The sequence below is a fragment of the Actinokineospora bangkokensis genome, from assembly GCF_001940455.1.
Lineage (GTDB): Bacteria > Actinomycetota > Actinomycetes > Mycobacteriales > Pseudonocardiaceae > Actinokineospora > Actinokineospora bangkokensis.
In genome coordinates this window covers 1-56,399 of the sequence record NZ_MKQR01000015.1, presented here as the reverse complement: position 1 = coordinate 56,399, position 56,399 = coordinate 1, and the positions used below count along the sequence as shown (strand labels likewise).

The following is a 56,399-nucleotide window of genomic DNA, read 5'->3' as shown; positions in this document are numbered from 1 at the left end:
GCGCGGACGCGGGGGTGGCCGCCACGCCCGCCAGCCGGTGCAGGTGTTCGCGCTCGGTGTCCGACAGGCGCAGGGCGCGGGCCAGGGCCGCCACCACCTCGCGGGAGGGGCCGCTGCCGCGCGCCTGCTCCAGCCGGGTGTAGTGCTCGGTGGAGATGAACGCCAACCGGGCCACCTCCTCGCGGCGCAGTCCGGGGGTGCGCCTGCGGGTGCCCGCGGGCAGGCCGACGTCCGCGGGGGAGATCGCCTCGCGGCGGCTGCGCAGGAACCTGCCGAGCTCGGGTGCGTCCACACCCCCAGTATGCGCTGGCCGGTCGGGCTCATCCGGGTACAGCGCGTACCTGGTTGCGGTGGGCGCGGGGGCGCAGCGTGGAGACATGGAACACGAGAACCTGTTGACCGGCAAGACGATCCTGGTGACCGGCGCGGGCCGGGGGATCGGTGCGGCGGCCGCCAGGCTGTTCGCCGCCGAGGGCGCCCAGGTCGTGCTGGCCGCGCGCTCGGAGGACCAGCTCAAGGCCGTCGCCGAGGACATCACCGCCGCGGGCGGGCAAGCGCACACCGCTGTCTGCGACCTGGCCGACCAGGACAGCGTCGCCGCCGCTGTGCTGGCCACCACCGACCGGTTCGGCAAGCTCGACGGCGCGTTCAACAACGGTGCCACCGGTCAGCCGCCGGGGCCCATGGACGGCCTCGACCCGGCCGAGTTCGACCGGGTGTACGCGGTGAACCTGCGCGGCCAGTGGCTGGCGATGGTGGCCGAGGTGAAGGCGATCCGGGCCACGTCGGGCTCGGGCGCGATCGTCAACACCTCCAGCATCGGCAGCCTCGTCGGCAACCCGGTGCTGCCCGCGTACGGGGCGATGAAGCGGGGTGTCAACAGCCTCACCGAGTCCGCCGCGCTGACCTACGCGGCCGAGGGCATCCGGGTCAACGGCGTGGCCCCCGGGCCCATCCTGACCGAGATGCTGCTGGAGTGGGAGGCGAGCACCCCCGGCGTCCTCGACGACGTGCGGGCCAGGACCCCGCTGGGGCGCGCGGGCACCCCCGAGGAGGTCGCGCACGCCGCCGCGTGGCTGCTCAGCGACCGGTCCTCCTACGTCACGGGCGTGACGCTCTCGGTCGACGGCGGCCTGCACGCGCTGTGACGCCGAGCCCGCGCCGCGCCCCGGACGGGCGCGGCGCGGGCGCGGTCACCTGGGGGTGAGGCGCAGGACGGTGCCCTCGCCGTTGGCGGACAGGAGCACGGCGCCGTCCGGCCCGGTCGCCAGGCCCGCGAACTGCGGCGCCATCCCCGGCATCCCGTGGCAGCGCAGCCCCGTGTCGCCGCGCACGACGCCCGCGGGCAGGCCCACCGGCAGGTCCTCCGCGTCGACGCGCACCTCGCCGGTGGCGGTGTCCACGGCCAGCAACCGCTTGCCGGAGGTGTCGACCACCAGCAGGTCCCCGCCGAGCACAGCGATGCCCTGCGGCGCGCCGAGCCCGTCCGCCAGCAGCACGGCCACGCCGTCGACGACCTCGTACACCGCCCCCGCCGACTCGTCGCTGACCCAGCAGCGGTCGCCGTCCACCGCCACGTCCACGGGCGCGGTCAGGCCCTCGACCAGCACCGACACCCCGGCGTCGACCACCAGCACCCGCCCGGCGCCGGTCTCGGCCACCACCAGCGCGCCGTCGGCCCGCACGGCCACCCCGGTCGGGCGGTCGAGCCCCGCCGCGCGCACCTCGGTACGCCCGGTGGCCGGGTCGTGGTCGCGCACGTCCCCGAACTGCGAGGTCAGGTGCAGGGTGCCCGAGGGCGACACCGCGATCCCGTGGGAGAAGACCAACAGCGCCTCGGTGCTGACCCCGTCGGCGCCGTCCGGCGCCGCGACCCGGTAGTGGTCGGCCACCCGCACCCGCCCGCCCAGGTCCACCACGACGCCGTACGGGCCGTCGAAGCCGGGCTCCACCACTGTCCGCGTGCGCCCGTCCGGGTGCAGCTCGGTGATGCCGCCGCTGGCGAAGCTGGAGACGAACAGGCGGTTCTCCGCGTCGAACGCGCCGTTGTCCAACCCGGCGATCCCGCTGGTCACCAGGGCGCGCCCGCCGGTGCCGAACAGGTCGACCCTGGTCACCACCCCGGCGCCGCCGCGGGAGAGCACGTGCAGCACCCCGCCCCGGTCGAAGCGGACGGCGACGGGCTCCAGCACGTCGGCGACCACCAGTTCCGCCGCGCCGCCGTCCGGTGGGACGCGGTGGACGGTGCCGGTGAGCATGTGCGGGTAGTACAGCCAGCCGTCCGGGCCGAGCTGCATGGCGTTGCCCATGGCCAGGTCGTCGGCCAGCACGGTGCTCGTGCCGCCGGTCAGCTCCAGCACCCGCCCGCCGGGGCGCATCTCGTTGACGAACAGCCGGTCCCCGACGCAGGTGATGCCGTTGGGCACCGCCACCTCGTCGGACACCACGGTGTACTCGCCCGCGGGGGAGCGGCGCCAGACGACGCCCGGCACCAGGTCGGTGATGTACATCGACCCGTCGGCCCCGAAGGCCAGGTCGTCCGGCGACCGCACGGGCCCCTCCACCGGCTCGACGACCTCGACGTCGCCGGTGGCGGTGTCCACCGCGCAGATGCGCGCGCCCAGGTACTCGGCCACGTACAGCCTGCCGTCCGGGCCGAAGGACACGCCGTTGGAGCCCCAGAGCAGGTTGGGGCGGTTGAGCCTGCGCACGTCCCAGCGGGTGCTCGTGGGCTCGGCGGGGCCGAACCGGCTCACCGCCCGCCGCCCAGCACCTCGGCCATGTCGCCCGCCCGCCACCGCCGCAGCACCTCGTGGAAGGCGACGGGGCCGTCGCCGTAGGTGCTCAGGCGCGGGCGCGGCATGCCCTCGTTGTTGTAGTAGCCCGGGGTGCACTCGGAGTGGAACCGGTGCAGGTCGTGCGATTTCGCCTGGACCTCGCAGGCCCAGCTCTCCTGGCTGGCGGGGGTGGGCTCGACGACCCGCACGCCCTCCGCCCTGGCCCGCTTGACGACCTCCGCGATGTGCGTGGCCTGCTCGTCGAGGATGTGCGTGTAGTTGACCGACGCCGCGTTCTGCAACGGCCCGAGCAGGAACAGGTTCGGGAAGCCGTGGGTGTAGAAGCCATGCAGGGTGCGCGGGCCCGTCGCCCAGTGCTCGAACAGCGTGCGCCCGTCCCGCCCGTGCACCGGCAGCGTGCCCGACAGGACACCGGAGACGCCGACCTGGAAGCCGGTGCTGAGGATGAGGCAGTCCACTTCGTACTCCACGCCCGCGACGACCACGGACCTCTCCGTCACCCGCTCCACGCCGCCGTGGTCGGCGGTGTCGACGAGGGTGACGTTCGGGCGGTTGAACGCCTGCAGGTAGTGGTCGCTGAACGTCGGCCGCTTGCACAGGTAGCGGTACCAGGGCTTGAGCAGCTCCGCGGTGCGCGGGTCGTCGACGACCGAGTCCACCCGGTCGCGGATGTGCTCCATCTGCCGGAAGTCCGCGATCTCCCCGAGCCGGTCGCGCTCGGCCGGGTCCAGCTCGTCGAAGGCGTCGCTGGGCACCAGGTTCTGCAGCAGCAGCGCGCTGCGCGTCCACCCGTCCCGCACCAGGTCCTCGCCGTCGCCCACCCCGCTCACCGTGCGCAGGAAGTTCTCCCGCCGCTCGCGCGCCCAGCCGGGCTTGAGCGAGCGCGCCCAGCCGGGGTCCGTCCGGCGGTTGTCCCGGACGTCCACTGTGGAGGGCGTGCGCTGGAACACGAGCAGGTGCTCGGCGTCCTCGGCCAGGTGCGGCACGACCTGGACGGCGGTGGCGCCGGTGCCGATCAGCCCGACCCTGCGCCCGCGCAGCCCCGTCATCCCGCCGCTCGCGTCCCCGCCGGTGTAGGCGTAGTCCCAGCGGGAGGTGTGGAACACGTGCCCCTGGAAGTCCTCGATCCCGGGGATGCCGGGCAGCTTCGGCGTGCTGAGGGTCCCGGTGGAGACCACCACGTTCTCCGCCCGCACCCGGTCGCCCCGGTCGGTGGACACCGCCCACGCCCCGTCCACCCACCGCAGCCCGGTGACCCGCGTCTGGAAGAGCGCGTCCCGGTAGAGGTCGAAGTGCCGCCCGATCGCCCGCGCGTGCTGCCGGATCTCCTCCCCGGGCGCGTACTTCCACTCCGGCACGTACCCCAGTTCGTCCAGCAGCGGGAGGTAGACGTAGGACTCGATGTCGCAGTGGATGCCCGGGTACCGGTTCCAGTACCAGGTCCCCCCGAAGTCGGCCCCCTCGTCGACCAGCCGGATGGACCCCACCCCGGCCTGCCGCAACCGCGCACCCGCCAACAAGCCCCCGAACCCACCGCCGACGACCAGCACGTCCACCGAGTCGACCTTGGGCTCCCGCGTGGCGTCCTCGGCGTGCGGGTCGGCCGCGAACCCCGCGAACCGGCCGCTCACCCCCTGGTACTGGGCACTGCCGTCGGGGCGCAACCGCCGCTCCCGCTCCGCCCGGTACCGCGCCCGCAGCGCCTCCAGGTCCAACCCCGCCGGTGTCTCCACCACGCCCAGCCCGCCTCTCGCCGTCCACCGTCCCCGTGCGCGCCGGAGGGTGGCCGGGCGATCACGGGCTGGCACCAGTCAAACCGACCACCCGGAACTAAGTCAATCAACTGACTTAGGTTCCTGGAGTGCCGCGTGCCCGACTCGTGCGGTGGGAGCGCCGCTAGCTGGTCTTGGCGCCGGTGAGGGCGGTGCGCAGGGCGGTCATGGCGCGGGCGCGGAAGGCGCGCATGGGGTCGGTGGTGGCCATGTAGAGGTCGGCGCCGTGGTACATGCCGGGTTCGATGTGCAGGTCGCAGGGGACGTCGGAGGCGCGGAGGCGGTGGGCGTAGTCGATGTCCTCGCCGTAGAACAGGTCGAGGTCGCCGACGCCGATCCAGGCCGGGGGCAGGCCGGTGAGGTCGCTGCGGCGGGCCGCGGCGGCGTAGGGGCGGTCCTCGTGCTCGCGGACCTCATGGCCGAGGTAGGACTCCCAGGCGAAGCGGTTGGAGGCGGGGCGCCAGACGAACGCGCCGCGGCCGCCCTGCTCGCGGTGCAGCACCGTGCGGTCGTCGACCATGGGGTAGACCAGGCACTGGAAGGCCACCGGCACCCCGGTGTCGTGGGCGCGCTGGGCCACCGAGGCGGCCAGCCCGCCGCCCGCGCTGTCGCCGCCCACGGCGATGCGGGTCGGGTCGACGCCCAGGTCGGCGGCGTTGGCGTGCAGCCACTCCAGTGCCGCGAAGCAGTCGTCGAAACCGGCGGGGAACGGGTGCTCGGGGGCGAGCCGGTAGCGCGAGCTGAGCACGAGCGCGTCGAGGTCGTCGGCCACCGCCGCGCACCACGGCTCGCTCATCGCCGGGCTGCCCATGATCGTGCCGCCGCCGTGGATCCACAGCACCGCCGGGCTCGGCCGCGTGCGGTCGTGGCGCTCGTAGAGCACCGACCCGGTCAGGTCGGACTCCAGCACGCGGGTGCGCACGTCGGCGGGGAGCGGGTAGGTCTGGGTGGGCCGACTGCGCATGAACCGCAGCACCGACCGGTTGGTGACCGACAGCGGCGGCAGCACCCGCCGCGTCCGCAGCTCGGGCCGCACGGCCGCCACCTCGGCCCGCCGCGCCCGCACCGCCCGCGCCGCGCGCGAGGCGGCGGCGGAGCCCGCCGTTACCGCCAGCAGCCCGGCCACCCGACCCCACGCCATCACGCCTCCCGGTTGTCGACCCCACAGCCATGATGGCCCGTGCGCCGCGCCGCTGCCCACGTGATGTCGCCCCCGTGTCCGCCGGACGGGGGAAACCCCACTTCCGGGTACCGCTCCACTTCAAATAGCGGCATTATTGGGGTACTCGTCGTCAACCCAGGGGAGTGCCCGTGCCGGTCGCCCCAGCGCTGCTCGCCCCCGCCCCGCCCGTCCTGCGCGCCCTGCCCACCCCGCTGCCCGGCAGCACCAGCGCGCCCCTCGGCATCACCCGGTCCGGCCTGGTCGTCGGGCACGTGCGCGGGCCGCGCGCCCGGCACCCGCAGGCCGTGGTGTGGCGCGACGGCGACCCGGTGGTGCTCGGCCGCGGCACGCCGGTCGGCTGCAACGCCCACGACGAGGTCATCGGCACGGACGCGGCGGTGGGCGCGGCGGTGCTCTGGACCGGCGGCCGGGCCCGGCCGCTGGTCCCACCGGGGGCCGAGCGCAGCGCGGGCCTGGGCATCGCCGACACCGGCACCGCCGCCGTCCTGGGCGTGCGCGGCGGCGAGCAGGCGGTGTGGACCTGGCGCGCGGGCCGCTGGCGGTGCGTCGGCCCCGGCGCGCACGCGGTGATCGGCCCGCGCGGCGACCTGGCCGTGCGCGGGCCGGGCGGCACCCGCGTGCACTTCGGCGGCTGGGGCCCCGGCCTGCCGGTGCTCGCCCCGCGCGGCGGCCCGCCACCCGAGCCGGTCTGCGTCAACGCCCACGGCGACGTGCTGTTCGACCTGCCCGACGGCCACCACCACCGGGCCGCGCTGTGGCGCGGCGGCAGGCTCACCGACCTGGGCACCCTCGGCGGCCGGGTCACCAGGACCCGCACCGCGGGCGCCGGGTTCGGGCCGCACCTCAACGACGCGGGCGAGGTGGCGGGCACCTCCACCACCGCGGACGGCCTCATCCACGCCTTCCGCTGGCGCGCGGGCGACCTGGTCGACCTCACCCCGCGCAACCGCACCGGCAGCGTCGCCCACAGCATCAACGCGCGCGGCGACGTGGCCGGTGTCGAGGTCGCCGCCGCGGCGGCGGGCGAGGACGCGCGCCTGTGGCCCCGCCACGGCGACCCGGTCGAGTACCCGTCGACCGGTGAGCACCACTACCTCGCCTGGGTGGCGCTGGCGCCGACGGCCCGCTGGCTCGTGGCCGCCGACGAGGGGCCGGGCCGCGGGCGGCGCCTGGTCAGCTCGCGGTGACGGCCACGGCGACGACGTCCGTGCTGGCCGCGGTCAGCGGGCCGCGCTGCCAGTCGCCGTGCAGCGTGGCCGTGAAACCGGCGGCGACCAGGTGCTCCTCGATCCGCTCCGGCTCCAGGAAGCGCAGGTCGCAGTGGTCGACGCGCAGGACCTCGCCCGTCCGCGCCGCGGTCGTCTCGGTCAGCCCGACCACCCCGTCGCCCCGCGGGTCGACCGCGTGGGTGACGACGACGGGCACGCCGCGGTGGTCGGTGACGCGGGTGGCGCGCCGCGGCCAGTCCTCCCAGGCGCGGGCCTGCGGGTGCCGCGTGCTGAAGGCGAACACCCCGCCCGGGACCAGGACCCGGCGGATGGCGGTCAGGGCGTCGCGCAGGTCCGCGTCCGTCGTCAGGCACTGGAAGGCGTTGCCGGTCATGATCGCGACGTCGAACTCGCCGGTGGCGTCGGTGGCCCGACCCTCGACCCAGTCGACACCCTCGCACCGGCGGGCCCTGGCGAGCGCCGCGCGGTCCGGGTCCAGGCCCACGAGCCTGCCCGGGTGACCTGCCTCCTTCGCCCGGATCAACACGCGTCCGGTGCCGCAGCCGACGTCCAGCACGCGCTCGGCACCGGCGATCGCGGACAGGAAGAAGTCGTCGTCGGCGCCCCAGGTGTTGAGCAGGTCGTAGAGGGCGGCCACGTCGTCGTCGCTGTACACGGCCACGGGTGTACACCGCCGGTGGCGGGCGCCGCGAGCGGGTTTCAGGCCCGCGGGTGCCAGGAGCGCCACAGGGCGCTGTAGCGGCCGTCCAGGCGCAGCAGCTCGTCGTGGGTGCCCAGCTCCACCAGTTCGCCCGCCTCCAGCACGGCCACCCGGTCGGCGTCGCGGGCGGTGTCGAGGCGGTGGGCGATGGCCACGACCGTGCGGCCCGCGAGCACCGCGCCCAGCGAGCGCTCGGTGGCGCGGGCGGTCGTGGGGTCGAGCAGCGCGGTCGCCTCGTCGAGCACCAGGGTGTGCGGGTCGGCGAGCACCACCCGGGCGAGGGCGAGCTGCTGCGCCCGCGCGCCGTCGGGGGCGACGTCCACGCCCGCCACCGAGTCCAGGCCGCGCGGCAGCTCGGCCACCCAGTCCGCGCCCACCGCCGCCAGCGCCCGGCGCAGGTCGTCGTCGGTGGCGGTGGGTTCGGCGATCAGCAGGTTGTCGCGCACGGAGTCGCGGAAGACGTGGTGGTCCTGGGTGACGAGCACGACCTGAGCCCGCAACCGGTCCGGCGGCAGGTCCGCCACGGGCACCCCGCCCACCTCCACGCTGCCCGCCCGGGGCCGGTCGACCCCCGCCAGCAACCGGCCCAGCGTCGACTTGCCCGCGCCGCTCGCCCCCACCAGCGCGAGCCGTTCGCCGGGGCGCACGACGAGGTCGACGCCGCGCAGCACATCGCGGCCCTCGTCGTAGGCGAAGTGCACACCGCGCACCACGATCCGGTCGTCGACCGGCTCCGCGGCGCTGGTCGGGCCCGGCTCGGGAACCACCGTCAGCCCCTCGACCCGCGCGTAGGAGGCGACAGCGCCCTGCACCTGCTCCACCCACAGCGTGATCGTGTCCAACGGCCCCACGAGCTGCCGCAGGTACAGCGCGGCCGACACCACGACGCCCAAGCTCACGACCCCGCCGCCCACCACCAGCGAACCGCCGAGCAGCACCCCCACCACCGGCAGCGCGGAGGACACCTCCGCGGACGGGAACAGCACCGTCCGCAGCCACAGCGTCCGCAACCGCGCCGCCCGCGACCGCTCGATCGCGCCCTCGACCGCCTCGGCGCGCTCCCGCTCCAACCCGAGCGCCTCGACCGTCCGCGCCCCGTGCGCGGTGCTGGTGATCACGTCCGCCAGCCCGGCCCCGGTGGCGGCCTCCGCGAGGTAGGCGGCCCGCGCGCGCCGCAGGTACCACCGGAGCGCGAACCCGGTGCCCGCCAGGCACAGCAGCCCGCAAGCCCCCAGCACCGGGTCCAGCACCAGCACGGCGACGATCAGGAACACCGCCTGCACGGACGCGACCAGCACCTCCGGCACCGCCCGGCGCAGCGCCGTCGCCACGGCCGTGGCGTCCGTGCTCCCGCGGGCGATGAGGTCCCCCGGGTCCACCCGCTCCACGACCGCCGCGGGCAGCCGCAGCGCCCGTCCGAGGAACCGCTCCCGGACCCGTCCCGCCGTCCGCTCCCCGAACCGGTACCCGACCGCGATCGCGGCCCTGCCGAGCACCGTCTGCACCACGGTCGCGAGGACGATGCCGACGACCAGCAGGTCGATGGTGCCGACCCCGGCCCCGCGCGCCGCCGCGTCCACGATCCTGCCGAGCAGCCACGGCCCGACCAGGCCCGCGCCCGCCGCGAGGGCGGTGAACCCGAGCATCGTGGACACCGCCCGGCGGTCGGCGCGCAGGTCGCCCAGCGCCGCTCGGCGGACGTCGGCGGTCGTCGCGACGGGCAAGGTGTTGCGCGGTGCGCTCATGAGCGGGTGACCAGGGCGCGGTAGGCGGGGTTGGTGCGCAGGAGGTCCGCGTGCGGCGTCGGGGGTGTGGCCCGGTCGTCGTCCAGGAAGACCACGTGGTCGGCCTGGGTGAGGACGAGCGGGGACGTGGTGGTGACGACGGTGGTGCGGCCCCGGCGGGCCGCGCGCAGGCGGTGGGCGATGCGGGACTCCGTGGTGGCGTCCACCGCGGACGTGGGGTCGACGGCGAGCAGGACGTCCGGGTCGGCGTGCAGGGCGCGGGCCAGGCGGAGGCGTTGGCGCTGGCCGCCGGAGAGGGTGGTGGCGCCCGGGGGCAGGTGGGTGTCGAGGCCGTGGGCGAGGGAGTCGAGGACGTCCTCGGCCGCCGCCGCGCGCAGCGCGGACAGGAGGGCGGCGTCGTCGGCGGGGGTGCGGGCGATGAGGGTGGCCCGCAGGGTTCCGGGGAAGAACGCGGCGTCGTTGTCGGCCACCAGGACCCGGTCCCGGAGTTCGGCCGAGGAGATGCTGTCCACCCGGGTGCCCGACCAGGTGGCCTGGGTGTCGGCGAAGCGGCCCAAGCGGTCCACCAGGGCGATGGCGCCCGCCGGTGACGTGGACGCCACGGCGGTCAGCACACCCGGGTGGATCACCGCCCCGGTGGTGGGATCGGCCAGGGTGCCCTCCGGCGGGGCGGGGCGGGCGCCCGGGGCGTCGACGTGGTTCGGGGCGATGCCCAGCAGGCGGGTGACCCGGGCGGCGGCGACCAGGGCGCGCGCCAGGTCGCCGGTGCCCTCGATGAAGAACGCCACCGGCACCACCAGCACGGCCACGTAGCCGTGCACCGCCACCAGATCGCCCGCGGAGATCTGCCCCTGGGCGGCCATGCGCGCGGCCAGCCACACCACCGCGGCGAGGAACAGGGCGGGCAGACCCGTCGCGAGCGCGGTCACCCAGCTCGCCGGACCGCCCACCGCGTACCCCCGCTCCACCAGCCCCCGCGACATCTCGCGGTAGCGGCGCAGGTGGAAGTCCTTGCCGCCCAACCCGTTGAGCACCCGCAGCCCGCTGAGCACGTCCACCAGCCGGTTCGTCAGGGCGCCCTGGTCCTCCCGGTAGCGGGCGCCCGCGCGCTCGATGCGGCGCAGCAGCGGCCCGACCGCCAGCGCCAGCAGCGGCACGCCCGCCAGCACCACCAGCGCCAGCAGCGGCGAGGTGGACAGCAGCACCAGCGCGACCACCAGGTACGCCACCACCGCCCCCACCCCCGGCCCGGTGACGGTGAGGGACTGGGCGATGACCTGCACGTCGCTGATGCCGATGGCGACCACCTCACCCGCCGCGACGCGGGTCGGCAGGGTGGCGCCGAGGTGGGCGCAGTGGTGGACGGCGGCCCGCACGGTGCGGAAGGAGGCGTCCATGCGGATGCGGGTCATCGTGCGGTGGCGGGAGATGCCCAGGGCGGCGGTGAGGACGCCGGTGCCCAGCAGCGCCGCGGCCCACCCCACCAGCGCCCCGGTGTCGCCGGGGACCAGGCCGTCGTCGATCGCCCGCGACAGCAGGTACGGGGGCACGGCCAGCGCGACCATCCACGAGCTGCCCAGCGCGGCGCCGAGCAGCACCCGCGGCCACTGCGAGCGCACCAGCCAGAGCAGGAACCGGGCGGGGGAGCGGTGGTCGCGCGGGGTGGGGGGTGCGTAGGCCATCGCTCAGGCGTGCACGACGACGGCCGTGGCGTTGTCCCGACCGCCCGCCGCCGACGCCGCGGCGAGCAGGGCGTCCACCTGGGACCGGGGCTCGCCACCGGAACCGAGCACCCGGTGCAGGTCGTGGTAGTCGACCTGCTCGGCCACCCCGTCGGTGCACAGCAGCAGCACGTCACCCCGGACCAGGTCGAGGCGCAGGACGTCCGGGGCCGGGTGCGCGGGGTGCCCGACGTAGCGGGTCAGGTGGTAGCGGGCGCGCTCGGCCTCCGCGGAGTCGTGGGCGTACCAACCGTGCACCGCGCCCAACCACGCCATCGTGTGATCGACGGTCAACAGCTCCAACAGGCCCCCGCGCAACCGGTACAGGCGCGAGTCACCCACCTGCACCACCCAGTGCGCGCCGCCCGACTCGACCAGCGCGGTGAGCGTGCACCCCGACAGGAACCCGCCCCGCTCACCGAACGCGTGCGCCTTGGCGTGCGCCTCCGCCACCGCCGCGACCACCCCGTCGACGTCCCGGGCCGCCGCGACCAGCTGGACGGCGGTGCGGCTGGCGAACGCGCTGCCCGGCCCGGCACCCATCCCGTCGCTGACCACCGCGAGCAGGGGCCGCCTGCGCAGGTGCGCGGTGTCGTAGTTGTCCCGGTACCGGTTCCCGACCGCCGTCCCCACCGCTGCGCTGACCACGTGCCGAACCTACCGGCCCGCGGCGTCCCCCTCCGCCAGCGCCGCGAGCTTGTCCAGCGCCATCCGGGTACCCGTGGCGTTGTCCTCCGCCGAGATCGCGCCCGGCAGCCCCTCGAACGACACCGCGACCACGCACCCGCCCGGCGCGTCGCTCACCTCGGTGGTCATCCGCAGCTCACCGGACAACGCCACGTCCGCGCTCTCGAACGCGATCACCTCCACGACCCGCTCCCCGTCCACCAGCTCGGCGAAGTGACCGCCGTAGGTGTCCGTGGCACCGGACGTCTTGCCCTGCCCGGCGGGCGAGTCGTAGGTCAGCGACAACCGGAACCGCCCACCCGGCCGGGCGTCGAACTCGTGCACCCGCCCCGTCATGCCCTCCGGCACCCGCCAGCGGCACACCGCGTCCCCGTCCACCAGAAGCCGGTACACGACCGCCCGCGGGGCGCGCACCTCCCGGGTGATCCGCACGTCACCCTCCCCGGTGCCTGGGCCATGTCGGCCTAGATGGTGGCACGCCCCACCCCACCCCGCCCACCGCTCGGACACCACCAGCGCGCGGCACCTGCTGGTCCTGGTCAGGTGGGGGAGGGTGGGCCTTCCCGGTCGAGCCGCTGGTTGGCCTCGGAGATGGCCGCCGTCAGCTTGCGCAGGAAGGCGGTGGCGGCGCGCAGCTCGGCCGGGTCGGCGGTGTGCAGGGTGGTGGCGATCTCGACGCCCGCGAAGGCGAGGAAGCGCTGGGCCTTCTCGCGGGCGGCGGGGTCGGGGCGCAGGGTGACGCGGCGGCGGTCGGCGCTCTCGCGGCTGCGGTGGATGTGGCCCGCGCCTTCGAGGCGGTTGAGCAGGATCGTGGTGGCGCCGGTGGTCATGCCCAGGTGGCGGGCCAGCCGGGCCGGGGACAGCGGGTCGCCGGTCTCGGCCGCCCAGATGATCTGGCCCAGGGCGTTGGCGTCGGAGACCGGCAACCCCACCCACTCCCCGAGGTGGTGGTTGAGCTGGGCGAAGCCGACCGCCCAGTCGCGCAGGCGGTGCATCACCTCCACCTGGTCCGGTGACCAGCGCGTCGTGAGCGGGTCGACGTCCGCCATGCAGACCCCTTTGGTGCGTAGTAGCTTTGCTGCAAAGCTTACTCGGGTGGTCCGCCACCCCGATCGGGGAGGTCTGATGACGGCACGGCGTGCGGTGGTCTCCGGTGCGAGCATCGCCGGGCTCTCGGCGGCGTTCTGGTTGCGGCGCACCGGCTGGGAGGTGACCGTGCTGGAGCGCGCTGGCGCCTTCCGCGACGGCGGGCAGAACGTCGACGTGCGCGGGGTGGCCCACGAGGTGCTCGACCGCATGGGCCTCACGGCGGCGGTCAAGGCGCAGAACACCACCGAGACCGCCACGGTCTTCGTCGACGCCTCCGGCCGGGTGCGCGCCGAGCTGCCCACCGACGGCCCGGACGGCGCCACCGCGGAGCTGGAGGTGCTGCGCGGCGACTTCGCCCGCACCATCCTCGACCACCTGCCCGAGGGCGTGGAGGTCGGCTACGGCGACCCGATCGCGGAGGTGGTCGACGGCCAGGACGAGGTCGAGGTGACGACGCGGTCCGGCCGGGTCCTGCGCGCCGACCTGCTGGTCATCGCCGAGGGCGTCCGCTCGGCCACCCGCGACCGCCTCTTCGGCGACCTGGTCGGGCGCCGGGTGCTGGGCATCGCCATGGCCTTCGGCACGATCCCGCGCACCAGCACCGACGACAGCCGGTGGCGCTGGTACAACGCCGTGGGCGGCAGGCAGGTCCACCTCCGCCCGGACAACCACGGCACCACCCGCGCCATGCTCGCCCAGGCCCGCTCCGAGGACGTCTCCGGGCTCGACCGCGCCGCCGCCCTCGCCCACTTCCGCGCCCGGTTCGCCGACGCGGGCTGGGAGGCCCGGCGCGTCCTCGACGGCTTCGACCGGTCCGACGACGTCTACGTCGACCACCTGACCCAGATCACGATGAGCACCTGGCACCGCGGCCGGGTCTGCCTGGCGGGCGACGCGGCGTGGTGCGTCACCCCGATGGGCGGCGGCGGCTCGTCCCTCGCCCTCGTCGGCGGCTACGTCCTCGCCGCGTCGCTGTCCACCGGCTCGGTCGAGGACGGGCTGGCCGCCTACGAGGAGTGGATGCGCCCGCTCGTCGACGACGTCCAGAAGGTCCCCGACTGGGTCATCCCCTTCGCCTACCCCCGCACCCGGGTCGGGCTGGCCCTGCGCGAGGTCGTGGACAAGGTGATGACCTCGCGGCTGTTCGCCCCCATTATCGCGAAGGTCTCCCAGGTCGCCCGGACCGAACGCCCCCTCCCGCCCATCGCGGCCGCTCGCACCTGAGCGGAGGGCCCGCGGCGCGGTCGGCGGCACCCGGTCGCGCCGCCCGGGGGCGTCCCCGGCGGCAAGCGCCCGCTGGTCCTAGGGCGTCGCTTCCGGCCAGGTGGCGGCGGTGTCGAGGTCGGGGAGGGGGCGGGTGCAGATGTCGTGCGCCTCGGCGGGGGAGAGGCCGAGCATGCGCAGCAGGTCCTCGGTGACCTGGTCGGTGGTCTCGGCGTCGTCGCGGTCGGGCCTGCGGTGCAGCAGTTGGCCGAGGCCGAGCGCCGCGCCCGCCACCGTCACCATGGCCACGTCGGCGTCGGTGGTGGTGAAGCGGCCCGCCCGCGCCGCGGCCTCGATGTCGCGGCGGGCGCGGGGGGCCAGGCCGCTGTCGGCGGTGAACAGGTCGAACCCGTAGTGCAGCAGCACCTTGCTCAGCTCGGGGTTGCGGCGGTGCAGCCGCCCGAGCACGCGGAAGCTCTGCGCGAAGACCTGGGCCGGGTCGTCGAGGTCGGTGGTCAGCCCGTCGAGCAGGGCGCCGAGCAGGTCCAGCGCGTCCTCGACCGCGGCCTGGTAGAGCTGCTCCTTGGTGCCGAAGTGGTTGTAGAACGAGCCCAGCCCGACGTCGGCGGCCTGGGTGATCTCCAGCACCGACACCGCCGTGTTGCCCTCGGCGATGAGCGCCTGGGCCGCCCGGACGAGCGCCGTGCGGGTGCGCGCCTTGCGCCGCGCCACCCTGCTCGGGGCCTGCTCGGCCATCGCTGCTCCCGTCCGCCGCCGTCGGCGCGCATCGTACCCCCGCCGTCACCGCTGACGAAGTCGTCAGAAACCCTTGACTGACGAACCGCTCGTGACTGATGATTTCGTCATCAACGTCGACGAGGGGAGCCGCCGTGGCTGTCGGGCACGACCCGCACACCGGTCTGCACAGCGAGCGCGGCGCGCTGGCGGGGGAGCACCCCGGCCGGGCGGCGAACCCGGTGGTCAAGGCGCACGACCTGGCGTGGCTGGAGTTCGAGAAGCCGGACCTGCGGCGCGCGGAGGCCTTCGCGCGGGACTTCGGGTTCACCCCGGTGCTGAGCACCGGGCGGGAACTGCACCTGCGCGGCACCGACCCGGGGGCGCCGTGCGTGCTCATCCGCCGGGGCGCCCGCTCGCGGTTCCTGGGCCCCGCCTTCCGGGCGGCCGCCCGCGCCGACGTGCTCAGGCTGGCCGAGGCCACCGGACGGCCGGTGGCGGCGCTGCCGGAAGCGCTGGGCGGCGTCGTCGTCGACCTCGAAGACCCCAGCGGCCTGCACGTCCGGGTCGTCTCCGACACCGACGACTTGCCCGCGCTCCCCCCGCAGGAACCCCTGGTGCACAACGTCGGCCACGGCGCGCCACGGGCCAACGCCACGCTGCGACCGCCCCGGGCGCCCGCGCTCATCCAGCGGCTCGGGCACGTGGTGCTCCAGACGACGAAGTACCGCCAGACCCTCGACTGGTACCTGCACAACCTCGGGATGATCGTCAGCGACTTCCTCTACCACGCGGGGAACCGCGACCGCGGTCCCGTCATGAGCTTCATCCGCTGCGACCGCGGCACCACGCCCGCCGACCACCACACCGTCGCGCTGACCCTGGGCCCGGCCAACCGGTACGTGCACTCGGCCTACCAGGTCGCGGACCTCGACGCGATGGCCGCGGGCGGGGAGCACCTGCGCGAGCGCGGCCACCGCCGCTCCTGGGGCATCGGGCGCCACATCCAGGGCAGCCAGCTGTTCGACTACTGGCGCGACCCGGACGGGTTCCTGGTGGAGCACTTCAGCGACGGCGACCTGTTCGACAGCACCCTGGACCCGGGCTGGGCGCCGATGAGCGCGTCCGGCCTGGCCCAGTGGGGCCCGCCCGCCACCGCGGACTTCCTCGGCGTCCGGCCCGGCCGCCAGTCGCTGCGGGAGTTGCGCGCGGTGTTCTCCGCGCTGCGCGAGGACAACGAGTTCGACGCTCAACGCCTGCTCGGCCTGCTCAAAGTCGCCCGCACCTGACCAGACGACCCCGGAGGACCCCCTGTGAGCACGACGATCCTGCGCACCGCGGACGCGTGGTACGCCGCCGCGGGCGCGGACGCGACGAAGATCGACACCCGGGCCGCGACCACCGGCGCGCTGCTGGCCGACCGGGCGGCCATCGCCGCCGCCGCGGCGGCCCCGCCCACCGACCGCGTGGCGGACCTCGTCCTGGTCTCCCCGGTCACCGCGCCCTGCCGCGTGGTCGCCCAGATGACCAACTTCGCCTCGCACGTCACCGACTCGGGCATGGACCCGAGGACCGTGCCGCTGACCTTCTTCCGCAAGACCTCCGGGTCGATCAGCGGCCCGTTCGACGACGTGGTCACCCCGCCGCACGTGGACCTGCTCGACTACGAGGTCGAGATCGGCCTGGTGATCGGCCGGGAGATCCCCGTGGGCACCGAGGTCACCACCGCGCGCGGGTACGTGGCGGGCCTGGTCGTCACCGACGACGTCTCCGCCCGCGACGTCCAGCTGCCCAAGACCCAGTTCTACGAGGCCAAGTCCTACCCGACCTTCACCCCGGTCGGCCCCGCGCTGGTGCTGCTGGAGGACGACGAGTTCGACCGGTTCACCGACCTGCGGCTGCGGCTGTCGGTCAACGGCGCGCCCCGCCAGGACTCCGTCGTCGGGGCGGACATGGTCTACCAGCCCCTGGAGGCGTTGCAGGCGCTGTCTCGGTTCCAGCGCCTCGACCCCGGCGACCTGGTCCTCACCGGGACACCGGCGGGCACGGCGCTGTCCGCGCCGCCCAAGGTGGTGGAGAAGATCGGCGCGCTGCTGCCCCCGGCGCTGAAGTGGAAGCTGTTCTTCCAGCGCCAGGCGAAGAACCCCAGGTACCTGGCCGACGGCGACGTCATCGAGGCGACCGTGGCCACCGATGACGGCGCCATCGACCTGGGCACCCAGCGCACGGTCGTGAGGCGCAAGCGATGAGCGACGAGCTGCTGTGGCCCCGGTGCGCGGGCCCGGACGACCTGGCCGCGATCGAGGCCGTCCCGCTGGCCGACCGCGGCCTGCCGGAGTCGACCTACGCGCTGCTCCGGCGCGCCGCGCGGGCGTGGCCGGACCGCCCGGCCACCACCGTGCTGCCCAGCGCGGCCCGGTGGCGCGAACCCGAGGGCCGGACGTTCGCGGACCTGCTCGCCGAGGTCCACCGCTGCGCGAACCTGCTGCGCGCCTCGGGGATCGGCCGCACCGACGCCGTCGCCCTCATGTCGCCGAACTGCGCCGAGCTGGTCCCGGCGACCCTGGGGGCGCAGCTGGCGGGGATCGCCGCCCCGCTCAACGCGGGCCTGTCCCGCGCCCACCTCACCCAACTGCTCCGCCTGTCCGGGGCCCGCGTCCTCGTCACCGCCGGGCCGGAACTCGCCCCCGAGGTGTGGGAGACCGCCCGCGCGCTCGCCGACGAGCTGGACGTCCTGCTCGTGCTGCGCCCCACCGGCGCCACCGGCGAACCCCCGGCGCTGCCCGCCCTCGACGGCGTGCGCGTCGGCTACCTGCACGACCTCGCCGCCGACCACGGCGCGGACGGCTTCGACGGCGCACCACCCGCGGCCGGGGACCTGGCTTCGCTGTTCCACACCGGCGGCACCACCGGGACGCCGAAGCTGGCCGCGCACACCCACGCCAACGAGGTCAGCGACGCGTGGATGATCGCCGTCAACTCGTTGCTCGACGACACCGCCACCGTGTTCGCCGCGCTGCCGCTGTTCCACGTCAACGCCCTGGTGGTCACCCTGCTCGCGCCCCTGTTCAAGGGCCAGCACGCGGTGTGGGCCGGGCCGCTCGGCTACCGCGAGCCCGCGCTGTACGGGGAGTTCTGGAAGATCGTCGAGCACCACCGGATCGCCGCGATGAGCGCGGTGCCCACGGTGTACGCGGTGCTCACCCACTGCCCGGTCGACGCCGACATCTCCTGCCTGCGCTACGCCATGGTCGGCGCCTCGCCGCTGCCCGCCGCGGTGCGCGAGGGCTTCCAGGCCCACACCGGCGTCACCCTGGTCGAGGGCTACGGGCTCACCGAGGCCACGTGCGCCAGCGCCCGCAGCTTCCCCGACGCCCCGCGCGCCGGGGCCGTCGGCCAGCGCCTGCCGTACCAGCGGGTGAAGGTCGTCCACCCGGTGACGGGGGAGGACCTGCCGCCCGGCGAGACCGGCGTGCTGGCCATCAGCGGACCCACCGTGTTCCCCGGGTACGTCGTCGGGCGCGACGGGGCGGGGCCCGTGCTCGACGGCCTCGGCACGCTGGACGGGGGCTGGCTGGACACCGGCGACCTGGCCCGCCTCGACGCCGACGGGTTCGTGCACCTGACCGGCCGCGCCAAGGACCTCATCATCCGCGGCGGCCACAACATCGACCCGGCGACCATCGAGGACGCCCTGCTGGCCCACCCCGAGGTCACCGCGGCGAGCGCGGTCGGCAGGCCCGACGAGCACGCCGGTGAGGTCCCCGTCGCCTACGTGACCCTCGTGCCCGGCGCCGCGGCGACCGGCGCCGACCTGGTGGCCTGGGCCGGCGACCGGGTGCCCGAGCGCGCCGCGGCGCCCAAGGCCGTCACGGTGCTCGACGCGCTGCCCATCACCGACATCGGCAAGCCCTACAAGCTCGCCCTGCGCGCCGACGCCACCCGGCGCGCGCTGGCCGAGGTGCTCGACCCGCTCGGCGGGGTCACCATGGACGCCGTGGTCGAGGACGGCGCGGTGGTCGCCACCGCCCGCCTGGCACCGGAGGCGGACGAGGCGGCCGTGACCGCCGCCCTGGGCCGCTTCGCCGTGCCCGTGCGCGTCGAGGTCACCCACCCCGCAGACCAGCCGTGAGGACCGCCATGAGCACAGCGACAGCGCCGCCCCCGGCCCCGGGGAGGCCGCGGTGAGGGTGCCGGTCGTCATCGTCGGCGCTGGCCCCACCGGCCTCACCGCCGCGGCCCTGCTCGGCGGCTTCGGCGTCGAGTGCCTGGTCCTCGACCGGTGGGACTCGGTGTACCCGCAACCCCGCGCGGTGCACCTGGACGACGAGGTCCTGCGCATCCTCGGCAGGCTGGGCCTGGCCGAGCGGTTCGCGGCGATCTCCTGGCCCTGCCGCGGGCTGCGGCTGCTCGACCCGGACCTGCGGGTGCTGGCCGAGTTCCCCCGCTCACCGGACGGCGGCAGGCACGGCCACCCCCAGGCCAGCATGTTCGACCAGCCCGACCTGGAGCACCTGCTGCGCGCGGCCCTGGCGGACCTGGCCACCGTCACCCTGCGCGGCGGCACCGAGGTCACCGGCATCACCCAGGACGCCGGGGGCGCCCAGGTCGAGGTGACCGACCGCGCCACCGGCGAGCGGGCGACGGTCCACGCCGACTACGTCCTGGGCTGCGACGGCGCCAACAGCCCCACGAGGGCGGCGATCGGCGCGCGGATGGCGGACCTGCGGTTCGAGCAGCGCTGGCTCGTGGTGGACATCGCCACCACCGCCGACCTCGACGAGTGGGAGGGCGTGCACCAGGTGTGCGACCTCGACCGCGCGGCGACCTACATGCGCATCGGCAAGACCCGCTACCGCTGGGAGTTCCGCCTGCTGCCCGGCGAGACCGGGGACGACTTCCGCGCGGTGGACCGCCTGCACCCGCTGATCGCGCCGTGGACCGGGGCCGTCCCCGCGGCCGACCTGGAGGTCGTCCGGGTGGCCGAGTACACCTTCCGCGCGCGCCTGGCCGACCGGTGGCGCGACCGCAGGGTGTTCCTGCTCGGCGACGCCGCCCACCTCACCCCGCCGTTCATCGGCCAGGGGATGGGCGCCGGGCTGCGCGACGCGGTGAACCTGGCCTGGAAGCTCGCGGGCGTCCTCGGCGGCACCCTGCCCGAGTCCGCGCTCGACTCCTACGAGACCGAGCGCAAGCCGCACGCCCGCTCGATGATCCGGCGCGCGGTGCTCATCGGCAAGGCCATGACCGAGGGCGGCCGCCTCGGCGACCTGATCCGCCGGATCGCCGCACCCCTGCTCAGCGGCCGCACCCTCGACAGCGCGACGCCCGCCCTGCGCCGGTCGGACCTCGTCCTGCGGCCGCGCCTGCCCCGGTCCGCCGCGGGGCGGTTGTGCCCCAACGCCCTGCTCGACGACGGCCGCCGCTTCGACGACGTCGCGGGCGGTTCGTTCGCCGTCGTGACCGCCACCACCCCGTCCGAGGCCGAACGCGCCGCTTTCCAGGAGCGCGGTGCCGTCGTGGTCACCACCGGCGAGTCGCGCGAGCTGCGCCGGTGGCTCGGGTCCGGAGCCGCCCTCGTCCGTCCAGACGGGACAGTCCTGGCCGCGGGCCGAAGCACCACCCGGCTCCACCGAGCCCTGCCGCGGTCCACCGCGCGCCGCTGACCGAGGAGCACCATGCCCCGACGACCCGATGTCCCCGTCTACCGGCCGGACATCTACTCCCCGCGAGCCATCCTCGACCCCTACCCGCACTACGCGGCGCTGCGCGAACTCGGCCCGGTCGTGCGGCTGCCCAAGCACAACGCCTACGCCCTGCCCCGCTACGCCGAGTGCCGGGCCGCGCTGCTCGACCACAAGACCTTCGTCTCCGGCGACGGCGTCGGGCTCAACCCCGTCATCAACCGCCTGTCCCGCGGCACGACGCTCACCAGCGACGGCGAGGACCACACCCGCCGCCGAGCCCTCGTCGCCCACCGGCTCACCCCCCGGGCCCTGCGCGACCTGACCGACGACATCCGGCGCCGCGCGGACGAGATCGTCGCCGCCGCGGTGGCCCGCCGCACCGTCGACGGCGCCGAACTCGCCGCCGCGCTCCCCCTGTCGGTCGTCCCCGACCTCGTGGGCTGGCCCCAGGAGGGCCGGGAGCACCTGCTCACCTGGGGCGCGGCGACCTTCGACGCCCTGGGCCCCGCCAACGGCCAAGCGGTCAAGGCGATCCCCGCAGGCCTGGCCATGATGCGCTTCGCCCGCGACGTCGTCAGGCACCGCACCGCCCTCCCCGGCAGCATGGGCGCCGACCTGCTGACCGCCGCCGACAACGGCACGCTCACCCACGCCGAGTGCCCCGCCCTGATGATCGACTACCTCGCCCCCTCCCTCGACACCACCCTCAGCGGCATCGCGGGCGCCCTCCACCTCTTCGCCACCCACCCCGCCCAGTGGCAGCACCTCAGGCAGGACCCCACCCTCATCCCCAACGCGGTCAACGAGGTCCTCCGCTTCGCCTCCCCGCTCCGCGCCTTCTCCCGCAAGGTCGCGCACGACACCGAACTGGCGGGCACCGCCCTGCCCGCGGGCACCCGCGTCCTCGTCCTCTACGCCTCAGCCAACCGGGACCCCCTGGTCTGGGAGGACCCGGACACCTTCACCATCCACCGCAACGCCTCCCGCCACCTGGCCTTCGGCCAGGGCAAGCACGGCTGCGCGGGCCAAGGCCTCGCCCGCCTGGAGACCGAGGCGTTCCTGGCCGCCCTCGTCGCCCGAGTGGCGACCCTCGCCCCCGCAGGACCGCCGCGGTGGTCCCCCAACAACATCATCCACCGCCTCGAACACCTCCCCCTCGAACTCACCCCCGCCTGACCCCGTCCTCACGGCGCGGGCAGCGGGGCGAGGACCGGGTTGTGGACGCGCTCGTAGATCACCGAACTGCGGAAGCCGACCACCTCGCGGCGCCCGCTGAGCCGGTCCACGAGGAACGAGTGCAGGTGGTCGAGGTCCTGGACGGCGACGTGCAGCTGGAAGTCGTCGCCCCCCGCCAGGACGAAGACCGCCAGCACCTCGGGCATCCCGCCGACCGCCTCCTTGAACGCGTCGATGACCTGCCTGTTCAACGGCCGCACCTGCACGGCGATGAACGCCTGGACACCCCGGTTGAGGGCCACGAGGTCGATCTCGGCGTGGTACCCGCGGATCACCCCCCGGCGGGTCAGGGCCCGCACCCGTTCGAGGCAGGTCGATGGCGCGATGCCCAGTCGTCGGGCCAGCTCGCGGTTGGACTGCCGCGCATCTGTCTGGACCAGGTCGATGATCGCCGCATCAAGTTCGTCCACGGCGGTCAGTCTGCCACCAGTTCCGGTCAAACGATCGGTGGAGAGCTTCTGGGCTGGCTGAATGCCTACTCTGACGGTCGATCACCAGTCAACCGGAGGAGAAAAGATGGCATTGCCGACCAAGATGGTGTTGGTCGTCCGATCCGACCTGGCACCGGGCGAGGCGGTGAACGCGGCCGTGGTCGTCGGCCTGAGCCTGGGCGCCCGGACCTCGCACCTGCTCGGCGCGGAGGGCGAGGACGCCTCCGGCGGTGTGCACGCGGCGCTCAACCCCCACCCGGTCCCGGTGCTCACCGCCACCCCGGCCGAACTCGAAGAGCTCCACCGCCGAGCACGGGAACAGGACGAGGTGACCGTGGTCGGCTTCAACGACACCGCCCGCCAGGCCCGCGACCACGACGACTACCTGAACGTGCTCGCGCAGACCCCGGGCGAGCACCTGAGGCAGGTGGCCGTCGCCCTGTTCGGCCCCCGCGCCCTCATCTCCCCGCTGACCCGCCGCCTGCGGCTGCTGGGAGCGGGCGCGTGACCCCGACCCCGGAGCGGGTCGTGGTCGAACGAGGCCCGCGCTCCCGGCAGACGATCATGGTCAGCGTCGACTCCACCCGGCTCGGCCCCGCGCTGGGCGGGTGCCGCGTCACGCCCTACCCGACCTGGCGCGACGGCCTCGACGACGTCCTGCGGCTCTCGGCAGCCATGACCCGGAAGGCGGCCCTGGCCGGGCTCGACCACGGCGGCGGCAAGACCGTCGTCGTACTCGACGGCACCACCTCCGCCGACTGGACCGGCCCCGCCAGGGCCGACCTGCTCGACGACATCGCCGACGTCGTCAACGGCCTCGGCGGCACCTACGTCACCGGCCCGGACATCGGCACCAGCCCCGACGACATGGCCCGCTTGCACACCCGCACCCCCCACGTCCTGTGCCGCCCCGAGACGGACGGCGGCAGCGGCGACTCGGCCGTCCCCACGGCACTGGGCGTCACCGCCGCCCTGGAAGCCGTGTGCGGGCACCGCTGGCCCGGCACCGACCTCGCCACCCTGACCTTCTCCCTCATCGGCCTCGGCCACGTCGGCACCCTCGTCGGGGACTGGCTGGCCCGACGCGGCGCCACCCTCACCGCCACCGACCTCGACCCCCGTCGCCGGGCGCTGGCGGCCCGCTGGGGGGCCCGCTGGACAACCCCCGCCCACGCCGTCCGCGCCGACGTCGACGTCCTCATCCCCTGCGCCACCGGCGGCATCCTCACCCCGGCCACGGTCGGGGAACTGCGCTGCCGCGCCATCGCGGGCGCCGCCAACAACCAACTCGACCACGACTCCACCGCCGACCTGCTTCACGCCCGCAACATCCTCTGGGCCCCGGACACCGTCGTCAGCGCGGGCGGCATCATCGCGGCCACCGCCCGCGAACTGCACGGTCGCACCGCCACCGAATCCCACGACCGCGTCAAAGCCATCGGCCCCCACCTCACCGCCCTGCTCGATGACGCCGCCGCCCGCGACACCACCCCCCTCCGCGCAGCCCAAGCCCTGGTCGACGCGCGCCTGAACCGCCCTGCCGCCTGAGGGTCACAGGCCCTCGGCCATCACATCACCCCGCTCGGTGTTCGCCAGCCACAGCGAACCGGTGTCCGGCTCCCAGCCGCACGCGGCCATCTCCCCGGTGAACCGGGCCACCACGGTGGAACTGTCGCCCGGCCAAGGGTCGTGCCCGTCGTCACCGAGGACGCCGATGGTCATGAGCCCACGGTCGACCAACGCCCGAACCACGTCGGTGACCACGTCGGCAACAGTGCCGCCGCCGGTTTCCACGACCTGCCTCGCCAGGTGGAACAGGCCGAGCACAGGCACCCAGTCGTCACGTCCCTCCGCCACGAGCTCCCGGACCACGTCCTCACGATCCACTCCGCGCACCCCTCACCCGTGCTCGCACCGCGATCTCCGCAGCCTTGCTGCACCCTCCCGCATGAGTCGTCACCGCGCGAGGGCTGCTCCTCGGGTCGTTGGACCGGATCCACCGAGGGCATCAACTCGATCACGGCCGACGGAGCTGTCAGCACCGTGGTCTGCGGCGCGGTCGAGCAGGTGTTCGCGGAGGCCTCGACCGCCGCGTCGGAGGCCCTGATCTCGCAGCAGGCGTGACCAGGGTGTTGTCGAGGAGGTGTTGGTGCAGGCGACGTAGTGCGGGGGAGGGATCGATGCCGAGGTTGTGGGCGAGGGTGATGCGGAACTCCGCGTAGGCGGCCAGGGCTTCCGCTGTGCGGTTCGTGGCGTGGAGTGCGGAGAGCAGCGTGTGCCAGAGCTGCTCCCGGAACGGGTGGTGGCGCAGGACCTTGCGGGCGGTGTCCGCGATGACACCGGGATCGCCGACTTGCAGTTCCAGGCGCAGGAGGCGTTCCACGGCGTGCAACCGATCCTGCTCCAATTCGCTGGAGAAGGTCTCGGCCCAGTCGCCGGTCAACCCCTGCAGGGGATCGCCGCGCCACAGGACGACGGCTTCTCGCAAGAGCTCCAGTTCCCGTCGAGGGTGCGTGCAGTGGCGCGCAGCGGCGACTTTCGCGTGGAACTCGGTCAGGTCGACCGAAGCGGATGCGGCAATGCGGTAACCGGCCGCGACGCTTTCCACGATCGGTTCCGCGACCGCGGCGCGCAAGCGACGCACATAACCGCGCAGCGTCGTCCTGGCGGATTTGGGTGGGTTGCCGTCCCAGAGCAGAGCCACCAACTCGTCAGTGGCCAGCGCACCACCGCGGTGCAGAGCCAGGATCCGCAGCAGCCCGCGTTGCTTGGCGGCCGTGACGACGATCTCCTCGCCGTGCGCCATGACCACCAGATCGCCGAGTACCCGCACCGCGACGGCCACACGTCCTCCCATCCCCGACTCGTGCTGCCGGACGGCACGGCCGCCCGGTCGACGCCATCGCAGAACGTTCCCGGGGACACCGCGGTTTCCGGTGTCCGAGCGCTGACCACGCGCGCACCACGCGGAAACCACGACCGGTCGCGACGCTCGTCGGGTCACTCCACCTACACCGAACAAGGAGAAGGCATGGAAAGCACCAGCTCCTACGAGCCCCCGATGCTCGCCGAGGCGGGTGGGTTCGCCGCCATGACCCTGGGCAGGTCCGGGGCCTCGAACGACTTCGCCAACCGCGACTTCAACTCGAACAACCCGCAGAAGCCCGCCCGCTTGCCCAGGGCCGACAAGAACTAGCCGGGGGACGACGCGCGTGTGCGGTTTCCTCCTCTTCTCCGACAACGCGGCGGGGGCCGCTGTCGCGGAGCGGGTGGCCGATCCGGCGGCGACCACGATCCACCACGCCTCGGGCAGACCGTGGCTGGTGGGTCGGTGGCGACCGGGCGACCTGGTGCGCGCAGCGGTGGGCGGCACACGCGTCGTCGTGCTCGGCAGCACCTCCACCACCCCGGCCGAGGTGGCCGACGCGGCCCGGCGGATCACCGCACCCGCGGACCTGGACCGCTGGGCCGCCACCATCCCCGGTTGCGTGCACCTGCTGGCCAGCATCCACGGCCGGACCCGGGCCCAGGGCAGCGTCGTCGGTGTGCGCCGGGTCTTCCACGCCGTCGTCGACGGTGCCACCGTGGCCGCGGACCGCGCCCGTCCGCTGGCCGACCTCCTGGGAGCGGGGCTCGACCCGGACTCGGTGGCGCTGCACCTGCTCCTGCCTGCGCCCCCGTGGCCGCTGCACCGCACGCCGCTGTGGAAGGGGGTCTCGGAGGTCCCGGGCGACAGCCACCTCGACATCGCACCCGACGGCGCCGCCAGGGTGCGGCGCTGGTGGCAGGTGCCCGCGGCTGACACCCCGATGGCGGTGGCGGCGCCACGGGTGTTCGGCGCGCTGGCCGACGCCGTGCGGGCGCGGACGTCCCCGGGGACCCGGGTGAGCACCGACCTGTCCGGCGGCATGGACTCGACGAGCCTGGCCTTCCTGGCCGCACCACGGGTGGACAGCCTGTTGACCACCCGCTACGCGGCCGCCGACCCGACCGCCGACGACCCGCTGTGGGCGGGCAGGGCGGCCGCCGAGCTCCCCGGGGCGCGGCACCTGGTCTTCGAACGGCCGGATGTGCCGGACAACTTCACCGACGCGCTGGCTCCCGGGCCGAGCCGGGAGGCACCCTTCCCCTGGATCCGGGCCAGGGCGGTGATCGGGCACCAGCTGGGTGCGCTCGCCGGCCGCGGGATCACCGACCACCTCAGCGGCTACGGAGGGGACGAGCTGTTCACCGTGCCCCCCGCGGTCGACCACAGCACGCTGCGCACGGCACCGTGGCGGTACCTGGGGGTCTTCCGCGGCAACCGGGCCGTGCGTCGGCAGCCGCTTGTCGCCGCGGCGGCGTCGCTCGTCGACAACCGCGGGCACGCCACGTGGCTGCGGCACATGGCCGAGGTGGTGGGTGGTACCCGGCCGTGGTCGCAGAGCAGGGACGGCTGGGGAGAGCTCGTCCGGCTGCCCTGGTGGTCCACCGGGCACGCGGTCCGCACCGTGCGCGACCTGCTGGCGCGCGCGTCCGTGGAGGACGCGGAGCCGTCGTCGCGGTGGCGGGCGCAGCACGCGGTGCTCTCGGTGGCGGAGCAGACCGGGCGCACCATCGGTGACCTCGATGGCGTGGCCGCGGATCGGGGTGTCCGCTGGCACGCACCGTTCCTCGACGACCGGGTCCTGGAAGCGGCTCTGGCGGTGCGCTTCGCGGACCGGGTCGACGCGAACGCCTACAAGCCGGTGCTCGCGGCGGCCATGCGCGGCACCGTGCCCGACGACATCCTCGACCGCGGGACCAAGGCCGAGTTCAGCGCCGACCTGTTCGCCGGGATGCGGACCAACCGGGACCGGATCGTCGCGGAGTGCGAGGACATGGTCCTGGCCAGGATCGGTCTGATCGATGCCGCGGAGTTCCGCGCGGAACTGGTCGACCTGCACGTGGACGCGGTGCGGTTGCAGGACCTGCTGACGACCTTGGCGTGCGAGGCCTGGTTGAGGACGACAACGGACCACGCACCGCTGAAGACGGGAGGAACACGATGACCGCTTTCCGGCAGGGGGTCTCCGCGGCCAAGACCCCGCACGGCATGGTGCTGCTCGACGAGCGGCGTGGCCGGTACTGGCAGGTCAACGAGACCGGCGCGGCGATCGCCGCACACGTGCTCGCGGGCCGAAGCCTCGACGTCGCGGTCGACGCGCTGCTCGCTGACCACCCGGCGGACACCGACCGGGTGCGCGCGGACGCGGCCGCGTTCGTTACGGCGCTGCGCAACGCCGGGTTGCTGGCGCCATGACCACGCCCGTGTCCTTGGAGAGGGCGTCAACGGTGCCTCCTCGGCAGCGCGTGGTCGCGGTGCTCGCAGTGGCGGTGGCCAGGGCGCTCGTCGCGCTCCCACCTGCACGACTGCGCCAGGCGCTCCGGTTCGCCAGTGCGGGGGCGCGTCGCGCCACCGCCGCCGAGGCGCTGAGGGCGAGGACGGCGGTCGTCACGGTGAGCAGGCGCTGCGCCGGTCAGCAGTGCCTGCAGAGGTCAGTGGCGACCGCTCTGCTCTGCCGGGCGCGGGGCGCGTGGCCGACATGGCAGACCGGTGTGCGCACCGAGCCCTTCACCGCCCACGCCTGGGTGTCGGTGGACGGGGTCCCGATCGGCGAGGCCCCGCACCTCTGCGCCTACACGCCGATCATGGTGGTGGGGCCGAGGTGACCCGCCCCTTCATCGGGGTGGACGAGGTGGTCGTCCCGGACTGGGCGACCGGCTACGCCTCGGCGGCGGACGCAGGCCTGCGCGCCCTCGTGCGCGACCTGCCCGCCACCCTCACCTTCATCGCGCGGGAGGCGTGGGCGGCGTCCCGGCCCTTGACCCTCGCCGCGGGTTCGGCGCGGCTCGCCAGTGGCGCGGTCACCGCGTTCGGCCTGCTGGCCACCGCGGACGCGTTCACCGGTCTGCTCGACGGCGGTACGCCGCTGGTGGCCGCGCTGCCCGCGCTGATCGCCGTCGTCGTGGCCTTCGCGCTGCGCGGCCTGCTCGACAGCGTGGTGTCCGCGATCACCGGCGCACTGGCGCCCCTGGTCGAGGCGCGGGCACGCGACCGGTTGGCAGCGGCCGCGCTGGCGGTCCAGTCGGCGGCTTTCGACGACGCTGAGTTCACCGATCTGCTGGGGCGCGCCTGCACCGAGGCGCCGGACGAGTTCAAGGCGGCGGTCACCGACGCGGGCGAGATCCTCGGTTCCGCGGTGACCTCGGCGGCGTCGGTGGTGACCGCCGCCGTGCTGCACCCGCTGCTGGCACCCCTGGTGCTGTTGTCGGCGGTCCCACGAGCGTGGGCGTCGGCTCGGTCGGCGCGGGTGGCCTTCGCGTCGTACGTCCGCGTGGTCTCGCACCGCAAGAGGATCGGCATCACCGCCGCCCTGACCACCGACCGCGAGGCCGCGGCGGAGATCAGGGCCTGCGGGGCGCGCGGTCTGCTGCTCGACGAGCACCGGCGGATCGCGGCGCGGTTGACCGCGGAGGCGGTGCGGACCAGCAACCGGCGGGAGGCCCTGCTGTTGGCCGGTCGGGCGTTGTCCGGCATCGGGACCGGGGCGGCGTACCTGGCCCTGTTCCTGCTGGTGTCCCACGGCGTCCTGCCGCTCGCCGTGGCGGGTGCCGCCGTCGTGGCCATGCGAGCGGCCTCGGGCGGGGCGACGCAGGCTGTGCAGGAGGCGAACAACCTGTACCAGGTCAGCCTCACGCTCCACGTGTTCCGCAGCTGCCTTGAGCGGGCAGCGGCCCACCGCCGCGCGCCGGGCTCGGTCGAGGCGCCGGACCCCGAGGAGGTCGTCCTCGACGAGGTCACCTTCAGCTACCCGGACGCGGTGGAGCCCGCGGTCCGCGCGGTCTCGGCGACCCTGCGCAGGGGACAGGTCGTGGCCCTGGTGGGGGAGAACGGGTCCGGCAAGACGACCCTCTCGAAGCTGATCAGCGGGCTCTACCTGCCCACCGGCGGCGCGGTGCGCTGGAACGGGGTCGACATCGCCTCGGTGGACGAGGACGCCCTGAACGACAGGGTGGCGATGGTCATGCAGGCACCCCTGCGCTGGCCATCATCGGCGGCGGACAACATCCGGGTCGGCAGGATCGGGCGCGCCGATCCCGAGGACGCCCACTTCGCTGCCGCGGCTCGTGACTCGGGGGCTGACCGGGTCGCGCAAACCCTGCCGAACGGGTGGGAGACGTTGCTGTCCCGACTCTTCGCCACGGGGCACGACCTCTCCGGTGGGCAGTGGCAACGCCTGTCCGTGGCCCGCGGCCTGTACCGCGACGCACCCCTGGTGATCGCCGACGAACCGACCGCCGCGCTCGATGCCCGGGCAGAGCACGCCGTCTTCGCCGCCCTGCGCGACCTGGGTGGGCGTGACAAGATCACGGTGCTGATCACCCACCGGCTGGCCAACATCCGCACGGTCGACCTCATCCTGGTCATGCACGAGGGCAGGCTGGCGCAGGTGGGGACCCATGTCACCCTGATGGCCGAACCCGGCCACTACCGCGACCTGTACGAGATCCAAGCGGACGCCTACGACGCTGGGGTGAGCCGCTGAAGGAGAACTGGGTCAAGACCGAGTGACTTCCCTGCGATGCGAACCATCCTGCGGAACGATGGCGCCCGTGCTGTTGCACCCGTGGTGTCAGGTGGGTGGGGCGGAGTCGCGCACGGGTGTCAGGCGCGTGGTCTGCTCCGGGTCTTGGCTCGGCCGAACACTCGGCGAGGTGGGGGTGCGCCGCGAGCGGGACAGGCGGCGGGCGAGGTTGTGGCTGGGGCGTTCCACGAGGCGGAAGGTCAGTTCGGCGGCGGCGAAGGTGGCGGTGACGGCGGTCAGGACGGTCAGCCACAGGGGGAGGTCGTCGATGAGCCAGTGCATCACCGGGAACGCCACGACGCCGTGGAGGAGGTAGATGGAGTAGGTGCGGTCGGACAGGGCGGTCCAGAAGGGGCGTTGGCGCAGGTGGGGTTCGGCGAAGACGCCCAGGAGGAACAGCAGCAGGGCGACGGCGATGGGGAAGGCGCGGGGGACGTACTCGGGGTCGACGGACAGGTGGCTCGCCCAGACGAACAGGAGCCAGGCGGCGGTGATGAAGGTGCCTGCCAGCCAGGCGGGGATGTGCCTCTGGCAGGCCGCCCAGACCACCTGCCCCATGAGCGGGATCAGGGTGTAGGTCATGTTGATGACGAGGGCGCGGTACTCCTCGCCGAAGGCGCGGTGGGTGATCAGCAGCATCGCCACGAGCCACAGCTGCACGGTGATGGCCAGCCACACCCGGGTGCGCAGCAGCGGCAGCACGGCCAGCAGGGTGGCGTAGAACAGGACCTCGACGGCGAGCGTCCACGCCACGGCCACCCAGGAGCCGAAGGGGCGGTCGATGAAGTTCCAGAGCGAGGCGTTGGACAGCAGCGTCCACGGGGTCACCGGCTGGGGCTTGGTCGACAGCAGCGACAGGCCCAGCGAGATCAGCACCGCGGCCACCGCCACCACGAACACCAGCACCGGGTAGAGGCGCAGCAGGCGGTTGACGGCGAAGCGGCGGGCTCCCAGCCGCAGCGCGATCGGGGTGACGACGAAGCCGCTGATGAGGAAGAACATGGGCACCGCCACCCCGCCGATGCCCTGCTCGTCGAGCTTGAACGGGACGGTGAAGGCCGCGTCCAGGGCGTCGGTGACGGGGGTGCGCTGGCCGCGGAAGTCGTGGATGAACACGTTGTAGATGTGGGTGTAGACGACCAGCAGCGCGGCGATCCCGCGGCCGATGTCCAGGAACGCCACCCGGGACTTGCCCTGGACCGGGGCGGCGTGCACCAGCGCGCCCCGCGGCGCGGGTGCGGTCACCGGGTCGTCCTGGCGGCCAGCCGGGCCGACGGCCGCTCGACGAACCGGTGGACGACCTCGGCGACGGCCAGGGTCACCGCGACGGCCACCGCCACGGCCACCGACGACCAGGTGTGCGCGGCCAGCCCGGCGAGCACGGCGAAGGCGGTCGTCTGGTGCACCAGGTAGATCGAGTAGCTGCGCTCGGACAGGAACGCCACCGCGCGCACCCGCTTGACCCGGCCGCCCGCGGCCACCACGAGCGAGACGACCAGCGCGGCGAGCGTCATCGTCAGCAGGTAGGAGTCGCCGGACTGCCCGTAGCCGCCGGCCTCGGCGGTGTTGACCACCAGCCAGCACAGCGCGCCGAGCAGGACGCCCGCCCACAGCGGCGCTCGGCGCGACCACACCAGCCAGATGACCTGGCCGAGCACGATCGCGCAGCCGAACGCGCCGATGTTCGCCAGCGACGCGGCGACCGGGCCCCGCAGGTTCGACAGCACCGACAGCAGCACCATGCAGGCGGTGACCTGGACGGCGATCGCCAGCCACGGCATCCGCCGGAACACCGCGAGCAGGGCGAGGACCATCGCGTAGACGCCGAGCTGGATGATCAGCGTCCAGGCGACGCCCACCAGGGTCACCAGCTGCGGCGCGAAGAAGTTGACCAGGAACAGGTTCGCCACCAGGTCGCCGAAGCCGACGTCCTCGCCCCCGGGCACCGACAGCCAGCCCAGCAGCACGAACACCCAGGCCAGCAGCACCGCGGCGAACAGCGGCGGGAACACGCGCAGCGCCCGCTTGACGGCGAACTCCGCGGCCCCCTCCCTGGTCGCCACGTGCGCGATGACGAACCCGCTGATCAGGAAGAACAGCGACACGCCCAGGAAGGCGAAGTCCTTGTTCAGGTGCAGGGGGCCGACCACCGCCGAGTCCAGCACCCCGGTGAGCGGCAGGGGGTCCTTCTTGAACCGGTACCAGGTCGAGACGTGGGTGTAGAAGACCAGGCAGCAGGCCAGCACGCGCAGCAGGTCGAGCCCGTCGATCCGCCGCGTGCGCGGGGGCGCCTGCCGCTCGACCGCGCCCGGAGGAGCGTCCTCCCCTTGGCCGCGCAGGGTCGCCGGTTGGTCCCGCATGTGACCTCCCGTCGCACGACCCGCGCCACCGTCCCCACCGGTCCTCACGGCCGCGGGCGCAACCACAGTGTCGCAAACCCGGCACCGCTGTCCCGGACCCGGCCGACCAGGGCTTCGTCCGAGCCCGCGGCGCCTGCGGCGCCCGCAGTGCCCTCTGTGTCCCCGGGGACCGGCAGGCCTGCCTCGGCGGCGGCGACCACGTCCTCGGTGACCGGCACCACGGCGTAGCCCCACCCGCGGTAGGTGGCCAGGACGGCCACCGGGTCGGACCCGGCTTCCTCGACCGCCACCGGGTCGAACTCGGTCAGCACGTGCGGCCTGCTCGCCCGCAGCACCTCGCCCAGCCCGGCCAGCGCGCGGTGGTCGCGGCCCTGGGCGTCGGACTTGACCACGTGCACCGGCCCCGCGCCCAGCACGGTCGCCAACCGCACCCCCGGCACCTCGACACCGCCGCCGGGGTCGATCCGGTTGTCGCCGGTGTTGCCCTCCGCCGACAGCGCCAGCCGCAGCGGCCCGTCGGCGTCCCACGCCGCGCCCGCGACCACGGTCAGCGCCGCGGCGACGTCCGGGGTGGTGTTGGCCGCGACGTTGCGCCGCAGCAGCTCGCGCGCCCGCTCCCACGGCTCGACGGCCACCACGCGGCCCGCCGCCCCCACCCGGCGCAGCCCGCGCACGGTGAAGTAGCCGACGTGCGCGCCGATGTCGACCAGCGTGCCGCCCGCGGGCAGCAGCACGTCCAGCAACCGCGACTCCTCGGCCTCCCAGGTGCCGTACTCGCGCAGCCAGGGCAGCACCACGGTGTCCTCGGCGGGCAGCCGCAGCGGGCCCACGTCGGTCATGACCACCTCGGTGCCGCCCGCGCCGGGGTCGACGAGGTCGTGGTGGCGCAGCAGGCCGGTGCGCAGCCGCGGCAGCTCGGCGCGCAGCGCGGCGGTCTCGGCCTCGATGGCGGTCATCCACCCGACCCGCTCGTGCATCATCCCGACGAGCCGGTGCTCCAGCTCGGCCAACCGCTGCCCCAGCTCGGCGGCGCGCGCGTCGACCCGCCGGTCCACCTCGGCGCCGTCGGGCCGGGCGGCGACCTCGCGCACCACGCCCTCGACGGCGGCGCGCTGCGCGTCACCCCGCTGGGCCAGGGTCGCGGCCAGCCGCTCCAGGCGGTCCAGCCGGGCGGCCAGGTCCAGCTCCCGCTGCTCGGCGTGGGCGGCCTCCAGCCGCCGCACCCGGTCGAGCAGCGCGCGCTGGCCCTCGACGAGCCTGCCCGCGCTGTCGTCGACCCCGTCGAGCAGGGCGCCGAGCACCTGCCGCTGGTGGTGGTCGTAGTGGTCGAGGGCGCGCAGGACGCCCCGGCGCAGCGCGGCGGCCATCGGCAGCCTGCTGTCCACGGCCGGGTCGGCGCGCCAGCGCAGCGCCTCGCGGCTGCGCCGCAGCGGGTCCAGCGGGTCGGCGGCCGGGGCCTCCTCGGCCGGGGTCCCGGTGGCCGGGTCCTGCTCCGGCATCGTCTCGACGACCTCCTCGTCCGGGGCCCGGCGGGCCAGCCAGGTGGCGTGCGCGGCCTCGACCGCTGCCCGCACCCACTCGGCGGTGGCCTGCGGGGACCGGGTGGCCAGGACGTGCTCGCGGGCCGCGGCGCCCTTGCGCGCGGCGGCCCCGGGGTCGTCGGCGATCTCGCGGAGCGCCGCGGCCAGCGCGTCGGGGAGCGGGTCGGCCCAGCACGCCTCGGCCGGGTAGGGCTCGCTGCCCGGCCCGACCGGCACCAGCCGGTGGGGGACCGGCCAGCCGGTGTCGGGGGTCAGGAACTCCGCCGTGCCGCCGTAGTCGGTGGCCACCACGGCCAGCCCGTGCGCCATCGCCTCGGCCACGGTGAACCCGAACCCCTCGCTGCGGTGCGGGGACACGTAGGCGTGCGCGGCGGCGAACAGCCCGGCGACCTCTTCGGCGCTGAGGTACCCCTCGACCAGCTCGACCCGGTCGTCGGCCGCGGCGGCGAAGCGCAGCCGCTCCCGGTCGCCGGGGCGCAGGTCGCCGTTGATCGTCTTGACCACCAGCCGGACGTCGTCGCGGTCGGGGAAGGCCGAGCGGAACGCGGTGATCGCGGCCAGCGGGTTCTTCCTGGCGAACACGCTCATGTGGTCGAAGGCGAACAGGAACCGCGTCGGCCCCGTGGGGCGCGGGGCGCGGGGGCCGCGCAGCGGGTCGCGGACCGGGACGGGCACCGTGCGCACCGGGACGGGGGAGTGCTCCGCGATCGCGCGGGTGCAGAAGTCGCTGGGCGTCCACACCTCGTCGACGTGGTCGAACGCGCCGCGCATGGCGGGCGGGAAGGTGTCCAGCTCCCAGGACCACACGCCGATGACGTACCGGTCGCGGGCCAGGTCCGGGTGGGCGCCCAGGGTGTGGGCGGTCATGTCGGCGTTGACCACGAGCACGCTCACGCCGTAGCGCGCCTCGCCCGGGGTGGCGCCCTCGGGCAGCGGGTGCTCGGTGCGGCTGACCACGGTGGTCTCCTCGACCGCCGTGGCCACCGGGAGCCCGCCCGCCACCACGGCCTCGTGCACCAGGCGGCCCAGCTCACCGACGCCGAGCTCGGCGGTCAGGTAGCCCAGGACGTTCACGCCCAGGTCGGGCACCGGGTCGACCGGGCCGCGCGCGGGCCGGTCCTCGACCGCGCCCGCGGGCAGCATCCCCTCGTCGACCCCGGAGGTCTGGCACCACCGGCGGAACGCGGCGGCGTCGGCGTGCAGCGGGTGCGGGAAGGCCTGCTGGAGGTCGGGCCGGGCGTCCCACACCACCACCGCCCACCGCGACAGGCCCGCCCGCGCCTGGTCCGCGGTCGCCGGGGTGCACGCCCAGGCGATCAGGTCCTGGGCCGGGTCCCCCGCGGCGCCGGGGGCCAGCGGGTTGGGCGGCAGTGGCGTGCCCGCGCGCTCGGCCTCGATCCACGCCGCGCGGTAGAGCCTGCGCAGCGGCGGGGTCACCGCGGCGCCGTCCGGCAGTGTGTCCCAGCGGTAGGGCACGTCCGCCAGCGCCTCGCGGTAGCCCGCGCCGATGAGCTGGGACCGGTAGCCCGCCAGCAGGTCGGCCAGCACCGGCTGGTCGGCCAGCAGCACCCGGGGCCGGTCGGCGAAGTGCGTGGAGACCAGCCACGGCACCTCCGGCCGGTGGCCGGAGTAGTGGGCGAAGCGCAGCGGCCTGCCCGCCGCGGTCAGCGAGCCGTCCGCCGCGCGCGCCAGCGGGCGCTGGTAGACGTTCCAGTAGGCGACGTTCCACCCCGGGTCGGTGACCGCGACGTGGCCGAAGAGGGCGGGCACGTTGTCCACCCAGCGCTGGTCGGTGAACAGCTGCTCGGCCACCGAGGAGATCGCGTCCTGGCGCAGCCGGTCGGCCCAGAACCGCAGGAACGGCGCGGCCTGCCCGCCGACCGCGATGAACCCGAGGTTGAACACCCCCGAGGCCATGATGTCGGCCTCGCTGGGGCGCAGCCCGTCGCGCGGCATGGGGTCGAGCACGTGCGGGGTCAGCACGATCCCGTGCTCGACGGCCAGCGCGGCCGCCTCGGCGGCGAACGGCGCGAACACCTCGATGTCCGGGTCGAGGTAGACCGCCACGTCGTGCTCGTCGAGCAGCGCGCGTAGCAACCACGGCTTGACCGCAGTGGACAGCTCGGTGACCGTGTACGCCAGCGCCATCCGCCCGAACTCGGCGGGGTCGAGCGCGGTGTCCGCCGGGCCCAGGAAGCGCACCCCCGGCACCTCGTCGGCCAGCCCGCCCAGCTCCGCGGGGTCGGCGTCGACCACCAGCACGGTGAACCCGGTGCCGGGGTGCGTCCGGCGGAACGACCCCGCCAGCACCTTGGCGGCGGGGAGGTAGTTGCGCGCGACGATCGTCCCGGCGCCGACCCGGGGGTCAGCCATCGGCGGGCAACCTCTGCTGCTGCGCGGCGAGCACCGAGTCGAACACGCGCTGGGCCGCGGCGCCGTCCTGGCCCTGGGCCTGGACGCGGACCACGCGGTTGCCCGCCGCGTAGTGGCCGCGGGTCAGCGGACCGCCGGTCGCACCCTGGTTGGCCGAGACGACCACGCCCGGCGGTCCGGTCACCTGGGTCAGCCCGAAGTCCCGCTGCAACGCCTCCAGCCCGTCGCGCGCCCCCACCGCGGCCGCGGCGTCGCGCACGTCGACCACCAGCACCACGACCCGCACGCCGTCGTCGGTGGACAGGGCGATCCGGGACCCGCCCGCCCCGTTGTCGCGGTAGACCTGGATCTCCTGCTCGGTGAGGTAGTCGACCTCCGCGACCTGGTCGAAGGTCGCGATGTCCGCCATGTCCTGCGCCTGGCCGGGCAGCTCGGCCAGCACCCCGGCCTGCTGCGGCCCGGCGGCCGGGTCCGGGCCGTCCATCGGCCGGAACAGCAACCACGCGCCCACCGCGAGCCCGACGAGCACCACCACGAGCGCGATGACCCCGACCCGCGAGCCGATCCCGGCGCCCTTGTCGGAGAACACCTCCGGCCCCTGGTGGGCCGCGTCGTACCCGCGCGCCGAGACCTGCGGCGGCACCCCCGGCACCTCCTGCGGACCGCCCACCGCCTGCCCCGCCGCGGCGCCGGGCGGGGTGAGCCGCGCCCGGCGCGCCCGGTACTCCTCGGCCGAGATCCGACCGGCGGCGAGCTCGTCGTCGAGCCAACGCAGTTCATCGTGCCAGGACACACCGGCCCCTTCCGTCCGGCGGCGCGCTCGGCCCGCACCGCCTCGACCCCCTGCGTATTGTGCACGCGCCCGCGGCGGGGGCGGCACCCGCCCGGGATCTTGACGACCGACGTGACCTGGGCATCTCCCGGCGGGTCGGCGCGCCCGCGCCGCCGGGCACCCGGTTCGTGACAGCGCGGGTACGTCATCCGGGTGACCGCCCCGCGCCCGGCGGTCGATCCGGGTACCGCGCGTGCCCGCGGGAGCGGTGTCCTCAGTGGATCCAGATGGGGTGCCGGTCCGGTTAAGCCAGAAGGGTGATCATCGCGCTGCGGCACCCGCGGTGGCGGGATGGGCAGGATTTGGTCGGACCGGCGGTGGTCGAACGCCGTGCGGCGGGAGCCGGATCGACCGCCCTCGCCCGCGTGCCGGGTGCGGCGCCGGAGGTGTTGCGCCGCAGGGGATTCCTTGTCCGGCGCGGGGGCGGCGGGCAGGATCGCCGTGTCGTGATCTTGGGTGACGGAGGCGCTTGACGTGATCATCAACCAGAACATGGACGCCCTCAACGCGGCGCGGCGCGGGCTGCTGCGCGGCAACGAGGCGATCAAGCAGACCGGCGAGCTGACCGTGTCCGCGCGGCGGTTGAGCGGTGGGGCGCGGGTCAACCGCGCGGGGGACGACGAGGCCGGGGAGGCGGTGTCGGAGAAGCTGCGGACGCAGGCGCGGGGGTTGGCCCAGGCCAGCCGCAACGCCTCGGATGCCATCTCGTTCATCCAGACCACCGAGGGGTGGTTGAACGAGGTGACCACCGTCTTGCAGCGGATGCGCGTGCTGTCGATCCAGAGCGCGAACGGGACCTGCTCCGAGGAGGACCGGTCAGCGATCCAGGTTGAGGTCGACCAGCTCATGGACGAGGTCGACCGGATCGGTGAGCAAGCCGACTTCGCCACGGCGAGGATGCTGGCGGCAGGCGCCGCCGCGCAGGGCGGGCCCGCCGGGGAGAAGGGGACGACCCCGGTCCGGATCGACACCCCGGCGTCGTTGCAGAACGCCACCGCCAGTTGGACGTTGCGGGTGCACGTGGGGGCCGACACCAACGAGGCGATCGCGGCGAACATCTTCGCGGTCGGGGCGGCGCACCTGTTCGCGGGGGAGGTGTCGGTGCCGGACCTCAAGCCCGGCGAGATCGCCCCCATCGCGCCCGTCGAGCCGGAGAAGGTGGACGTCACCAGCACCGAGGCCGCCGCGGACGCCGTGGCGCGCATCGACACCGCGCTGGCGGGCCTCGCCGCGCAGCGCTCGGACCTGGCCGAGTTCCGCGAGGTGGTCGCGGACGCGGGCGGCGCCGCGGAGGTGGAGATCGAGCAGGTCGAGCTGGTCGGCTACTGGGAGACCGACGAGCGGACCGCCGAGCTGGCCGACGCCCAGCTGGGCCTCGCCGACGTCCTGGAGGCCCTGCTCACCGACCCCGACACCGCCCCCGTCGTGCAGACCTGGGCCGAGGACGGCCCCGGCGCCGAGCTGACCCCCGAGGCGGTGGCCAAGGCCCTCGGTGACGCCGAGCTGGGCGAGATGGCCACCAGCGCCGGGGTCACCCCCGAGCAGGCCGCCAGGACCCTCGCCGCGGAGGTGCCCAAGCTCGTCGCGCGCCCGGCGGCCCCCGACGCCGCCATCGCCAGGATCGACGTCGCGATCAAGGCCACCACCGACCAGCTGTCCAACCTCGGCGCCTTCCAGAACCGCCTGGAGTCGGTCACGCGCGGCGCGGACCACGCCGTCGAGAACCTGACCGCGTCCGACTCCCGGGTCCGGGACGTCAACACGGCCTTCGAGATGGTCTCCTTCACGAAGAACAACATCCTGCTCGCAGCGGCGCAGTCGATGCTGGCGCAGGCCAACCAGATCCCCCAGGGCGTCCTGCGCCTCCTGGGCTGACCCACCGGCGTGGGCGGCCACTGCCGGTGGTCGCCCACGCCGCGCCCGCGGCGGTTGACCTCCAGCCCGCTGGAGGTTGCAGGGTGGGCGCATGCCATTCGACATCGGTGTTTTCCTGCCCGCGCCCGAGGACGGGACGGGGGTCGTCGCCGCGGCTCGGCACGCCGAGGGCGCGGGGTTGGACTCGGTGTGGGTCGGTGACCACCTGGTCACCGACGCGGGCCAGTTCGACGCCCCGATCGCGCTGGCCGCGGCTGCCGGGGCGACCAGCAGGGTCGTCGTTGGCACCGGGGTGTACCTGCCCTCGCTGCGGCACCCGGTGTGGGCGGCCAAGCACATCGCCACCCTCGCCGCCGTGGTGCCGGAGGGGAGGCTGCGGCTCGGCGTCGGGCTCGGCGGGCGCGTCGCGGGGCCCGACGAGTGGGCGATCGCGGGGACGCCGTGGCGGGAGCGGGCCGCGCGCACCGACGCGTTCCTGGACGCGCTGGGCCCGTTCCTGCGGGGTGAGCCCGTGCCGGTCGACGGGGTGGACGTCGCGTTGGCCCCGCCCGCCCCGGTGCCGCCGGTGTGGGTCGGCGGGGGGTCCGACGCGGCCCTGCGCCGCGCGGCCCGCGCCGCTGACGGGTGGCTCGGGGCCATGCTGGCCCCGTCGGACGTGCCCGAGCGGATCGCCCGCCTCACCGACCTCGCCGGCGACCGGCCCCGCCCCGCCATCGGGATGGTCCTGCACGGCGGTCTGACCGAGCGCCCCGACCGCGCCGAGACCGACCGGTTGGCCGCGAGCCTGGCCGCCCGCTACGGCCTCGACCGCGACCGGGCCGAGCGGGTCCTCGTCCTCGGTTCGCCCGACCAGGTCGCTGAGCGCTTGTCCGCGTTGCGCGAGGCAGGTGTCACCCTGGTCGCGCTCGCCCCGAGCACGCCGTGGCGCCGGGCGGTGGACCTCCTCGCGGAGGTGAAGCGGCAGCTCGCTTGACCGGGCGGGGCGCAGGGAGGCCCTGGCAGTACCTGTATCGCCAGGGTCTCCTCGGTGCCGCGGAGGGCTGTCAGCCTGGCTGGGTCGCCTCCGGTTGTGCGGAGGATGAGAGGAAGACCCATGGCAGACAATCAGTTCACCGCTCACGCGGATCTGTTCGACCTGAGCGGCAAGCGCGCGCTCGTCACCGGTGGCACCAAGGGGATCGGGTTGATGATCGCGCGCGGACTCCTCCAGGCTGGTGCGCGCGTCATCATCAGCTCGCGCTCGGCGGACGCGTGCGCGGAGGCGGAGCGCGGGCTGTCGGAGTTCGGGGACGTCCGGGCGATCCCCGCTGACCTGTCCACGAGCGACGAGTGCCTGCGCCTCGCCGAGCTGGTGCTGGCGGAGTCGGAGCGGCTGGACGTCCTCGTCAACAACGCGGGTGCGATGTGGCGCGAGCCGCTGGAGGCGTTCCCGGCGGAGGCCTGGGAAGTGGTGCTGGACCTCAACCTCAAGGCCCCGTTCCGGTTGGTGCAGGCGCTGCTCCCGGCACTGCGCCGGGCGGGCACCGCCGACGACCCGGCCCGCGTGGTCAACATCGGCAGCATCGCCGCCATCCACGTGGCCGAGTCGCCCAACTACTCCTACGCGGCCAGCAAGGCGGCGCTCCACCAGCTCACCAGGGTGCTCGCGCGGGAGCTGGGCCCGCAGCACGTCACGGTCAACGCCGTGGCCCCGGGGCCGTTCCCGTCGCAGATGATGGCGGCCACGCTCGACGCCGTCGGGGACAGGATCGCGGCGAAGGCACCCCTGCGCAGGCTCGGCCGCGACGACGACATGGCGGGCGTCGCGGTGTTCCTCGCCTGCCGGGCCGGGGCCTACCTGACGGGCGCGGTCATCCCCGTCGACGGCGGCATCGCCACCACCGCCACGGGCACCTAGGCCGTGTCTCCCGATCCCGGCGGGGGTACTGGCAGGGCCTCCCTCCGCCTGCGGGCGCGGCCTAGGGTGGCGGGGTGGCCATCGACCTGCGCGTGGAGATCAAGGCGTTCCTCAGCTCACGTCGCGCCCGGATCTCGCCCGAGCGGGCCGGATTGCCCGCCTACGGCGGCAACCGCCGCGTCAAGGGCCTGCGGCGCGAGGAGGTCGCGCTCCTGGCGGGGGTGTCGGTGGACTACTACGTGCGCATGGAGCGCGGCAGCCTCGCGGGCGCCTCAGACGGCGTGCTCCACGCGCTGGCGTCGGCGTTGCAGCTCGACGAGGCCGAGCGCGACCACCTGTTCGACCTCGCGCGGCACTCCAGGACGCCCGCCCCGCGCCGCCCGCGGGGCGCGGGCAGGCTGCGCCCGGCCCTCCAGCAGGTGCTCGACGCCATCACCGGCGCGCCCGCGTGGATCTGCAACGGCCGCTACGACGTGCTGGCCACGAACCGGCTCGCCCGCGCGCTCCACTCACCGGTGCTGGCCGACCCGCGCCGCCCCGCCAACACCGCGCGGTTCGTCTACCTCGACCCCGACGCGGCGAGCACGTTCTTCGTCGACTACGAGAAGGTCACCCGCGACGTGGCGGCGAAGCTGCGCCGGGAAGCGGGCCGCAACCCCCACGACGACGAGCTGATCGCCCTCATCGGTGAGCTGTCGACCCGCAGCGAGCTGTTCCGCAGGCGGTGGGCCACCCAGGACGTGCGGCTCCAGCGCTCCGGCCGCAAGCGGTTGCACCACCCGGTGGTCGGCCGCCTCGACCTGGACGTCGAGTCGATGGAGCTGCCCGCCGGACCCGACCTGCTCCTCACCGTCTACACCGCACCCGCGGGCACGCCGACCGCGGACGCGTTGACCGTGCTGGCGTCCTGGGCGGCGGACCAGGAGGACCTGCCGACCCGAGCGCCCGGCTGACCGCCCGGCCCCGCCCGCAAGCCGTGTCCCCCGAGCGGGCTGCGCGGCAGGACCGAGGGGATCAGCGCAGCGCGACGGGGTTTCCCGCGGTGGTCCGGAGGGCTTGGTGAAGCAGGGGTGCTCCCGGGCCTGCGAGCCACGACCTCAGGTCGAGCAGGAAGGGGAACTCCGCCCGCAGCGCGTCGAGGTCGGCTCGACCGGCCAACGCGCCGTCGTCGATGAGGGCGGCGAGCTTGCCCAGCAGCGGGTCCGCGTCGAGCACGTCATCGGGGAGGCGGGCGTAGTCGACGGGGCGCCCGGCCGCCTCGGACAGGGCGGCGGCCACCTGCTCGCCCGACGCGGCGTCCCCGGCCAGCTCGATCGTGCGCCCGGCGAACCCGGCGGCGTCGGCGAAGGCGGCGGCGGCCACTCGCCCGATGTCGGCGACGGCGACGAGCTGCACGCGCTGGTCGGCGCGGTTGAGGAAGGTGAGGGTGCCGCCGCCGAGGGAGGTTCCCGGCAGCAGCAGGATCTCCATGAACGCGGCGGGCCGGAGGATGGTAGTCCAGATGGGCGCGCGCCGGACGTGGTCCTCGACCGCGGCCTTGGTGTCGAAGTGCCCGACCCCGGTGGGCGCGCCGCTGACGGCGTTCGCTGAGCTGTAGACCACGTGCGGCACACCGGCGCGTACCGCGGCGTCGACGACCCCGGTGCCGTAGGCGACCTCATCGCGGTCGGTCATGCCGCTCCCGGCTTGCCCCGAGCTGGGCTGCACGCTGAACACCCCTCGGGCGCCGGTGAACGCCGCCAGCAGGGAGTCCGGATCGGACTGGTCCGCGACGACGGTCCGCGCGCCGCGTGCCGACAGGGCGAGGGCCGCCGGGGCGTGCGGGTCGCGCACCACAGCGCGGACCGCGACGCCCTCGGCCAGCAGGGCGGAGACGACGGCGCCGCCTTGCTGGCCGGTGGCCCCCAGGACCGCGATGGGGCGGTCGTCGTCGTGTCGTCGCGTCGGGGTCATCTTCGTTCCTCCACCTCGCTGGGAGCCGGGCGCTGCCCGGCCTGTGCTTGCGACGGTAGGGCGCTGCTTCCTACCAAAGGGTAGGAAGCGGTGGCGCATACTGCTGGGGTGAGCGCCACCGAGCCGCTGGGAGCGGACTGCCACGTGCGCCTCGGCGCGGACCTGATCCGCCACACCTGGGACGCGGTCGTCCTGACCGTGCTGCGGTCGGGCCCAGCCCGTCGCGGCGACCTCATCGCCAGGATCGGCGGGGTCAGCGACAAGGTGGTGCACCAGTCCCTCGAACGCCTGCGGGCGCACGGGCTCGTCGTGCGGTCGAGCCCCCGCGGGCGGTACGAGTTGACCGCGGTCGGCTCGTCGTTCGCGGGTGGACCGCTGCTCGCGTTGGCCCGCTGGGCCGAAGAGCACCGCGACGACCTGCACGCCGCAGGAGGTCCGGCCTGACCTCAAGGCGGGTTCTCCCGGGCTGGGCGCCCACCGCGGTCAGCGCGGTGCGAGGTGCTGGTGCGCCAAGGCGATGAAGCGGCGGGCGGTGGCGGGCAGGGGGCGGTCGCGGGCGGTGAGCATCGAGACGGTGAACACCGGGTGCGGCGCCACGGTGATCAGCTCCGCGCGGACCGACCGCGGTGCGGAGGTCGGGGCGAGCAGCGCCACGCCCAGCCCCGCGCGGACCAGCTCGACGACGGTGGCGACGTCACCGACCTCCACGGCGACCTCGCGGTGCAGGCCGTGCGCGGCGCAGTGCCGGTCCACGCTCATCCGGCTGCCCCACGCCGCCGGGACGTCGATGAACCGCTCACCCGCCAGCTCCGCCAGGCGCACCCGGGACCGGCCCGCGAGGGGGTGACCGGGCGGGCAGAGCAGCTGGATGGGCTCGCTGGCCAGGTCGACCACGTCGAGGTCGGGGTGCTGCCCGCCGCGGGCCCCGCCGACCGCCGCGAAGGCCAGGTCGAGCCGGTGGTCGGCGACCGCCCCGGCCAACCCGGTCGAGCCGTCCGGGTGGGTGACCGGCGCGAGGCGCACGAGCGGGCGCTCGCGGTGGAAGGCGGTGATCAGCCCGGCCAGGTCGAAGCCGGGCAGGGAGTGCATGATCCCGATGCGCAGCGTTCCCGACGTGCCGTCGGCCAGGCCCGCGGCGGTGTCGCGCACCGCCTCCGCCGCCCGCAGCGCCGCCCGCGCCGGGCCCAGCAGCTCCCGACCCGCGGCGGTCAGCTCCACCCGCCGGGTGCTGCGCTCGAACAGCGGCACCCCCAGCTCGTGCTCCAGGCCGCGCACGGCCACCGACAGCGTCGACTGCACCAGGTGCAGCCGCGCCGCCGCGCCGGTGAAGCTGCCCACCTCCGCCACGGCGACGAAGTACTCCAGCGACCGCAACTCCACGTGGCCCCCCGTCATCAACAGGACGCATCAGTCCCATCGTAATTCATCGTTGGACAACATTAACCGGTCGGCGCGACCCTGGTGGTGCAGGACGGCACGAGGGAGGAACCGATGATCGAGACGAGCACGCGGCGCGCGGTGAACACCATCCGCACCGGACCCCGCGGGGGAACGCCGGTGGTGCTGGTGCACTCGGCGGGGCTGGACCTGACCTACTGGGACCACCAGGTCGCCGCGCTGGGGCAGGACCACGACGTCGTCGCGTTCGACCTGCCCGGCCACGGCGCCACCCCGGCCGACCCGGGGGACTGGGCCGGGGACGCGGTCGCCCGGGTCGTGCTCGACGTGCTGCGGGGGCTCGGCGGCCCGGTGCACCTGGTGGGGCTCTCGCTGGGCGGGATGCTGGCGCAGCTCGTCGCGGTCGCCGCACCCGAGCTGGTGGCGTCGCTGACCCTGCTCGACACCGCCGCGCGGTTCTCCGACGCGGGCCGGGCCGCGATGCGGGCCCGCGCGGCGACCGCCCGCGCCGAGGGGATGCCCGCGGTCCTCGACGGGCTGCTGGGGCACTGGTTCACCGCCGACACCCGCCGCCGCAGGCCCGACCTGGTCGACCGGGCGGTCAAGACCCTGCTGACCAGCGACCCCCTGGTGCACGCCGCGGTGTGGGACATGATCGCCGGGTTCGACCGCGCGTCCGACCTGCCCGCCATCACCTGCCCGACCCTGGTGGTGGTCGGCGAGCACGACTCCAGCTCACCCCTGTCCGCCGCCCGGGAACTGCGCGACGGCATCCCGGGGGCGCAGCTGCGCGTGGTCCCCGGCGCCGCGCACCTGTCCCCGCTGGAGAAGCCTGCCGTCGTCCACGCCCACCTCGCCGCCTTCCTCGCCAGTGCGGCGGTGGCGTGATGCCCGGCGTGGCGCGGATCCCGCTGCCTGAGCCCGAGGACCTGCGCGGTTGGCGGCGTGCGCAGCACGAGCGGTTCCCGTCCCACCTCACCCGGACCTTGGTGCTGCTCGACGAGCGCCTCGCCCGCGCGCTGCCTGACACCGCCAACGCGCTGCGCGCGGCGCACCTGGACGCCCAGTGGCGGGAGGGGATCATCCTGCGCGTGGCCGCGCTCACCGGCAGCGCTTACGAACGCGCCCAGCACCTTGATCAGGCGTACGCGTGCGGTTGGACTGAGGACCAGGTGCGCGCCATCGAGACCACGGGGGATGTGGCGGTCGGTGGTGCGGCGCTGCCTGCCGGGTTCGCTGTGGCGCTGGAGCTCGTGGACGCGTGCGTGGCCGGGCGGCCGGTGACCGATGCGCTGCTCGCGCGCGTTCGTGGTGTTCTCTCCGACCAGGACCTCGTCACGGTCATCGTCCTGGTTGGACATTACGTCACCGTGGCGAGGCTGACGGGGGTGTTGGGTCTGCTCCCCGACGGGGTCGCGGGCCCTTGGGACCGCGAGCACTGAGCTGGCTGGGTGGGTTGTCGGTGTTGGGTGGGTTCGCTTAGGTGCGTGGGTGGATCGGGGGGTTGGGTGGGTGGCCCGGTTGGGTGGATCCGCTTGGTCGGGGCCCCTACGGCGATCATGTGCTGCGGGCGGGGAAAAGGCGGGCTGAAAAGACGCCCGCCCGTCCCGTTGGGTAGCACATGATCGCCTCCCCCGACCAAGCGAATCCACCCAACCGGGCAGAGCCTGCTGCCCGGGCTCGGCTTGTGGGGGTGGTCGCCCTTTCCCGCAGAACGGGACCACCAGGCCGGGCAGGGTGCTGTCCCGGTTCGGCTTCATGGGGGTGGGGTGGGGGTTTTTGGTCAGAGTGGGGGGGTGGCTAGGTGGTGGGGGTGAGGGCGCGCACGGCTGCCTCCGAGGCCTTGTCCGGGGTGAGGAACATCAGGCGGTGGCCGGTGTCGTCGCTGGTTTCGAGGATGGAGAAGGTGAGGGTGAGGTCGCCCACCGGGTGGCGCAGGAGCTTCACCCCGTGGGTGCACTGGTGCACGGGCCGGTCGGACCAGAGGTCGGCGAACTCGGGGCTGTGGATGACCAGGTCGCCGATGAGGTGGGCCAGGTCGGGGGTGTCGGGCCAGCGGCCCGCGACCATGCGCAGGGAGGCCACGGCGCGTCGGGCCTCGGTGGGCCACTCCTGGTGCAGGGCGCGCACGCGCGGGTCGAGGAACAGCAGGCGCAGCAGGTTGGGGGTGGAGTCGAAGGGCAGGTGCGGGGCGTAGAGGGCGTGCGCCGACGGGTTCCAGGCGACCACGTCGGTGCGGCGGTTCAAGGCCAGGACGGGGTGCGCGGTGGCGTCGACGAGGGCGGCCAGGTCGGGGCGGAGGGGGGCGGTGACCGGGGTGCGGGGGCGGGCCAGGTCGTGCAGGTGGGTGCGCTCGTCGGGGTCGAGGCGCAGGGCCCGGGCGAGGGCGTCGAGGACGCCGGGGGAGGCGTTGGCGCTGTGGCCCTGCTCCAGGCGGGTGTAGTAGGCGGGGCTGACGCCCGCGGCCAGGGCCAGTTCCTCGCGGCGCAGGCCGGGGACGCGGCGGGTGCCGTGCGAGGGCAGCGACAGGTCGGCGGGGTCCAGGCGCGAGCGCCGGGAGCGCAGGAAGTCGCCGAGTTCGGTCATGGGCCCAGTGTGCCCCACCGGGGCGGCGGTCAGCCTGACCCTGCGGGTGGTAGGCACGGCCGGGGCTGGTTGGCGGTCGCGCGGGCGGGCAGCGTCGGGGGCATGAGAACCGCACTCGTCACCGGTGCCCACGGCGTGATCGGCGCCGGGCTCGTCGCCCACCTGCGGTCCCTGCCGGACTGGGACGTCATCACCGTCGCCAGGACCAGGGCCGACATCACCGTCGACCTGCTCGACGCCGCCGCGGCGCGCGACGCCCTCGGCGGCACCGGGGCCACGCACGTCTTCCACGCCGCCTACCAGGACCGGCCGACGTGGCGGGAGCTGGTGGCGCCCAACCTGGCCATGCTGGTCAACACCGTCGAGGCGGTGGAGTCGCCCGCGCTGCGCCACGTCAGCCTGATGCAGGGCTACAAGGTCTACGGGGCGCACCTGGGCCCGTTCCGCACGCCCGCGCGGGAGGACGACGCCGGGCACATGCCGCCGGAGTTCAACCTCGACCAGCAGGCGTTCCTGGAGTCGCGCAGCGGGGCGTGGACGTGGTCGGCGATGCGGCCGTCGGTGGTGTGCTCCACCGCCCTGGGCAACCCCATGAACCTCGTCGCCGCGCTCGCCGTGTACGCCACGATCAGCAAGGAGCTGGGGGTGCCGCTGCGCTTCCCCGGCAAGCCCGGCGCCTACGACAGCCTGCTGGAGGTCACCGACGCGGGCCTGCTCGCCCACGCGACGGTGTGGGCCGCCACCACCCCGGAGTGCGCCGACCAGGCGTTCAACGTGGCCAACGGCGACCTGTTCCGGTGGAGCAGGCTGTGGCCGCGCATCGCCGCGGAGTTCGAGGTGCCCCTGGGCGACCCGCTGCCGATGTCGCTGGCCGACGTGATGTCGGACAAGGAGCCGGTGTGGGACCGGATCGTCGCCGCGCACGGGCTGCGGCCCACCCCCTACGCCGACGTGTCCAGCTGGGCGTTCGCGGACGCGGTGTTCTCCTGGGACTACGACTTCCTGGCCGACGGCTCCCGCGCGCGCAGGCTCGGGTTCACCGAGTTCGTCGACACCGAGGCGATGTTCGCCGGGCTGTTCGACCGGCTGCGCGCCGAGCGCGTCATCCCCGGAACCGCGACGGGGGCACGCCGAGCATCCGCTTGAAGTGGCGGGTCAGGTGCGACTGGTCGTAGAAGCCCGCCGCGGCGGCCACCTCGGCCGGGCGCACCCCGTCGAGCAGCAGCCGCCGCGCCAGGTCGACCCGCCGCCCGGTGAGGTAGCGGTGCGGCGGGAGCCCGAACTCGGCGCTGAACGCCCGCACCAGGTGCACCGGGTGCGCGTGCAGGGCGGCCGAGGCGTCCGCGAGGGCCACCCCCGGCACGGTGTTCGCGTCGAGCAGGTCGCGCAGCCTGCGGGCCAGCCCCGGGTCCCGGTGGGCGGGGGCCGGGGTGGCCCGCCGGTCCAGGTGCAGGCCCAGGCGCTCGCGGATGAGGGCCAGCCTGCTCTCGGCCTCCAGCCCGCCCCGGCCCGGGGCCAGCACCCGGTGCAGCTGGTCGAGCCGGGCGCGCAGCACCCGGTCGGCCAGGGCGGGGGAGTCGACCGCCGCCCCGGCCAGCCCGGGGTCGAGCACGTCGGTCTCCAGGTACAGCACGCGCTTGCCGAACCCCTCCGCGGTGGCGTTGCGCCCGTCGTGCGGCACGTGCGGGGGCAGCAGGGTCACGTGCGAGGTCAGCGCGCCGTGCTCGTGGTGGTCCAGGTCGTAGCGCACCGCGCCGGAGTCAATGATCAGCACGGTCCAGGCGTCGTGGGTGTGCGCGGGGTAGGCGTGCTCGGCGAATCGGGCGTGCAGCACCTCCCGCACCCCGGGCAGGTCCGGCCGCCAGGCAGCGACCTCGCTCCGCTCGGGCACGCTAAGACTGTACAAGACCGGACCCCCGCGTCCGGGCCACGCTGGCCACCGTGGAACCCCAGACAGACACCCGCCCCGCCACCAAGTTCGCGGTCCTGCTGCGCGACGACCTGCTGCCCTGGCAGGAGTTGAACGTCACCGCGTTCCTGGTCAGCGGGCTCACCGCCGCCCACCCCGACCGCGTCGGGGACCCCTACGAGGACGCCGACGGCACCGAGTACCTGCCCATGCTCGGCCAACCCGTCCTCGTGCTGCAGGGGACGAAGGAGGTCATCACCACCGCCCACCGGCGCGCGGTCGACCGGGGCCTGCTGATCACCGTGTTCACCGCCGACCTCTTCGCCACCGGCGACGACCAGGCCAACCGCGCCGCCGTCCGCGCCGTCCCCCGCGCCCACCTCGACCTGGTCGGCATCGGCCTGCACGCCCCCCGCAACGCCGCCGACAAGGTCCTCAAAGGCGCGCGCATGCACCCGTAGGTCCCGTCGCCCGCCCCGGTGTCACGGCCGTGGTGGCAGGTCGGGGACGCTGCCGGGTGGGGACGCTGCCGGGTGGGGACAAAGGGGCGGGTTTGCGGGACAACCTCACGCGCGGTACCAGTCGAGGGTCTGCTTGAGGCCGTCGACGAAGGGGACGGGGGTGAGGTCGAACGCCTCGGCCACGGCCGTGCAGTCGACGACCTGCGGTTCGAGGTACTGGTAGAACAGTTCCGCGTACTCGGACATGAAGCCCGCGTCGAACGGGCCCCAGGCCTGCGTCGTCGGTCCGGGGAGGACGTTCGCCTCGACCGGGTGGCCCACCAGGTCCGCGATGAGCGCGTGCACCTGCCGGGTGGAGAACTCCGAGACCGTCGGGACGTGCCAGGCGCGGCCCAGGGCCCGCTCCTGGTCCCCGAGCGTGGCCAGGGTCCTGGCGACGTCCTCGATGTGGGAGTAGGCGTGCGGCAGGTCGATGTCCCCCAGGGCGAAGGCGGGCTGCCCGTGCAGCACCGGGAGGAACACCGCGGCGCCGAGGGCGGAGTTGGTGACGCGGGGGCCGTAGAAGTCGGCGGCGCGGGCGATGGCCACCTCCGCGACCCCCGCGTCGTGCGCGTCGAGGTAGCGGGCGGCGATGGCCGCGCGGATCCTGCCCTTGCGGGTGGTCGCCGCGTGCGGGGTCTGCTCCGTCATGGGTCGCCCGCCGGTGGGGCCGTACATGTAGAGCGTGTCCGTCACGACCAGGCGGGCGTTCTCGCCCGCGGCCAGGAAGCCCTCCTGCATCCGGGGGAGCAGCTCGTCCCACTGGTGGTACGGGGCGTGGGCGCAGTTGTAGACCACCTCGGCCTCGCGGCCCAGGGCGCGCATGGCGGCCACGTCGGTCACGTCCGCCGCCCGCACCTCGACCCCCTCGGGCACGGCGGCCTCGCCCGCCCGGTTGAGCGCGACGACCTCGCGGCCGCGGGCGCGGAGCTCGTCGACCAGGGCCAGTCCGGCGGGGCCGGTTCCGATGACAGCGTGCACAGCGGTACCTCCAGGGTAAGAGTGGTCAATCACTCACACTTGCGGACGGAAAAGCGCCTCAGTAGTGGCGCAGGTTCAGGCCCAGGGTGCGGGCCCACGGCGCGTCGACCTGCTCGGCGCCGATGGCGGTGTAGAGGTTGCACAGCTGCCCGGTCGCGAAGAACCGCTGCACCTGCTCGGGGCTCGCCCCGGACACGGCGCGGGCGTACTCGACCTGCTTGGCGAGGTGGGCCCGGACCGCGTCGCCGATGGCCGGGACGCTGGCGGCGCACTCGGCCTGCCTGAGCACCATGAGCAGGTCCCGGTCGACGATCAGCCGCGCGTACGCGTCGCCCATCGCCGCCAGGACCTCCTCGGGGTCGGTGGACCTCGCCGCCGCCGCGCCGTCGGACATGCACCGCGCCATCACCTGCGAGCAGTGCTCGATCACGGCGACGAACAGCGCCTCCTTGTCGGGGAACAGCCGGTACAGGTAGGCCTGGGAGATCCCGGCCTCCTTGGCGACCTCGGTGGTGGTCGTCCCGTAGTACCCCTTGGCCGCGAACGCGTGGATCGCGGTGCGCAGCACGGTCTTGCGCCGCTCGTCGGCTGTCGAGAGCACCCGCTCCTTGCTCGTGGCCATGGGAGTAATAAACCACTCACACTTCGCCCTGTCAACCCCGCCGGTCGACCCGCCCGTCGATCACGCGGTCGGGGCGCCCACCCGGCGCAGCGAGCGGTCGGCCAGGGACACCACGACCAGGAGCCCGGCGACGCCCAGCAGCAACCAGGACATCCCGTGCAGGCCCGCGGTGCCCGCCCCGTTGTGGAAGAAGGCGGCTGTGACGGCCGCGGACACCAGGGCGCCCAGGTACGTGCACGTCCGGAGCAGCCCGGCGGAGGCCCCCATCCGCTCGGCGTCGGCCTGGGCGTAGAGCGCGTTCTGGTTCGCCAACCCGTTGAGCCCCTGCGGGATGCCCACCAGGACGCCGATCCCCGCGAGCACCCACACCGGACTGCTCCCGTCCACGACCAGCAAGCCCAAGCAGGCCAACACCTGCACCACCCCGCCCACCACCAGCTTCCCGCGCACCCTGGCGCTGCGCCCGGTGACGGCCGTGGCGAGGATCGCCGCGCCCGACATCGGCAGCATCGCCAGCCCGGCGCCCTGCGGCGACAGCCCCCTCCCGTGCTCCAACCACTGCGTGAACCCGTACAGGTAGGCGTAAGCCGTGATGTAGGAGAGGACCTGGCGCAGGTAGGTCAGCAGCAGTGGGCGGTTGCCCGCGAGCACCCGCAGGTCCAGGAACGGGCTGGCCATCCCCAACTCCCGCCGGGCGAACAGGGCGGCCAGGCCGACCGCCACCACCGCCAAGGGGAGCGTCGTCAGCCCGGGCAGCATCAGGAACAGCATGAGCGACGTCAGCGCCGCGGCGAACAGCGCCATCCCCGTCACGTCGATCCCGTGGTGCCCGCCGCGGTGGGTCCTGGGCAGCCACAGCCACCCCAGCGCCAGGCACGCCAGCGACAGCGGCACGTTGATCGCGAAGATCAGGTGCCAGCCGCCCACCCCGATGAGGAACCCGCCCAGCGTCGGCCCGATCGCCGAGATCACCTGGCTGGACGCCGACAGGGTGGCCAGCACCCCGGCCGGGCTGGCCATCCCGGTGCGCTCGGCCTCGGTGCGCAGCAGCGACATCGACGCCGGGAACGCCGCCGACGTGCCGAAGCCCAGCAGCACCCTGGCCAGCACGAGCACCCACAACCGCGGCGCGAGGACCCCCAGCACCCCGGCGACCCCGACCAGCCCGGTGCCGAGCAGGTAGAGCGGGCGCGGGCCGAAGGCGTCGACGAGCCTGCCGATCACCGGCTGCCCGACCGCGGTGGCCAGGTAGAGGCCGGTGACCAGCCACGCCGTCTCCGACGGGGGAGCGCCGAAGGCGATGCCGATGGGCACCAGGGCCACGGCCAGCATCGAGGAGTTGACCGGGTTGAGCGCCGAGCCGAGCACCATCGGCGCGATCAGCCGCCGGTCGAACCGCTGCCGCACCCGCATCCCCGTCCGCGCCATGCCCCCCACGGTAGGTTCGACAGCTTGGACTGTCCAGTTGCAGCTGTCTACATCACGTCCGGTTGACCACGCCGAGCAGGGCGTTCACCGTGCGGTGGGTGGGGACGGGCAGGCCGTGCCGGTCGGCGGCGCGCAGGACCGCCCCGGTCAGCGCGTCGTTCTCCAGCGGCGACCCCGCCTCCCGGTCCTGGAGCATGCTGCTGGTCGCGCCGTCGGCCAGCCCGCGCAACCAGGCCAGCGCGCCCGCCACGGCGTCGTCGGGCAGGTCGGCGCCCTCGGCCCGGCCCACCGCCACCGCCTCGGTCAGCAGCGCCTCGGCCACGGCGCCGACGTGCTCGTCGCGCAGCACCTCCGCCCGCCTGCCGGTGAGCGCGGTGATGGGGTTGCCGGTGACGTTGAGCAGCAGCTTCGTCCAGAGCGCGGTGGTGAAGTCCGAGGTGGTCGCGACCCGCAGGTCCGCGCCGGCGAACCGCCCCGCCACGGCGCGCGCGGCGTCGTCGTCGGGCAGCAGCAGGTCCGGCCCGGGGGTGGAGCGGACCGAGGTGCGGTCGACGGCGGTGCGCTCGGCGTTGAGGTAGGCGATCGCGGGGACGATCGCGGCGGGCCCGGTGAAGGGGGCCAGGCGCTCGCGGTGCTCGACGCCGTTCTGCGCGACCAGCACGGTGGTGCCCTCGGCGCACAGCACCCGCAGCGCCCCGGCCAGCTCCGGGGTCTGGTGCGCCTTGACCGCGACGACGACCAGCTCCGCGGGCCCGGTCGGCACCGGCTCGTGGGCGACCGGGTGGGTGCTGGTCGTCGTCGGCGTGGTCAGGGTGATCGAGGTCCGCGGGCGCCCGCCGACGAGGGTGACGGGGTGCCCGGTGGAGTCGAGGTGCGCGGCGAGCGCCATGCCGATGGCGCCCGCGCCGAGGATCGCGGTCGGTGTCACCCGCCGATTCTCACCCCGGCCGCGCGGGGTGGTCAGCGGGGTGGTCAGATCACCGTGCCGACGTCCTTGCGCACGATCTCGTCCAGCGCCCGCTCGGCCACCGCGGCGATCGTCATCGACGGGTTGCAGGCGGCGCTGGTGCCCGGCATGAGCGCGCCGTCGAGCACGTACAGGCCGCGGTGCCCGCGCACCCGCCCCTCCAGGTCGCAGACGATGCCCATGCTCGCCCCGCCCAGCGGGTGCCAGGTGTTGGGGGCGATGCCGGTGGTGTCGATGAGCGTCGACAGCGGGCCCGCGACGGCGGTGATGCGCTCGTGGATGCGCTTGCTCAGCGGCGCGTCGGCCTTGGTGTCCCACTGGAGCACGGCGTCGTCGGTGCGCGCGTCGTAGGTGAACCTGCCCCGGCCCGCGCTGACGCCGTAGCCGACGAGCATCGTCGTGCGCAGGTTCGGCAGCGGGGGCAGCGACGCCTGGATGACGGTGTTGGCGGTGGCCGGGTCGTCCCACTCCTTGCTGCCGTAGACCACCGGGCCGCCCTGCGGGGCGCCGAAGTCCTCGGCCAGGGTGGTCCAGGTGTAGATGCGGTCGCCGTTGGAGCCCCAGTTGGTGCCCAGGCCGTCCGGGAGGTCCGGGATGGCGCCCTTGGCCGCGGCGCGCATGAGCAGCTTGGTGGTGCCCGCCTGGCCCGCCGCCATGACCAGGGTCCCCGCGGTGATCACCTTCTGCTCGACCACCGCGCCGCCGGTGGTGAGCCGGTCGACGCGCACCTCCCAGCGGCCGTCGGGCAGCTTCGCCACGTCGGTGACCTTGTGCAGGGTCGCGACCGTGCACAGCCCGGTGGCCTCGGCCGCGGCGATGTAGGTGACGTCGACGGAGTGCTTGCCGCCGTTGTTGACGCCCATCGCGCAGTCGCCGTTGGTGTAGGAGGGCTTGAGCTCGCCGGTCAGCTCGCGCAGCGCGAAGCTCCAGTCGATCGGCATGGGGATCTTCTCGACGGAGAACCCCGCGCGCTGGGCGTTCCTGGCGAAGATGCGCGACGCCTTGTAGGTCTTGCTGGCGATCAGCTCGTCCGGCGCGGTCTGCAACCCCAACACCCGCGCGACCCTCGGGTAGTGCACCCGGTTCATCAGGTCCCAGTCCAGCTGCTCGGGGAAGCAGGAGTTGAAGACCTCCTTCGCGGGCTGGAGGGTCATGCCCTGGTACACCAGCGACCCGCCGCCGACGCCCGCCGCGCACATGATGTCCATGCCCTTGCCCGCCACGCGCTCCAGCAGCCCGGTGTAGCGCTCGAAGGGCACGTCCGGCAGGAACGGAAGCGACGGCGCCGACCCCAACCAGAACAGCCGCTTGTCCGGCGAGGTGGCGTGCGGGAACGTCTCGGCGTTGGGCCCGCTCGGCCAGCGCAGGCCGCGTTCGAGGACCAGCACGGGCACCCCGGCCTGGGTCAGGCGCAGCGCCGAGACGCCGCCGCCGAAGCCGGAGCCGATGATCACGACCCGGTGCTCCTCGCGGGTGGTGCGGACGCGGTTGGCCGCGATGCCGGTGCCCGCTCCCACCAGGGTCAGGCCGGTGGCGGCGGCGGCGCCGCGCAGGACGGAGCGGCGGTTGACCGTGGGCATCGTCGGTGACCTCCCGGTGGGTGCTGGTTCGTCACGCACGGTAGGCAGGGCATCCGAGAGAAGGAACTCGTTGTCCATCTCACTACCCGCCGGTAGGGTCCTGGGGCATGCGTGGGATCGGGTCCCCGGCGCCGCGACCCCGGCGGGTCGACGCCCGCCGCAACCGGGAGGCGATCCTGCGCGCGGCCGACGAGGCGTACCGCACCCCCGGTGTCGAGGTGACGCTGGAGGAGGTCGCCCGGCGGGCGGGCCTGGGCCGCGCCACCGTCTACCGGCACTTCGCCGACCGCCGCACCCTCGCCTACGCCGTGGCCCACTTCCACCTGTGCGCGCTCGACGAGCTGGCCAGGTCCGAGATCACCTTCCGCGAGCTGCTGGCGGCGATCCTCACCGAGCAGGTCGCCCGCCGCTCGCTGGTCACGGTGTTCCGCGACCTGCCCACCGGTGAGCAGCACCGGTTGGTCCGGGCGCTGATGGACGTGCTCGGCCCGGCCTTCCGGCGCGCGCAGGCCGCGGGCGAGGTGCGCGCCGACGTCGAGCCCGGTGACCTGGAGCTGGTGTTCGAGATGGTCGAGGGCGCGATGGAGACCGGCCCCCGGGAGACCAGGCGCGACCACCCCACCCAGCGGCTGATCAAGGTGATCGTCGATGGGCTGTTCGTCACCCCGGACCCGGCGCTGCGCGGCTGACCCGGCCCGCCGCCGCGCCGCGCCCGACCGTCCTCAGTGGACGTGAAAGTTCTTTCGCGCAGGTCACTGGACGCGCGGTGGGACCCCCGTCGGACCCGGCCGCGGGTCGGGGCCTGCTCGGGTCCTCTGTGGAACCCGGTGAGGGTCCCTCACCCCGCGCGGGTCCAAGGTGGAGGGGCACGGCGGGCGCCCGCCACCCCCCGTACCCTGGCGCGTGTCACCCGTTGGGTTGATCTCCGGTCGTGCCGCCTGGCCTGCGCCACCCGGGGGGGTGTGGAGTGCACGGGGCGGTCCAGCTGGTCGCTCGGCAGGACCGGCAGGCATCGGGGGGCACGCGCATGGGCAGCCCGTCCGACCCGGACCGGGGCGGGGCACCGGTCGGGCGCGGACCGCAGGTGGCGGTGCTGCTCGCCTGCCTGGCCGCGGTGCGCGGCGGGGCGCCGCGGGTGCTGCGGGTGCGCGGCCAGGCCGGGTCCGGGCGCACCTCGCTGCTGCGCTGGGCGCTGGGCTCCGCGCCGGACGTCGTCGGGGTCTGGGTGCCCGGCCACCCCGACGAGCGCGAGCTGCCCGGGGAGGCCGCCCGGCAGGTGCTGCGCGGCCTCGGCGTCGACGACGACCTGCCCGCCACCGCGCCCGCCGCGGGCGACCGGCTGCTCGCGGCGCTGCTGGAGGCCCAGCGGCGCACCCCGGTCGCGGTGGTGCTCGACGACGCCGAGCACGTCGACGACGAGTCGTTGCGCGCCTTCGGGCACCTGGTGCGCAGGCTGCGCTCCGGCCGGGTGCTGGTCGCGGTGACCACCGGCGGCGGCGAGACCCCGCTGCTGGGCCACCAGCCCGCCGCGCGCGCCGCGCAGGCCAGGGTGGCCGGGCAGCTCGGCGGCACGGCGGTGCCGCCGGTGCTGGTGGAGCTGCCACCGCTCGACGTCGCCGCGGTCGCGGAGCTGGCGGGCGGGGCCGAGCCGGAGCTGCTGGAGCGGTTGGTGCGCTTCGGGGCGGGCAACCCGGCCCTGCTGCTGGCCATCGCCGCCGAGGCCGAGCTGGCCGGGCCGTTCGCCCCGCCGGTGCCCACCGCCGTGCTCGACCCC

53 protein-coding genes (1 of these 53 running past the window's edge) are annotated in these 56,399 nt (G+C 74.7%); 26 read left to right on the top strand and 27 right to left on the bottom strand.

Annotation, left to right across the window (positions count from 1 at the left end):
• Positions 1 to 292, bottom strand: partial view of a helix-turn-helix transcriptional regulator gene (locus BJP25_RS14455; RefSeq protein WP_075975441.1) — the start only. 545 nt of this gene lie to the left of the window's left edge; the window shows 292 of its 837 coding nt (coding positions 1-292); its start codon is at positions 290 to 292; the stop codon falls past the left edge of the window.
• A gap of 85 nt (positions 293 to 377) precedes the next feature.
• On the opposite strand from BJP25_RS14455, the gene BJP25_RS14450 reads away from it, so the two are divergent.
• The gene (locus BJP25_RS14450; protein WP_075975440.1) at positions 378 to 1,148 is read left to right on the top strand and encodes an SDR family NAD(P)-dependent oxidoreductase; all 771 of its coding nucleotides are present in this window, start codon (positions 378 to 380) and stop codon (positions 1,146 to 1,148) included.
• A gap of 45 nt (positions 1,149 to 1,193) precedes the next feature.
• On the opposite strand, the gene BJP25_RS14445 is transcribed toward BJP25_RS14450, so the two are convergent.
• From BJP25_RS14445 to BJP25_RS14435, 3 genes are all read right to left on the bottom strand, one after another.
• Entirely contained in the window at positions 1,194 to 2,756 is a 1,563-nt protein-coding gene (locus tag BJP25_RS14445; protein ID WP_075975439.1) for an SMP-30/gluconolactonase/LRE family protein, read from the bottom strand.
• A complete protein-coding gene (locus BJP25_RS14440; protein WP_233158079.1) occupies positions 2,753 to 4,534 on the bottom strand; it encodes a flavin-containing monooxygenase in 1,782 nt (593 codons plus the stop codon). The genes BJP25_RS14445 and BJP25_RS14440 overlap by 4 nt, the downstream gene beginning before the upstream one ends.
• Before the next feature lie 160 nt (positions 4,535 to 4,694).
• Complete coding sequence (locus BJP25_RS14435; RefSeq protein ID WP_075975438.1) at positions 4,695 to 5,711, bottom strand: alpha/beta hydrolase; 1,017 nt, start codon at positions 5,709 to 5,711, stop codon at positions 4,695 to 4,697.
• A gap of 170 nt (positions 5,712 to 5,881) precedes the next feature.
• Between BJP25_RS14435 and BJP25_RS14430 the strand changes: the two genes are divergently transcribed.
• Positions 5,882 to 6,940, top strand: a complete 1,059-nt coding sequence (locus BJP25_RS14430) for a hypothetical protein (protein WP_075975437.1) — start codon at positions 5,882 to 5,884, stop codon at positions 6,938 to 6,940.
• Here BJP25_RS14430 and BJP25_RS14425 read toward each other — a convergent pair.
• From BJP25_RS14425 to BJP25_RS14400, 6 genes are all read right to left on the bottom strand, one after another.
• Positions 6,927 to 7,637 (bottom strand): class I SAM-dependent methyltransferase, encoded by a 711-nt coding sequence (locus tag BJP25_RS14425; protein ID WP_075975465.1) that lies wholly within the window; start codon positions 7,635 to 7,637, stop codon positions 6,927 to 6,929. The genes BJP25_RS14430 and BJP25_RS14425 overlap by 14 nt on opposite strands.
• 44 nt (positions 7,638 to 7,681) lie before the next feature.
• Positions 7,682 to 9,427: an ABC transporter ATP-binding protein gene (locus BJP25_RS14420; protein WP_075975436.1), complete on the bottom strand. Its 1,746-nt coding sequence runs from the start codon at positions 9,425 to 9,427 to the stop codon at positions 7,682 to 7,684.
• Complete coding sequence (locus BJP25_RS14415) at positions 9,424 to 11,109, bottom strand: ABC transporter transmembrane domain-containing protein (protein WP_075975435.1); 1,686 nt, start codon at positions 11,107 to 11,109, stop codon at positions 9,424 to 9,426. Before BJP25_RS14415 ends, BJP25_RS14420 begins: the two co-directional genes overlap by 4 nt.
• Positions 11,110 to 11,112: 3 nt before the next feature.
• Complete coding sequence (locus BJP25_RS14410; protein ID WP_075975434.1) at positions 11,113 to 11,796, bottom strand: PP2C family protein-serine/threonine phosphatase; 684 nt, start codon at positions 11,794 to 11,796, stop codon at positions 11,113 to 11,115.
• 9 nt (positions 11,797 to 11,805) lie between these two features.
• Complete coding sequence (locus tag BJP25_RS14405; RefSeq protein ID WP_075975433.1) at positions 11,806 to 12,267, bottom strand: SRPBCC domain-containing protein; 462 nt, start codon at positions 12,265 to 12,267, stop codon at positions 11,806 to 11,808.
• 107 nt (positions 12,268 to 12,374) lie between these two features.
• On the bottom strand, positions 12,375 to 12,884 hold the full coding sequence (locus BJP25_RS14400; protein WP_075975432.1) for a MarR family winged helix-turn-helix transcriptional regulator: 510 nt from the start codon (positions 12,882 to 12,884) through the stop codon (positions 12,375 to 12,377).
• 76 nt (positions 12,885 to 12,960) lie between these two features.
• On the opposite strand from BJP25_RS14400, the gene BJP25_RS14395 reads away from it, so the two are divergent.
• The gene (locus BJP25_RS14395; protein WP_075975431.1) at positions 12,961 to 14,148 is read left to right on the top strand and encodes an FAD-dependent monooxygenase; all 1,188 of its coding nucleotides are present in this window, start codon (positions 12,961 to 12,963) and stop codon (positions 14,146 to 14,148) included.
• A 78-nt stretch (positions 14,149 to 14,226) separates the two neighbouring features.
• Here the strand turns inward: BJP25_RS14395 and BJP25_RS14390 are convergent, their stop codons facing one another.
• Entirely contained in the window at positions 14,227 to 14,883 is a 657-nt protein-coding gene (locus BJP25_RS14390; RefSeq protein WP_075975430.1) for a TetR/AcrR family transcriptional regulator, read from the bottom strand.
• Between the two features lie 134 nt (positions 14,884 to 15,017).
• Here BJP25_RS14390 and BJP25_RS14385 point away from each other — a divergent pair, with 134 nt between their 5' ends.
• Genes BJP25_RS14385 through BJP25_RS36205 form a run of 5 tightly spaced genes read left to right on the top strand, consistent with a single transcriptional unit; the run spans position 15,018 to position 21,725 of the window.
• Positions 15,018 to 16,151, top strand: a complete 1,134-nt coding sequence (locus tag BJP25_RS14385) for a VOC family protein (RefSeq protein ID WP_075975429.1) — start codon at positions 15,018 to 15,020, stop codon at positions 16,149 to 16,151.
• Positions 16,152 to 16,175: 24 nt separating this feature from the next.
• Positions 16,176 to 17,111, top strand: a complete 936-nt coding sequence (locus BJP25_RS14380) for a fumarylacetoacetate hydrolase family protein (protein ID WP_075975428.1) — start codon at positions 16,176 to 16,178, stop codon at positions 17,109 to 17,111.
• Positions 17,108 to 18,994 carry an acyl-CoA synthetase gene (locus BJP25_RS14375; RefSeq protein ID WP_075975427.1) on the top strand — a complete coding sequence of 629 codons (1,887 nt, stop codon included), beginning with the start codon at positions 17,108 to 17,110 and terminating at the stop codon, positions 18,992 to 18,994. The genes BJP25_RS14380 and BJP25_RS14375 overlap by 4 nt, the downstream gene beginning before the upstream one ends.
• Positions 18,995 to 19,046: 52 nt before the next feature.
• Positions 19,047 to 20,528, top strand: a complete 1,482-nt coding sequence (gene mhpA, locus BJP25_RS14370) for a bifunctional 3-(3-hydroxy-phenyl)propionate/3-hydroxycinnamic acid hydroxylase MhpA (protein ID WP_233158078.1) — start codon at positions 19,047 to 19,049, stop codon at positions 20,526 to 20,528.
• 12 nt (positions 20,529 to 20,540) lie between these two features.
• A complete protein-coding gene (locus tag BJP25_RS36205; RefSeq protein WP_075975426.1) occupies positions 20,541 to 21,725 on the top strand; it encodes a cytochrome P450 in 1,185 nt (394 codons plus the stop codon).
• A gap of 8 nt (positions 21,726 to 21,733) precedes the next feature.
• Here BJP25_RS36205 and BJP25_RS14360 read toward each other — a convergent pair whose 3' ends face one another.
• The gene (locus tag BJP25_RS14360) at positions 21,734 to 22,195 is read right to left on the bottom strand and encodes an Lrp/AsnC family transcriptional regulator (RefSeq protein ID WP_075975425.1); all 462 of its coding nucleotides are present in this window, start codon (positions 22,193 to 22,195) and stop codon (positions 21,734 to 21,736) included.
• Positions 22,196 to 22,301: 106 nt separating this feature from the next.
• On the opposite strand from BJP25_RS14360, the gene BJP25_RS14355 reads away from it, so the two are divergent.
• Positions 22,302 to 22,724: a DUF2000 domain-containing protein gene (locus tag BJP25_RS14355; protein ID WP_075975424.1), complete on the top strand. Its 423-nt coding sequence runs from the start codon at positions 22,302 to 22,304 to the stop codon at positions 22,722 to 22,724.
• Positions 22,721 to 23,764 (top strand): Glu/Leu/Phe/Val dehydrogenase dimerization domain-containing protein, encoded by a 1,044-nt coding sequence (locus BJP25_RS14350; RefSeq protein ID WP_084794007.1) that lies wholly within the window; start codon positions 22,721 to 22,723, stop codon positions 23,762 to 23,764. The genes BJP25_RS14355 and BJP25_RS14350 overlap by 4 nt, the downstream gene beginning before the upstream one ends.
• A 3-nt stretch (positions 23,765 to 23,767) precedes the next feature.
• Here BJP25_RS14350 and BJP25_RS14345 read toward each other — a convergent pair whose 3' ends face one another.
• Entirely contained in the window at positions 23,768 to 24,103 is a 336-nt protein-coding gene (locus tag BJP25_RS14345; protein ID WP_075975423.1) for a hypothetical protein, read from the bottom strand.
• A gap of 148 nt (positions 24,104 to 24,251) precedes the next feature.
• The gene (locus BJP25_RS33390) at positions 24,252 to 25,061 is read right to left on the bottom strand and encodes an AfsR/SARP family transcriptional regulator (protein ID WP_075975422.1); all 810 of its coding nucleotides are present in this window, start codon (positions 25,059 to 25,061) and stop codon (positions 24,252 to 24,254) included.
• A 186-nt stretch (positions 25,062 to 25,247) separates the two neighbouring features.
• Here BJP25_RS33390 and BJP25_RS33385 point away from each other — a divergent pair, with 186 nt between their 5' ends.
• The 5 genes from BJP25_RS33385 (at position 25,248) to BJP25_RS14320 (ending at position 29,784) form a co-directional block, all read left to right on the top strand.
• On the top strand, positions 25,248 to 25,412 hold the full coding sequence (locus tag BJP25_RS33385; RefSeq protein ID WP_143219077.1) for a lasso RiPP family leader peptide-containing protein: 165 nt from the start codon (positions 25,248 to 25,250) through the stop codon (positions 25,410 to 25,412).
• Between the two features lie 166 nt (positions 25,413 to 25,578).
• Positions 25,579 to 27,246: an asparagine synthase-related protein gene (locus BJP25_RS14335; RefSeq protein WP_143219076.1), complete on the top strand. Its 1,668-nt coding sequence runs from the start codon at positions 25,579 to 25,581 to the stop codon at positions 27,244 to 27,246.
• Positions 27,243 to 27,497 (top strand): lasso peptide biosynthesis PqqD family chaperone, encoded by a 255-nt coding sequence (locus BJP25_RS14330; RefSeq protein WP_075975420.1) that lies wholly within the window; start codon positions 27,243 to 27,245, stop codon positions 27,495 to 27,497. The genes BJP25_RS14335 and BJP25_RS14330 overlap by 4 nt, the downstream gene beginning before the upstream one ends.
• Complete coding sequence (locus BJP25_RS14325; RefSeq protein WP_075975419.1) at positions 27,494 to 27,907, top strand: lasso peptide biosynthesis B2 protein; 414 nt, start codon at positions 27,494 to 27,496, stop codon at positions 27,905 to 27,907. Before BJP25_RS14330 ends, BJP25_RS14325 begins: the two co-directional genes overlap by 4 nt.
• The gene (locus BJP25_RS14320; protein WP_075975418.1) at positions 27,904 to 29,784 is read left to right on the top strand and encodes an ABC transporter ATP-binding protein; all 1,881 of its coding nucleotides are present in this window, start codon (positions 27,904 to 27,906) and stop codon (positions 29,782 to 29,784) included. The genes BJP25_RS14325 and BJP25_RS14320 overlap by 4 nt, the downstream gene beginning before the upstream one ends.
• A gap of 87 nt (positions 29,785 to 29,871) precedes the next feature.
• Here the strand turns inward: BJP25_RS14320 and BJP25_RS14315 are convergent, their stop codons facing one another.
• The 4 genes from BJP25_RS14315 to BJP25_RS34160 are packed head-to-tail and all read right to left on the bottom strand — an operon-like array spanning position 29,872 to position 36,890.
• Complete coding sequence (locus tag BJP25_RS14315) at positions 29,872 to 31,068, bottom strand: acyltransferase family protein (protein WP_075975417.1); 1,197 nt, start codon at positions 31,066 to 31,068, stop codon at positions 29,872 to 29,874.
• On the bottom strand, positions 31,065 to 32,183 hold the full coding sequence (locus BJP25_RS14310) for an acyltransferase family protein (RefSeq protein WP_075975416.1): 1,119 nt from the start codon (positions 32,181 to 32,183) through the stop codon (positions 31,065 to 31,067). Before BJP25_RS14310 ends, BJP25_RS14315 begins: the two co-directional genes overlap by 4 nt.
• Positions 32,184 to 32,227: 44 nt before the next feature.
• A complete protein-coding gene (locus BJP25_RS14305) occupies positions 32,228 to 36,097 on the bottom strand; it encodes an FkbM family methyltransferase (RefSeq protein WP_075975415.1) in 3,870 nt (1,289 codons plus the stop codon).
• Positions 36,090 to 36,890: an SHOCT domain-containing protein gene (locus BJP25_RS34160; protein ID WP_075975414.1), complete on the bottom strand. Its 801-nt coding sequence runs from the start codon at positions 36,888 to 36,890 to the stop codon at positions 36,090 to 36,092. The genes BJP25_RS14305 and BJP25_RS34160 overlap by 8 nt, the downstream gene beginning before the upstream one ends.
• 495 nt (positions 36,891 to 37,385) lie before the next feature.
• Between BJP25_RS34160 and BJP25_RS14295 the strand changes: the two genes are divergently transcribed.
• The 4 genes from BJP25_RS14295 to BJP25_RS14280 all read left to right on the top strand — a co-directional run bounded on the left by BJP25_RS14295 (position 37,386) and on the right by BJP25_RS14280 (position 41,654).
• Positions 37,386 to 38,804, top strand: coding sequence for a flagellin N-terminal helical domain-containing protein (locus tag BJP25_RS14295; RefSeq protein WP_143219074.1), 1,419 nt, complete (start codon positions 37,386 to 37,388; stop codon positions 38,802 to 38,804).
• Between the two features lie 91 nt (positions 38,805 to 38,895).
• Positions 38,896 to 39,777, top strand: a complete 882-nt coding sequence (locus BJP25_RS14290) for an LLM class flavin-dependent oxidoreductase (protein WP_075975412.1) — start codon at positions 38,896 to 38,898, stop codon at positions 39,775 to 39,777.
• A 120-nt stretch (positions 39,778 to 39,897) separates the two neighbouring features.
• Positions 39,898 to 40,701 carry an SDR family oxidoreductase gene (locus BJP25_RS14285; RefSeq protein ID WP_075975411.1) on the top strand — a complete coding sequence of 268 codons (804 nt, stop codon included), beginning with the start codon at positions 39,898 to 39,900 and terminating at the stop codon, positions 40,699 to 40,701.
• A gap of 74 nt (positions 40,702 to 40,775) precedes the next feature.
• Positions 40,776 to 41,654, top strand: coding sequence for a helix-turn-helix transcriptional regulator (locus BJP25_RS14280; RefSeq protein WP_075975410.1), 879 nt, complete (start codon positions 40,776 to 40,778; stop codon positions 41,652 to 41,654).
• A gap of 61 nt (positions 41,655 to 41,715) precedes the next feature.
• Here the strand turns inward: BJP25_RS14280 and BJP25_RS14275 are convergent, their stop codons facing one another.
• Positions 41,716 to 42,654: an NmrA/HSCARG family protein gene (locus BJP25_RS14275; protein WP_075975409.1), complete on the bottom strand. Its 939-nt coding sequence runs from the start codon at positions 42,652 to 42,654 to the stop codon at positions 41,716 to 41,718.
• Positions 42,655 to 42,762: 108 nt separating this feature from the next.
• On the opposite strand from BJP25_RS14275, the gene BJP25_RS14270 reads away from it, so the two are divergent.
• Positions 42,763 to 43,098: a winged helix-turn-helix transcriptional regulator gene (locus BJP25_RS14270; protein ID WP_075975408.1), complete on the top strand. Its 336-nt coding sequence runs from the start codon at positions 42,763 to 42,765 to the stop codon at positions 43,096 to 43,098.
• Between the two features lie 39 nt (positions 43,099 to 43,137).
• Here the strand turns inward: BJP25_RS14270 and BJP25_RS14265 are convergent, their stop codons facing one another.
• Positions 43,138 to 44,034 (bottom strand): LysR family transcriptional regulator, encoded by an 897-nt coding sequence (locus BJP25_RS14265; protein WP_075975407.1) that lies wholly within the window; start codon positions 44,032 to 44,034, stop codon positions 43,138 to 43,140.
• A gap of 111 nt (positions 44,035 to 44,145) precedes the next feature.
• On the opposite strand from BJP25_RS14265, the gene BJP25_RS14260 reads away from it, so the two are divergent.
• Together BJP25_RS14260 and BJP25_RS14255 are read left to right on the top strand one after the other, a co-directional pair.
• A complete protein-coding gene (locus BJP25_RS14260) occupies positions 44,146 to 44,940 on the top strand; it encodes an alpha/beta fold hydrolase (protein WP_084794002.1) in 795 nt (264 codons plus the stop codon).
• Positions 44,940 to 45,494: a carboxymuconolactone decarboxylase family protein gene (locus BJP25_RS14255; RefSeq protein WP_075975405.1), complete on the top strand. Its 555-nt coding sequence runs from the start codon at positions 44,940 to 44,942 to the stop codon at positions 45,492 to 45,494. Before BJP25_RS14260 ends, BJP25_RS14255 begins: the two co-directional genes overlap by 1 nt.
• 358 nt (positions 45,495 to 45,852) lie before the next feature.
• Here BJP25_RS14255 and BJP25_RS14250 read toward each other — a convergent pair whose 3' ends face one another.
• Positions 45,853 to 46,638, bottom strand: a complete 786-nt coding sequence (locus BJP25_RS14250) for a helix-turn-helix domain-containing protein (protein WP_075975404.1) — start codon at positions 46,636 to 46,638, stop codon at positions 45,853 to 45,855.
• A gap of 102 nt (positions 46,639 to 46,740) precedes the next feature.
• Here BJP25_RS14250 and BJP25_RS14245 point away from each other — a divergent pair, with 102 nt between their 5' ends.
• Complete coding sequence (locus tag BJP25_RS14245) at positions 46,741 to 47,784, top strand: SDR family oxidoreductase (protein ID WP_075975462.1); 1,044 nt, start codon at positions 46,741 to 46,743, stop codon at positions 47,782 to 47,784.
• On the opposite strand, the gene BJP25_RS14240 is transcribed toward BJP25_RS14245, so the two are convergent.
• Entirely contained in the window at positions 47,741 to 48,529 is a 789-nt protein-coding gene (locus BJP25_RS14240) for a helix-turn-helix transcriptional regulator (protein WP_075975403.1), read from the bottom strand. The genes BJP25_RS14245 and BJP25_RS14240 overlap by 44 nt on opposite strands.
• Positions 48,530 to 48,579: 50 nt before the next feature.
• On the opposite strand from BJP25_RS14240, the gene BJP25_RS14235 reads away from it, so the two are divergent.
• Positions 48,580 to 49,008 carry a DUF2000 domain-containing protein gene (locus BJP25_RS14235; protein WP_075975402.1) on the top strand — a complete coding sequence of 143 codons (429 nt, stop codon included), beginning with the start codon at positions 48,580 to 48,582 and terminating at the stop codon, positions 49,006 to 49,008.
• A 105-nt stretch (positions 49,009 to 49,113) separates the two neighbouring features.
• Here the strand turns inward: BJP25_RS14235 and BJP25_RS14230 are convergent, their stop codons facing one another.
• From BJP25_RS14230 to BJP25_RS14210, 5 genes are read right to left on the bottom strand one after another with little or no spacing between them, the layout of a single operon-like run.
• Positions 49,114 to 50,028, bottom strand: coding sequence for an NAD-dependent epimerase/dehydratase family protein (locus tag BJP25_RS14230; RefSeq protein WP_075975401.1), 915 nt, complete (start codon positions 50,026 to 50,028; stop codon positions 49,114 to 49,116).
• A 58-nt stretch (positions 50,029 to 50,086) separates the two neighbouring features.
• Positions 50,087 to 50,650, bottom strand: coding sequence for a TetR/AcrR family transcriptional regulator (locus BJP25_RS14225; protein WP_075975400.1), 564 nt, complete (start codon positions 50,648 to 50,650; stop codon positions 50,087 to 50,089).
• 60 nt (positions 50,651 to 50,710) lie between these two features.
• Entirely contained in the window at positions 50,711 to 52,078 is a 1,368-nt protein-coding gene (locus BJP25_RS14220) for an MFS transporter (RefSeq protein ID WP_075975399.1), read from the bottom strand.
• Between the two features lie 52 nt (positions 52,079 to 52,130).
• A complete protein-coding gene (locus BJP25_RS14215) occupies positions 52,131 to 53,006 on the bottom strand; it encodes a ketopantoate reductase family protein (protein WP_075975398.1) in 876 nt (291 codons plus the stop codon).
• 44 nt (positions 53,007 to 53,050) lie between these two features.
• Positions 53,051 to 54,625, bottom strand: a complete 1,575-nt coding sequence (locus BJP25_RS14210; RefSeq protein ID WP_075975397.1) for a GMC oxidoreductase — start codon at positions 54,623 to 54,625, stop codon at positions 53,051 to 53,053.
• Positions 54,626 to 54,732: 107 nt separating this feature from the next.
• On the opposite strand from BJP25_RS14210, the gene BJP25_RS14205 reads away from it, so the two are divergent.
• Together BJP25_RS14205 and BJP25_RS14200 are read left to right on the top strand one after the other, a co-directional pair.
• Positions 54,733 to 55,314 (top strand): TetR/AcrR family transcriptional regulator, encoded by a 582-nt coding sequence (locus BJP25_RS14205; protein ID WP_075975396.1) that lies wholly within the window; start codon positions 54,733 to 54,735, stop codon positions 55,312 to 55,314.
• A 338-nt stretch (positions 55,315 to 55,652) separates the two neighbouring features.
• Positions 55,653 to 56,399 (top strand): ATP-binding protein (locus BJP25_RS14200; protein WP_143219072.1); only part of this gene is annotated, 747 nt, incomplete at its 3' end.

What these genes read in the sequence shown, in the direction of transcription:
- BJP25_RS14450 (WP_075975440.1), top strand. Translation starts at nt 378, where the DNA reads ATGGAACACGAGAACCTGTTGACCGGCAAGACGATCCTGGTGACCGGC.
- BJP25_RS14435 (WP_075975438.1), bottom strand. Translation starts at nt 5,711, where the DNA reads ATGGCGTGGGGTCGGGTGGCCGGGCTGCTGGCGGTAACGGCGGGCTCC.
- BJP25_RS14420 (WP_075975436.1), bottom strand. Translation starts at nt 9,427, where the DNA reads ATGAGCGCACCGCGCAACACCTTGCCCGTCGCGACGACCGCCGACGTC.
- BJP25_RS14415 (WP_075975435.1), bottom strand. Translation starts at nt 11,109, where the DNA reads ATGGCCTACGCACCCCCCACCCCGCGCGACCACCGCTCCCCCGCCCGG.
- BJP25_RS14400 (WP_075975432.1), bottom strand. Translation starts at nt 12,884, where the DNA reads ATGGCGGACGTCGACCCGCTCACGACGCGCTGGTCACCGGACCAGGTG.
- BJP25_RS14395 (WP_075975431.1), top strand. Translation starts at nt 12,961, where the DNA reads ATGACGGCACGGCGTGCGGTGGTCTCCGGTGCGAGCATCGCCGGGCTC.
- BJP25_RS14390 (WP_075975430.1), bottom strand. Translation starts at nt 14,883, where the DNA reads ATGGCCGAGCAGGCCCCGAGCAGGGTGGCGCGGCGCAAGGCGCGCACC.
- BJP25_RS14375 (WP_075975427.1), top strand. Translation starts at nt 17,108, where the DNA reads ATGAGCGACGAGCTGCTGTGGCCCCGGTGCGCGGGCCCGGACGACCTG.
- BJP25_RS36205 (WP_075975426.1), top strand. Translation starts at nt 20,541, where the DNA reads ATGCCCCGACGACCCGATGTCCCCGTCTACCGGCCGGACATCTACTCC.
- BJP25_RS14355 (WP_075975424.1), top strand. Translation starts at nt 22,302, where the DNA reads ATGGCATTGCCGACCAAGATGGTGTTGGTCGTCCGATCCGACCTGGCA.
- BJP25_RS33385 (WP_143219077.1), top strand. Translation starts at nt 25,248, where the DNA reads ATGGAAAGCACCAGCTCCTACGAGCCCCCGATGCTCGCCGAGGCGGGT.
- BJP25_RS14330 (WP_075975420.1), top strand. Translation starts at nt 27,243, where the DNA reads ATGACCGCTTTCCGGCAGGGGGTCTCCGCGGCCAAGACCCCGCACGGC.
- BJP25_RS14325 (WP_075975419.1), top strand. Translation starts at nt 27,494, where the DNA reads ATGACCACGCCCGTGTCCTTGGAGAGGGCGTCAACGGTGCCTCCTCGG.
- BJP25_RS14310 (WP_075975416.1), bottom strand. Translation starts at nt 32,183, where the DNA reads ATGCGGGACCAACCGGCGACCCTGCGCGGCCAAGGGGAGGACGCTCCT.
- BJP25_RS14305 (WP_075975415.1), bottom strand. Translation starts at nt 36,097, where the DNA reads ATGGCTGACCCCCGGGTCGGCGCCGGGACGATCGTCGCGCGCAACTAC.
- BJP25_RS14290 (WP_075975412.1), top strand. Translation starts at nt 38,896, where the DNA reads ATGCCATTCGACATCGGTGTTTTCCTGCCCGCGCCCGAGGACGGGACG.
- BJP25_RS14285 (WP_075975411.1), top strand. Translation starts at nt 39,898, where the DNA reads ATGGCAGACAATCAGTTCACCGCTCACGCGGATCTGTTCGACCTGAGC.
- BJP25_RS14275 (WP_075975409.1), bottom strand. Translation starts at nt 42,654, where the DNA reads ATGACCCCGACGCGACGACACGACGACGACCGCCCCATCGCGGTCCTG.
- BJP25_RS14260 (WP_084794002.1), top strand. Translation starts at nt 44,146, where the DNA reads ATGATCGAGACGAGCACGCGGCGCGCGGTGAACACCATCCGCACCGGA.
- BJP25_RS14255 (WP_075975405.1), top strand. Translation starts at nt 44,940, where the DNA reads ATGCCCGGCGTGGCGCGGATCCCGCTGCCTGAGCCCGAGGACCTGCGC.
- BJP25_RS14250 (WP_075975404.1), bottom strand. Translation starts at nt 46,638, where the DNA reads ATGACCGAACTCGGCGACTTCCTGCGCTCCCGGCGCTCGCGCCTGGAC.
- BJP25_RS14245 (WP_075975462.1), top strand. Translation starts at nt 46,741, where the DNA reads ATGAGAACCGCACTCGTCACCGGTGCCCACGGCGTGATCGGCGCCGGG.
- BJP25_RS14225 (WP_075975400.1), bottom strand. Translation starts at nt 50,650, where the DNA reads ATGGCCACGAGCAAGGAGCGGGTGCTCTCGACAGCCGACGAGCGGCGC.
- BJP25_RS14220 (WP_075975399.1), bottom strand. Translation starts at nt 52,078, where the DNA reads ATGGCGCGGACGGGGATGCGGGTGCGGCAGCGGTTCGACCGGCGGCTG.
- BJP25_RS14210 (WP_075975397.1), bottom strand. Translation starts at nt 54,625, where the DNA reads ATGCCCACGGTCAACCGCCGCTCCGTCCTGCGCGGCGCCGCCGCCGCC.
- BJP25_RS14205 (WP_075975396.1), top strand. Translation starts at nt 54,733, where the DNA reads ATGCGTGGGATCGGGTCCCCGGCGCCGCGACCCCGGCGGGTCGACGCC.